Source organism: Pseudokineococcus basanitobsidens, from assembly GCF_037482545.1.
Taxonomy (GTDB): Bacteria; Actinomycetota; Actinomycetes; order Actinomycetales; family Quadrisphaeraceae; genus Pseudokineococcus; species Pseudokineococcus basanitobsidens.
Genome location: NZ_JBBIAA010000001.1, coordinates 347629 through 405299, shown reverse-complemented (window position 1 = coordinate 405299; position 57671 = coordinate 347629). Strand labels below are relative to the sequence as shown.

General features: G+C 77.3%; 51 protein-coding genes (2 of these 51 only partly in view). 17 read left to right on the top strand and 34 right to left on the bottom strand.

Annotated elements, in window-relative coordinates:
- Positions 1-9 carry the beginning of a CPBP family intramembrane glutamic endopeptidase gene (locus WDZ17_RS01795; RefSeq protein ID WP_339573420.1) on the bottom strand. It extends 1059 nt beyond the left edge of the window, so 9 of the gene's 1068 nt are visible here — the first part of the coding sequence; its start codon is at positions 7-9; its stop codon lies off the left edge, out of view.
- A 141-nt stretch (positions 10-150) separates the two neighbouring features.
- Between WDZ17_RS01795 and WDZ17_RS01790 the strand changes: the two genes are divergently transcribed.
- Entirely contained in the window at positions 151-1458 is a 1308-nt protein-coding gene (locus WDZ17_RS01790) for a sensor histidine kinase (RefSeq protein ID WP_339573419.1), read from the top strand.
- Positions 1446-2144 (top strand): response regulator, encoded by a 699-nt coding sequence (locus tag WDZ17_RS01785; RefSeq protein WP_339573418.1) that lies wholly within the window; start codon positions 1446-1448, stop codon positions 2142-2144. The genes WDZ17_RS01790 and WDZ17_RS01785 overlap by 13 nt, the downstream gene beginning before the upstream one ends.
- A 39-nt stretch (positions 2145-2183) precedes the next feature.
- Here the strand turns inward: WDZ17_RS01785 and WDZ17_RS01780 are convergent, their stop codons facing one another.
- Positions 2184-2867: an endonuclease gene (locus WDZ17_RS01780; protein ID WP_339573417.1), complete on the bottom strand. Its 684-nt coding sequence runs from the start codon at positions 2865-2867 to the stop codon at positions 2184-2186.
- Positions 2868-2990: 123 nt separating this feature from the next.
- Positions 2991-4049, bottom strand: a complete 1059-nt coding sequence (locus WDZ17_RS01775; protein WP_339573416.1) for a sugar-binding transcriptional regulator — start codon at positions 4047-4049, stop codon at positions 2991-2993.
- Positions 4050-4302: 253 nt separating this feature from the next.
- Here WDZ17_RS01775 and WDZ17_RS01770 point away from each other — a divergent pair, with 253 nt between their 5' ends.
- A complete protein-coding gene (locus WDZ17_RS01770) occupies positions 4303-5337 on the top strand; it encodes a zinc-dependent alcohol dehydrogenase family protein (RefSeq protein WP_339573415.1) in 1035 nt (344 codons plus the stop codon).
- Between the two features lie 12 nt (positions 5338-5349).
- On the opposite strand, the gene WDZ17_RS01765 is transcribed toward WDZ17_RS01770, so the two are convergent.
- From WDZ17_RS01765 to WDZ17_RS01720, 10 genes are all read right to left on the bottom strand, one after another.
- Positions 5350-5916: a chemotaxis protein CheX gene (locus WDZ17_RS01765; protein WP_339573414.1), complete on the bottom strand. Its 567-nt coding sequence runs from the start codon at positions 5914-5916 to the stop codon at positions 5350-5352.
- Positions 5913-6329: a response regulator gene (locus WDZ17_RS01760; RefSeq protein WP_339573413.1), complete on the bottom strand. Its 417-nt coding sequence runs from the start codon at positions 6327-6329 to the stop codon at positions 5913-5915. Before WDZ17_RS01760 ends, WDZ17_RS01765 begins: the two co-directional genes overlap by 4 nt.
- Entirely contained in the window at positions 6326-7267 is a 942-nt protein-coding gene (locus WDZ17_RS01755) for a CheR family methyltransferase (RefSeq protein WP_339573412.1), read from the bottom strand. The genes WDZ17_RS01760 and WDZ17_RS01755 overlap by 4 nt, the downstream gene beginning before the upstream one ends.
- Positions 7264-8586, bottom strand: a complete 1323-nt coding sequence (gene cheB / locus WDZ17_RS01750) for a chemotaxis-specific protein-glutamate methyltransferase CheB (RefSeq protein WP_339573411.1) — start codon at positions 8584-8586, stop codon at positions 7264-7266. The genes WDZ17_RS01755 and cheB overlap by 4 nt, the downstream gene beginning before the upstream one ends.
- Before the next feature lie 145 nt (positions 8587-8731).
- Positions 8732-10366 (bottom strand): methyl-accepting chemotaxis protein, encoded by a 1635-nt coding sequence (locus tag WDZ17_RS01745; protein ID WP_339573410.1) that lies wholly within the window; start codon positions 10364-10366, stop codon positions 8732-8734.
- On the bottom strand, positions 10363-10839 hold the full coding sequence (locus tag WDZ17_RS01740) for a chemotaxis protein CheW (protein ID WP_339573409.1): 477 nt from the start codon (positions 10837-10839) through the stop codon (positions 10363-10365). Before WDZ17_RS01740 ends, WDZ17_RS01745 begins: the two co-directional genes overlap by 4 nt.
- An 80-nt stretch (positions 10840-10919) precedes the next feature.
- Positions 10920-13313 (bottom strand): chemotaxis protein CheW, encoded by a 2394-nt coding sequence (locus tag WDZ17_RS01735; RefSeq protein WP_339573408.1) that lies wholly within the window; start codon positions 13311-13313, stop codon positions 10920-10922.
- Positions 13314-13438: 125 nt separating this feature from the next.
- Complete coding sequence (locus tag WDZ17_RS01730; protein ID WP_339573407.1) at positions 13439-13945, bottom strand: hypothetical protein; 507 nt, start codon at positions 13943-13945, stop codon at positions 13439-13441.
- Positions 13942-14298: a response regulator gene (locus tag WDZ17_RS01725; protein WP_339573406.1), complete on the bottom strand. Its 357-nt coding sequence runs from the start codon at positions 14296-14298 to the stop codon at positions 13942-13944. The genes WDZ17_RS01730 and WDZ17_RS01725 overlap by 4 nt, the downstream gene beginning before the upstream one ends.
- 118 nt (positions 14299-14416) lie before the next feature.
- Positions 14417-15661 (bottom strand): EAL and HDOD domain-containing protein, encoded by a 1245-nt coding sequence (locus WDZ17_RS01720; protein WP_339573405.1) that lies wholly within the window; start codon positions 15659-15661, stop codon positions 14417-14419.
- A gap of 284 nt (positions 15662-15945) precedes the next feature.
- On the opposite strand from WDZ17_RS01720, the gene WDZ17_RS01715 reads away from it, so the two are divergent.
- Complete coding sequence (locus WDZ17_RS01715; protein ID WP_339573404.1) at positions 15946-16806, top strand: Fpg/Nei family DNA glycosylase; 861 nt, start codon at positions 15946-15948, stop codon at positions 16804-16806.
- A gap of 47 nt (positions 16807-16853) precedes the next feature.
- On the opposite strand, the gene WDZ17_RS01710 is transcribed toward WDZ17_RS01715, so the two are convergent.
- Positions 16854-17816, bottom strand: coding sequence for an SDR family NAD(P)-dependent oxidoreductase (locus WDZ17_RS01710; RefSeq protein ID WP_339573403.1), 963 nt, complete (start codon positions 17814-17816; stop codon positions 16854-16856).
- A gap of 52 nt (positions 17817-17868) precedes the next feature.
- Positions 17869-18441 (bottom strand): SSI family serine proteinase inhibitor, encoded by a 573-nt coding sequence (locus WDZ17_RS01705; protein WP_339573402.1) that lies wholly within the window; start codon positions 18439-18441, stop codon positions 17869-17871.
- 177 nt (positions 18442-18618) lie between these two features.
- On the opposite strand from WDZ17_RS01705, the gene WDZ17_RS01700 reads away from it, so the two are divergent.
- The 3 genes from WDZ17_RS01700 to WDZ17_RS01690 all read left to right on the top strand — a co-directional run bounded on the left by WDZ17_RS01700 (position 18619) and on the right by WDZ17_RS01690 (position 21607).
- Positions 18619-18945 (top strand): rhodanese-like domain-containing protein, encoded by a 327-nt coding sequence (locus WDZ17_RS01700; protein WP_339573401.1) that lies wholly within the window; start codon positions 18619-18621, stop codon positions 18943-18945.
- Positions 18946-19051: 106 nt separating this feature from the next.
- A complete protein-coding gene (locus WDZ17_RS01695; RefSeq protein ID WP_339573400.1) occupies positions 19052-20329 on the top strand; it encodes a phosphatidylserine decarboxylase family protein in 1278 nt (425 codons plus the stop codon).
- Positions 20330-20380: 51 nt separating this feature from the next.
- Positions 20381-21607: a DUF8462 domain-containing protein gene (locus tag WDZ17_RS01690; RefSeq protein WP_339573399.1), complete on the top strand. Its 1227-nt coding sequence runs from the start codon at positions 20381-20383 to the stop codon at positions 21605-21607.
- A 9-nt stretch (positions 21608-21616) separates the two neighbouring features.
- On the opposite strand, the gene WDZ17_RS01685 is transcribed toward WDZ17_RS01690, so the two are convergent.
- The 11 genes from WDZ17_RS01685 to WDZ17_RS01635 all read right to left on the bottom strand — a co-directional run bounded on the left by WDZ17_RS01685 (position 21617) and on the right by WDZ17_RS01635 (position 36586).
- Positions 21617-21910 carry a hypothetical protein gene (locus WDZ17_RS01685; RefSeq protein WP_339573398.1) on the bottom strand — a complete coding sequence of 98 codons (294 nt, stop codon included), beginning with the start codon at positions 21908-21910 and terminating at the stop codon, positions 21617-21619.
- Positions 21911-22029: 119 nt separating this feature from the next.
- Positions 22030-25584 (bottom strand): GH36-type glycosyl hydrolase domain-containing protein, encoded by a 3555-nt coding sequence (locus WDZ17_RS01680; RefSeq protein ID WP_339573397.1) that lies wholly within the window; start codon positions 25582-25584, stop codon positions 22030-22032.
- A 49-nt stretch (positions 25585-25633) separates the two neighbouring features.
- Positions 25634-26800, bottom strand: coding sequence for a glycoside hydrolase family 1 protein (locus WDZ17_RS01675; protein ID WP_339573396.1), 1167 nt, complete (start codon positions 26798-26800; stop codon positions 25634-25636).
- Positions 26801-26865: 65 nt separating this feature from the next.
- A complete protein-coding gene (locus WDZ17_RS01670; protein ID WP_339573395.1) occupies positions 26866-27816 on the bottom strand; it encodes an alpha/beta fold hydrolase in 951 nt (316 codons plus the stop codon).
- Positions 27813-29501 (bottom strand): ABC transporter ATP-binding protein, encoded by a 1689-nt coding sequence (locus WDZ17_RS01665; protein ID WP_339573394.1) that lies wholly within the window; start codon positions 29499-29501, stop codon positions 27813-27815. Before WDZ17_RS01665 ends, WDZ17_RS01670 begins: the two co-directional genes overlap by 4 nt.
- A complete protein-coding gene (locus WDZ17_RS01660; RefSeq protein WP_339573393.1) occupies positions 29498-30463 on the bottom strand; it encodes an ABC transporter permease in 966 nt (321 codons plus the stop codon). Before WDZ17_RS01660 ends, WDZ17_RS01665 begins: the two co-directional genes overlap by 4 nt.
- Positions 30460-31440 (bottom strand): ABC transporter permease, encoded by a 981-nt coding sequence (locus WDZ17_RS01655; protein ID WP_422631783.1) that lies wholly within the window; start codon positions 31438-31440, stop codon positions 30460-30462. Before WDZ17_RS01655 ends, WDZ17_RS01660 begins: the two co-directional genes overlap by 4 nt.
- Positions 31441-31526: 86 nt before the next feature.
- Positions 31527-33194 (bottom strand): ABC transporter substrate-binding protein, encoded by a 1668-nt coding sequence (locus tag WDZ17_RS01650; protein ID WP_339573391.1) that lies wholly within the window; start codon positions 33192-33194, stop codon positions 31527-31529.
- A 151-nt stretch (positions 33195-33345) separates the two neighbouring features.
- Positions 33346-34449, bottom strand: a complete 1104-nt coding sequence (locus WDZ17_RS01645; RefSeq protein ID WP_339573390.1) for a LacI family DNA-binding transcriptional regulator — start codon at positions 34447-34449, stop codon at positions 33346-33348.
- A gap of 83 nt (positions 34450-34532) precedes the next feature.
- Positions 34533-35696: a Gfo/Idh/MocA family protein gene (locus tag WDZ17_RS01640; protein ID WP_339573389.1), complete on the bottom strand. Its 1164-nt coding sequence runs from the start codon at positions 35694-35696 to the stop codon at positions 34533-34535.
- An 86-nt stretch (positions 35697-35782) separates the two neighbouring features.
- Entirely contained in the window at positions 35783-36586 is an 804-nt protein-coding gene (locus tag WDZ17_RS01635) for a sugar phosphate isomerase/epimerase family protein (protein WP_339573388.1), read from the bottom strand.
- Positions 36587-36809: 223 nt separating this feature from the next.
- On the opposite strand from WDZ17_RS01635, the gene WDZ17_RS01630 reads away from it, so the two are divergent.
- Entirely contained in the window at positions 36810-38285 is a 1476-nt protein-coding gene (locus WDZ17_RS01630; protein ID WP_339573387.1) for a sulfatase family protein, read from the top strand.
- Between the two features lies 1 nt (position 38286).
- Positions 38287-39351 (top strand): glycoside hydrolase family 172 protein, encoded by a 1065-nt coding sequence (locus tag WDZ17_RS01625; RefSeq protein ID WP_339573386.1) that lies wholly within the window; start codon positions 38287-38289, stop codon positions 39349-39351.
- Between the two features lie 88 nt (positions 39352-39439).
- Here the strand turns inward: WDZ17_RS01625 and WDZ17_RS01620 are convergent, their stop codons facing one another.
- From WDZ17_RS01620 to WDZ17_RS01605, 4 genes are all read right to left on the bottom strand, one after another.
- Positions 39440-40507 (bottom strand): NADPH:quinone reductase, encoded by a 1068-nt coding sequence (locus tag WDZ17_RS01620; RefSeq protein ID WP_339573385.1) that lies wholly within the window; start codon positions 40505-40507, stop codon positions 39440-39442.
- A gap of 68 nt (positions 40508-40575) precedes the next feature.
- The gene (locus WDZ17_RS01615) at positions 40576-40866 is read right to left on the bottom strand and encodes a hypothetical protein (RefSeq protein WP_339573384.1); all 291 of its coding nucleotides are present in this window, start codon (positions 40864-40866) and stop codon (positions 40576-40578) included.
- 57 nt (positions 40867-40923) lie between these two features.
- Positions 40924-41634: a methylated-DNA--[protein]-cysteine S-methyltransferase gene (locus WDZ17_RS01610; protein ID WP_339573383.1), complete on the bottom strand. Its 711-nt coding sequence runs from the start codon at positions 41632-41634 to the stop codon at positions 40924-40926.
- Positions 41631-42158: an RNA polymerase sigma factor gene (locus WDZ17_RS01605; RefSeq protein ID WP_339573382.1), complete on the bottom strand. Its 528-nt coding sequence runs from the start codon at positions 42156-42158 to the stop codon at positions 41631-41633. The genes WDZ17_RS01610 and WDZ17_RS01605 overlap by 4 nt, the downstream gene beginning before the upstream one ends.
- 277 nt (positions 42159-42435) lie before the next feature.
- Between WDZ17_RS01605 and WDZ17_RS01600 the strand changes: the two genes are divergently transcribed.
- Positions 42436-42903 (top strand): ATP-binding protein, encoded by a 468-nt coding sequence (locus tag WDZ17_RS01600; RefSeq protein WP_339573381.1) that lies wholly within the window; start codon positions 42436-42438, stop codon positions 42901-42903.
- Between the two features lie 65 nt (positions 42904-42968).
- Complete coding sequence (locus WDZ17_RS01595; RefSeq protein ID WP_339573380.1) at positions 42969-43973, top strand: DUF5926 family protein; 1005 nt, start codon at positions 42969-42971, stop codon at positions 43971-43973.
- A 260-nt stretch (positions 43974-44233) separates the two neighbouring features.
- On the opposite strand, the gene WDZ17_RS01590 is transcribed toward WDZ17_RS01595, so the two are convergent.
- On the bottom strand, positions 44234-45502 hold the full coding sequence (locus WDZ17_RS01590; RefSeq protein ID WP_339573379.1) for an arginine deiminase: 1269 nt from the start codon (positions 45500-45502) through the stop codon (positions 44234-44236).
- 83 nt (positions 45503-45585) lie between these two features.
- Between WDZ17_RS01590 and WDZ17_RS01585 the strand changes: the two genes are divergently transcribed.
- Positions 45586-46344 carry a glycosyltransferase gene (locus WDZ17_RS01585; protein ID WP_339573378.1) on the top strand — a complete coding sequence of 253 codons (759 nt, stop codon included), beginning with the start codon at positions 45586-45588 and terminating at the stop codon, positions 46342-46344.
- A 43-nt stretch (positions 46345-46387) separates the two neighbouring features.
- Here WDZ17_RS01585 and WDZ17_RS01580 read toward each other — a convergent pair whose 3' ends face one another.
- On the bottom strand, positions 46388-48763 hold the full coding sequence (locus tag WDZ17_RS01580; RefSeq protein ID WP_339573377.1) for a hypothetical protein: 2376 nt from the start codon (positions 48761-48763) through the stop codon (positions 46388-46390).
- A 286-nt stretch (positions 48764-49049) separates the two neighbouring features.
- Here WDZ17_RS01580 and WDZ17_RS01575 point away from each other — a divergent pair, with 286 nt between their 5' ends.
- Entirely contained in the window at positions 49050-49643 is a 594-nt protein-coding gene (locus WDZ17_RS01575; RefSeq protein WP_339573376.1) for a TMEM165/GDT1 family protein, read from the top strand.
- Positions 49644-49661: 18 nt separating this feature from the next.
- On the opposite strand, the gene WDZ17_RS01570 is transcribed toward WDZ17_RS01575, so the two are convergent.
- Positions 49662-50525 carry a TspO-related membrane protein gene (locus WDZ17_RS01570; RefSeq protein ID WP_339573375.1) on the bottom strand — a complete coding sequence of 288 codons (864 nt, stop codon included), beginning with the start codon at positions 50523-50525 and terminating at the stop codon, positions 49662-49664.
- 61 nt (positions 50526-50586) lie between these two features.
- Here WDZ17_RS01570 and WDZ17_RS01565 point away from each other — a divergent pair, with 61 nt between their 5' ends.
- The 4 genes from WDZ17_RS01565 (at position 50587) to WDZ17_RS01550 (ending at position 56081) form a co-directional block, all read left to right on the top strand.
- Positions 50587-51084, top strand: coding sequence for a MarR family winged helix-turn-helix transcriptional regulator (locus WDZ17_RS01565; RefSeq protein WP_339573374.1), 498 nt, complete (start codon positions 50587-50589; stop codon positions 51082-51084).
- Between the two features lie 153 nt (positions 51085-51237).
- Complete coding sequence (locus WDZ17_RS01560) at positions 51238-52911, top strand: flotillin family protein (RefSeq protein ID WP_339573373.1); 1674 nt, start codon at positions 51238-51240, stop codon at positions 52909-52911.
- On the top strand, positions 52908-53888 hold the full coding sequence (gene pheA / locus WDZ17_RS01555; protein WP_339573372.1) for a prephenate dehydratase: 981 nt from the start codon (positions 52908-52910) through the stop codon (positions 53886-53888). The genes WDZ17_RS01560 and pheA overlap by 4 nt, the downstream gene beginning before the upstream one ends.
- A 75-nt stretch (positions 53889-53963) precedes the next feature.
- On the top strand, positions 53964-56081 hold the full coding sequence (locus tag WDZ17_RS01550) for a SpoIIE family protein phosphatase (protein ID WP_339573371.1): 2118 nt from the start codon (positions 53964-53966) through the stop codon (positions 56079-56081).
- A gap of 54 nt (positions 56082-56135) precedes the next feature.
- Here WDZ17_RS01550 and WDZ17_RS01545 read toward each other — a convergent pair whose 3' ends face one another.
- Positions 56136-57671, bottom strand: partial view of a putative bifunctional diguanylate cyclase/phosphodiesterase gene (locus WDZ17_RS01545; RefSeq protein WP_339573370.1) — the 3' portion only. The gene runs 228 nt beyond the window's last position; the window shows 1536 of its 1764 coding nt (coding positions 229-1764); the start codon falls outside the window, past its right edge; its stop codon occupies positions 56136-56138.

The window sequence follows — 57671 nt, the reverse complement described above, 5'->3', positions numbered from 1 at the left end:
GGTGGTCATGGCGTCACCCTCCCCACGGGCGGCCGGCGACGGATCCGCCGTCCGGTCCGCTCCCGTGAGCGCCGCCCGACCGGTCGGAGGACGTCAGGGTCCTCCCGGAGGAGGACCCGCGCGGGGCTGCGTCTTCCTACGCTGACGCAGGTGACCTCCACGGCGGCCCCTGCGGCGGGCGCGTCCCCGGCGGGCGCGGCCCCGCCGCCTGCCGGGGCACCGCGCCCGCCGGCGCCCGGGCCGCGGTACCCGCGGCTGCGGTCGGCCGCCGTCTCCCTCGTCTGCTCGCTCCTCGGCCCCCTCGTGTTCCTCGTCGTGCTCGGCTCGTCGCTCGAGCAGGGCGGGGCGCCGCAGCGTCTCCCGCTGTGGGCCCTGCTGCTCGTGGTCGACGTCGCGGTCGGCGTCGCGGCGGGCGTCCTCGCCGGCCTCCTCCCGCGCTCCCGGACCCTCCCGCTGGTGCTCGTCGTGGCAGGCGTCGTCAGCACCTGGGCGGCCCCGGCGGGCGTCGTGGGCGTCGTCCGGGCGGGAGCACGCCGCTCGCCCGCGCTCGACGGGCTCGTGCTGGCCGTCGTCGTCGGCGGCGGGGTCGGCTACGAGCGCCTGCTCGGGCTCGCCGGTCCGCCGACCCAGGACCGCCTCCCCCTGTGGGTCGAGGTGGTCGCCTTCACCGCGCTCGCCGCCCTGCTGCTGCTCTGGGGGCGGGCGCGGGGGACGCGCGCCGCCCTGGTCGCCTCGCTCCACGCGCAGGCCGGCGCCGCCGAGCGCGAGCGGGCGGCCCTGGCGCGCAGCCGGGCGGCGGACGTCGCCCGCACCCGGGCGGAGGAGCGCAGCGCCATCGCCCGCGACATGCACGACACGCTCTCCCACCAGCTCTCGCTCATCGCGGTGCACGCCGGCGCCCTCGCCGCCCGGGACGACCTCCCGCCCGAGCGGGCGCGGGAGGCCGCGAGGACGGTGCGGGACGCAGCCGCCGACGCGAACGCCGTCCTGCGCGAGGTGCTCACGGCCCTGCGGAGCACCGACCCGGCGCAGCGGCTCGGGCACCACGGCGGTGCGCTCCCGCTGCCGACGGCCGCGTCGCTCGACGCGCTGGTGGAGCGCGCCCGGGCCCAGGGCCAGCCGGTCGACCTCGTACGGGTGGGCGCCTCCGCCCGCGACCTCGACGAGCGGTCGCCGACGACGGCGGCCTCGGTGGTGCAGATCACCACCGAGCTGCTCGTCAACGCGGGCAAGCACGCGCCGGGCGCCCCCGTCGAGGTGCGGCTCGCCCACGAAGGCGACGAGCTGCTCCTGCGCGCGTCCAACCCGCTGGCCGCCGGCGCGCCCCCGGCCCTGGGGACCGGGCTCGGCCTCGTCGGCGTCGCGGAGCGCGCACGCCTGCTCGGCGGCGGGATGCGCCACGCGACCACGCCGGACGGACGCTTCGTCGTGGAGGTGACGGTGCCGTGGCAGGTGTGACCCCCGCCGTGCGGGTGCTCGTCGTCGACGACGAGCGGCTCATGCGCGCCGGGCTGCGCCTGCTCGTGGACGGCACCGCCGGCATCCGCGTCGTCGGCGAGGCGGCCGACGGCGCCGAGGCCGTCGCGGCGGTCGCGGCCCTGGACCCCGACGTCGTCCTCATGGACGTGCGGATGCCGGGCACGAGCGGGGTGGAGGCCACCCGACGGCTGACGGAGACCGGGGCCCGAGCCCGCGTCGTCGTGCTCTCCGCCTTCGACACCGACGACCACCTCCTCGACGCGTTGCGGGCCGGGGCGGTGTCCTTCCTGCTCAAGGACGCCGCCCCCGAGGCCGTCCTGCAGGCGGTGCACGACGCGGCGCAGGGGCGGAGCAGCTTCTCCCCCGGCGTCCTCTCGCGCCTCGTGGCGCTGGCGGCGCAGGGCGAGCGGCCGGCCGCGACCGCCGGCCGCGACCGGTCCGGTCCGCCGCCGGGGCCTGCAGGCCCACCCGTCGGCGTCACGCCGCGGGAGTGGGAGGTGGGGCTGCTCGTGGCGCAGGGCAGCACGAACGACGAGATCGCCGCCGCCCTCTTCCTCGGGACGACGACGGTCAAGACGCACGTGACGCACCTGTTCGAGAAGCTGCACGTGACCAACCGCGTGCAGCTGGCCGTCCGCGTCCTGGAGCTCGACGCCGCGGGATGACCGCCGGTCCGTCCTCCACCGGTGCTCGTCCACCGGGGCTCATCCCGCGGCGGCGCGCACCTCGTCGGCGTCGTCGGCGAGGCCGCACCGCACGAGCGCGGCGCCGACGCGGGACAGGTCGTCGCTGCCCGCCAGCTCGGCCAGCCCCGCGGCGTCGTGCGGCAGCCCCAGGGCCCTCGCCGGGTCGGTCGCGCGCTCGTCGGCGAAGGGGCGCAGCTGCGACCACACCGCCTGGACCTCGCGGCAGAAGATGTCGACGCCGAGCGGACCGATGCCGGTGAAGCCCCGGACCGCCTCGCGGAGGGCCTCGAGCCCGCCTCCCCCGCCGCCGAAGGCGGCCTCCCGCATGCGGCGCAGGTCCCCGGAGAACTCCTCCTGCGCCCGCTCCGCCAGCTGCCCGAGCTGGCGCGCCGTCTGCTCCTTGCGCAGGTACCGGGCGTCCGCGAGCACCTGCCACCGCTGCTCGTCGCTCGCCCCGGCGAGCTTGTCCGCCGTCGTCAGGCCCGCCTCGCGCAGCGCCCGCGCCGTCCGTACGCCGAGGTCGGCCTGCAGGTTCGCCGACAGCAGCGACGACAGGACGAGCAGCTCGAACAGCGGTGCGGGGGTGTCCTTCAGACGGATCCCCGACTCGTCGGCGTACGTCTGCCCGTGCCGGTCGAGCAGCGCGTCGAGCACCGCCCGCCGCGAGCCGCCGGACCGGTCGTCGCCGCTGCTCCTCGTCACCGCGCCGTCGTACCAGCGGCGAGGGCCCGCGGCACCTCGGCCGCCCGCGGACGGACGGTCCCGGGACGGGACGGGACGGGCCCGGCCGGGACGGGCCCGGCGGACCGGCCGGCCCGACCGCGGTCACTCGTCGGCGAGGACGGCGGCCGCGAGGGCGGAGTGGGTCACGAGCCCGGCGAGCAGGCCGCTGCGCAGGACGGCGCGCAGGGCGGTGGCGCGCTGGGTCCCGGCCGCCAGGGCCACGACGTGGTCGGTGCGACGCAGCTGCTGCGCCGTGACGGAGAGCGTCCGGTCGGCGAGGTCCCCGACGACGTCCCCGCCCTCGTCGAGGAGCAGGCCCGTCACCTCGGCGCGGACCCCGCGACGGCGCAGGTCGTTGCGCTGCTGGAGGTCGAGGGCGTCGAAGACGGTGGAGCCGCCGGCGTGCCAGGCGCCCACGGACACGACCGCCTTCGTCAGGCGGTCCATGTCGCGCACGGCGGCCGCGACGGCGTCGTCATGGCGCAGGACCTCGGCCGTGGCGGCGTCGGCGACGACCAGGGGGGCGTAGAAGACGGTGGCGCGCCCCCCGGTGCGGCGGGCGAAGCCGGAGACGAGCTCGGGGCCGTTCTGGGCGACGTCGGGGCGGACGAGGGAGCCGGCGACCTGGACGAAGGTGGCGGGCACGCGCCGGCGCCAGTGCTCGTACATCACCGACATCGCCCGTCCCCACGCCAGCCCGACGACGTCGTCCTCGGCCACCAGGTGCTCGAACCACTCCGCGGCCAGGCGCCCGACCGCGACCCGCTGCAGCACGGCGTCGTCGCCGGTGTCGGCCGCGACGAGCGCGTGGCGCAGCCCGTACCGCCGGCGCAGCTCGTCCTCGAGGGTCTGGTCGGTCTCCGCCGGCGCGGAGACGACGGTGCGCACGAGCCCCGCCTCCCGTGCGGCGTCGAGCAGACGGGCGACCTTGAACCTCGTGATGCCCATCTCCTGGGCGATCTCCACCTTCGAGGCCCCCTCGAGGTGGAAGCGGCGCGCCACCGCCACGGCCAGCGCCAGCCCGCCCGTCGACAGCGTGGCCGCCTCGTGCGCCGCGTCCGGCCCCGTCCGCAAGGTGCTCCCCGGAGAGGTGTCCCCCGGAGAAGCGCCCCCGTCCCCCGAAGAAGCGTCCCCCGGGCCCGGTTCCTGCGGTCCCGCCATGACGTCTCCTCCGATCGGTGGGCCCGCAGCTGCGTGCCGGGGCCTGCGGACCGGCGGCGGGTGTCGACGACAGGGAGGATGACCGCGACACGCCGGATGAGCAAGACCGCTCAGGTGAGCGGGGAGGTGTTGACCCCCTGGCGGCGCCCCCGGATGCTCGGTGACGCACCACCGCTGGGCGGTGGTGCGGGGCGGACCGTGACGGTCCGCCCGCACCGCGCGCCCCGAGGGGCGCCGACCCGAGAGGAGCGCCGTGCGCGCTGCGTACCTGCCCGGTGGGAGCGTCGTCGACCTGGAGGAGGCCGCGGACCCGCAGCCGGGCCACGGCCAGGTCGTGGTGGGGATGCGGGCCTCGACGATCTGCGGCAGCGACCTGCGCGCGATCTACCGCGAGCACCTCGGCGAGGGGCCCGAGGCCTACCAGGGCGTCGCCGGCGGGCACGAGCCCGCCGGCCGGGTGCTCGCGGTCGGCGAGGGCGTCGATCGGATCGCCGTCGGCGACCGCGTCGTCGTCTACCACATCAGCGGCTGCGGGCAGTGCGACGAGTGCCGCCGCGGCTACCAGATCTCCTGCACCTCCTCCCGGCGCGCGGCGTACGGCTGGCAGCGCGACGGCGGCCACGCGGACCTGCTGCTGGCCGAGGAGCGCGACCTGCTCGTGCTGCCCGACGAGCTCACCTTCCTCGACGGCGCCGTCGTCGCCTGCGGCTTCGGCACGGCCTACGAGGCGGTCCGTCGCGCCGACGTCTGCGGCGCCGACCGCGTCCTGGTCACCGGGCTCGGGCCCGTCGGGCTCGCCGTCGGGATGCTCGCCAAGGCCCTGGGTTCGCCCCTCGTCGTCGGCACCGACCCCAGCCCCGATCGCCGCGCACTCGCCCTACGGCTCGGCGCGGTCGACGCCGCCGTCGCCGGCTCCGACACCGAGCTCTCCGACCTGCTGGACGACGGCGCCGAGGTCGCCGTCGACTGCTCCGGCAACGGCCGCGGCCAGCTCACCGCGCTGCGGCACACCCGCCGCTGGGGACGGGCGGCCCTGGTCGGCGAGGGCGGGCAGCTCACCGTCGACGTCAGCGAGGTCCTCATCCACCGCCAGCTCACCGTGCACGGCTCCTGGGTCACCTCGACCGTGCGGATGACCGAGCTCCTGACCAACCTCGTCCGCTGGGGCCTGCACCCCCAGGACCTCGTCACCGACACCTTCCCGCTCGAGCAGGCCGCGCAGGCCTACCGGACCGCCGACGCCGGCGCCGGCGGCAAGGTCGGCATCACCTGGCCCGACGAGGGCTGAGCACCGGCCTCGTCAGCGACCGACGAGGGCGACGACCGTGACGTCGGCGTCCTCGTCGGCCCGGCGGTCCGCACGGGACCACCGCAGCGCGGTCGCGACGACGCCGGCTCCCCGCGGGCCGAGCGGGCTCGGCCGGTCGACGACGCGGGGCAGGCCCATCAGGCCGCCGGGGGCGCAGCGGGCCTTGACGGCACCGGCGACCACGTTGGCCACCTCGCCGAGGACGTCGCGCACGTCGTCGTCGTCGAGGGGGTCGTCGGCGCCCAGCGCGAGCAGGTGCCGGGCCCAGCGCCGGGCGGCGCCGGCGGTGCACGCCACGAGCACGTCGCCGGACCAGTCCGCCGCGCGGGTACGCCCGACGGCGACCCCCTCGACGGCGACCAGGGCTCGCACGACGGGGGTCCGCACCCGGGGCCACGGCCCCGGGACCGGGGGCGCGGGCGCGCCGCCGACCGGCGCCGCCGACGTCCACAGCTCGACGACGACGTCGACCAGCTCGTCGCCCCCCGGCCCCGGGCCGACGACGCCGGCCGTCACCACACCCGCGTCCTGCGGGACGGCGACGGGCGCACCCCTCATCCCCACGCCGGGCTCCTGACCGTCGCGGGAGGGGCGAGGACCCCGAGCAGCCGGAGCCGCTCGAGGAGCTCCTCCTCGGTGGAGGGCTTGCGGACGTAGTCGTGCGCCCCCGCCGCGAGGGCGCGCACCACCTGCCGCTGCTCCGTCTCGCTCGTCACCATGACGAGCGCCGTCGCGCGCATCTCGCGGCGGCGACGCAGGGCGCCGACGAGCCCGAGACCGTCCATCACGGGCATGTTCCAGTCGATGCACGCGAGCGTCGGGACCTCGCCGCCCGCGGCGACGTGCGCGTCGAGCACCGCGAGGGCCTCACGGCCGTCGCCGGCCTCGAGCACGTCCATGCCGGCGCGCCGCAGCACGCGCCCGACGACGCGCCGCGCCGTCCTCGAGTCGTCCACGACGAGCGCGATCACGAGACCCCTCCTCCGCGGGCGGCGCGCGCCGGGCCGCCCGTCGTCGGCCCGCCGGCACGGCCCGTGCGCCCGCGCGGCGCCGGCACGGCGGCACCCGGGTCCCGGGCACCGGCTCCCGGCAGCGGCCGGAAGAGCGCGGCGCGACCTCCCTCGACCCGGGCCCAGCTCCCCGAGACGCCGAGCGTCGTCTCGGCCGCGCCGAGGACGAGCAGCCCGTCCGGCGCCAGCAGGTCGTGGACCCCGGCCAGCACCCGGCGCCGGGTCGCCGCGTCGAGGTAGATGAGGACGTTGCGGCACAGGACGACGTCGAAGGTGCCGAGGGCCGGCAGCGGGCGGGCCAGGTTCACCTCGGCGCAGCGCACGAGCGAGCGCACCCGCTCCCGGACCCGCCACCGGTCCCCGCAGCGCTCGAGGTGCCGGTCGCGCAGCGCGGGCGGCAGGCCGCGGGCGACCTCCAGCGCGGAGTAGCTGCCGTCGCGGGTCCGGCCGAGCGCCGTGCGGTCGACGTCGCTGGCGAGGACCTCGACGCGGCGGCCGGCGAGCGCGGGGGCGTCCACGAGGAGCATGGCGACGCTGTACGGCTCCTGGCCGGTCGAGCACGCCGCGGACCAGACCCGCAGCGCCGCACCGGGAGGGCGGGCCGCCGCGAGCGCAGGCAGCGTCACCCGCTCGAGGTGGGTGAAGGGGTCGACGTCGCGGAACCACGACGTCTCGTTCGTCGTCATGGCCTCGACGAGGTCCCAGCGCCCCTGCGCAGGGCCCGCCCGCACGGCGGCGACGTAGGCCGCGACGTCGGGCAGCCCGCGGCGCCGGGCGAGCGGGGCCAGCCGCGACAGGACGAGGTACTCCTTCGAGGCGTCGAGCACCACGGCCGTCTCGGCGTGCACGAGGCCCCGCACCCAGGCCAGGTCCGCGGGCGGGAGGCCGGCGGGGCTCACCGGGCACCCCGCCCGGCGAGGAGGACGGGCCGCCGGCAGGCGGCCGCGACCGCGGGGGCGATGTCCGCGAGCGGCAGCACGGCGTCGGCGAGGCCCGCCGACGCCACGGCCCCGGGCATCCCCCAGACGACGGAGGTCGCCCGGTCCTGGACGAGCACCCGGCCGCCGGCCCGGCGGACGTCGGCGCAGCCGTCGCGCCCGTCGCTGCCCATGCCGGTGAGCACGACGGCGAGCACGCCCGACCCGACGGCGGACGCCGCGGAGCGCAGCATCACGTCGACGGCCGGCCGGCAGTGGTGCACCGGCGGGGCGCCCGTGAGGGTCGCGACGAGGCCGGCGCCGTCCCGGCGGACCTCCAGGTGCCGGTCGCCGGGGGCGACGAGCAGCCGTCCGGGCACGAGGGGGTCGCCGTCCTCGGCCTCGCGGACCTCGAGGGCGGCGAGCCGGTCGAGGCGTGCGGCGAGCTGCCGGGTGAAGACCGGCGGCATGTGCTGGGTGACGACGACGGGCACGGGCAGCCCGGCGGGCAGCGCGGCGACGAGCGCCGCCAGCGCCTCGGGCCCGCCGGTCGAGCTGCCGAGGGCCACGAGCGCGGGGGCGACGCCCGGCCCTCGACCCGGCAGCGCGGCGGGAGACGGGCGTGCCGCCGACGGCGCGGCGCCGGGGGGCGGACCGAGGACGGGGCCGGGAGCGGCGGACCGCGACGGGACGGACCGCGGGACGGGGACCGGCGGGACCGGGCTGCGGTGCGCGCCCCCGTGACCGGTCGCGCGCCCCCGGGCCACCCCCTCGTCGCCGGCCGGGCCGGGCTCGGGGGCGCCGGCACCCCCGCCGGACGCAGCGTCCGGTCCGGTCCGGTCGGGCGACGACGACGGCGCAGGCGCACCGGCGGCGGGCGCGCGCGGCAGGGACCTCGGCACGAGGGCGCGCACGACGGGGAGGAGGTCGGCGCGCAGCATGCCGAGCGCCTCGGCCGCCGAGGTGGCACGCACCGGCTTGGGCACGAAGTCCGCCGCCCCCGCGGCGAGCGCCGCCATGGTGGCCTGCGCGCCGTCGTCCGTCGGCGTGCTCACCATGACGACCGGGACGTTGCAGCCGCGCCGGCGCAGGACCCGCACGGCGCCGATGCCGTCGAGCTCCGGCATCTCCAGGTCCATGACGACGAGGTCCGGGGCGAGGCGGAGGACCTCGTGCACCGCCTCCACCCCGTCCGCCGCCGTCCCGACGACCTCGACGCCGTCCGCGGAGGTCAGCGCCATGACGACGAGCCGCCGCAGCACGGCGGAGTCGTCCACGACGAGGACGCGGATGGGCTGCACGGCCTCTCATCGGCGCCCTGCCCCCGGGGCCTGAGGAGTGGCGCCGACGACCGCCCGGACGCCCGGGAGGGTGAGGCCGGGACGAGCAGGCGGGACGAGCAGGCGGGACGAGCAGGCGGGGCGGGCGAGCCGCCCCCGGGGCGGCTCAGACCCCGAAGCGGCTGACGGAGGTCTGGAGCCGGGCGGCGAGGGCGGCGAGGTCGCGGGCGGTGGCGCGCGCGTCCTCGGCGCCGCTCGTCGCGCCGGAGGCGGCGGCCGCGACCCCGGTGATGCCGGCGGCGATCTCGCCGACGCCCGTGGCGGCCTCGGTGACGCCGCGGCCCATCTCCGCCGTGGTGGCGGTCTGCTCCTCGACGGCCGAGGCGATGGTGCCCTGGTAGCCGTTGACCTGGTCGACCACCTCGCCGATCTCCGCGATCGCGGCGACGGCCGCCTCCGTGTCGCCCTGGATGGCGGCCACGCGGGCGGTGATGTCGCCGGTCGCGCGCGCCGTCTCCTGCGCGAGCTCCTTGACCTCGCCGGCGACGACGGCGAAGCCCCGGCCGGCCTCCCCGGCCCGGGCGGCCTCGATGGTGGCGTTGAGGGCCAGCAGGTTCGTCTGCTCGGCGATGCCCGTGATGACGCGGACGACCTTGCCGATCTCGTGGGAGGACTCCCCGAGCCGCCGGACCAGGTCGGAGGTCCGGTGCGCGACGTCGACGGCCCGCCCGGTGAGCTCGGCCGCCCCGAGGGCGTTGGCGGCGATCTCGCTGATCGAGGCGCCCATCTGCTCGGCGCCGGTCGCGACCCCGCTGACGTTGCCCGACACCTGCTCCGCCGCGGCGGCGACGACGCCGGACTCGACGGCGGTCCGCTCCGCCGACACCGCGATGCCCGCCGCGGCGGCCTGCATCCGCCCGGCCGCCGCCCCCAGCTGCGCCGCGCCCTCGCCGACCTCGCGCACGACGTCGGCCACCCCCTGCTGGGCCACGACGAGCCCGGAGGCCACGAGGGCGACCTCGTCGCCGCCGGGCACGACCGGCCGCTGCGTGAGGTCGCCGCGGCCCATGGCGGCGAGGACGCGGAGCACCTCGTCGGTGCCGCGGCGCAGGCGGCGCACGAGCCGCAGCGCGAGGACCAGCCCGAGGGCCAGGCCCACCGCCCCGGTCGCGAGGACCGCGACGAGGGTGCGGAGCACGGCCCGGTGGGCGTCCTCGCGCAGGGCCTGGGCGCCGGCGCGCTCCGACTGGCCGGCCACGAGCAGCGCCTCGTCGACCGGTGCGCCGAGCTCGGCCGCCACGCCGACGTCCGTCGGCGTCGTCCCGAGGCCCGCGACGAGGGCGTCGACCGAGCCCCCCACGCGCGCCGCCGCGTCCGGCTCGGCCGCCGCCCCGGCGTAGTCCTGCGCCGCGGCGGACAGCGCGGCGAGCGCGCTCGAGGCCTCGTCCGGCCGGCTGCGGCGGACGGCGTCCCGCACGTCGTCCAGCGCGTCCTCGGCGGCGTCGAGCGCCGTCGCGGCGTCGGTGGTCCGCGCGGACAGCACCGTGACGCTGCGGTCGGCCGCCAGGAGACCGCTGGTCGCGAGGGCCCCGGCGACGACGACGGCGACGGCGGGGACGGCGACCGCGAGCAGGACCCGCGCGCCCAGGCCCCGCCGGGGGGTCGCCGCGCCCCCCTCCGCGGCGGACGCTCCCCGGTCGGGGCCGACCTCCTGCGGCCGTCGGGGCGCCGGGACGCCCTCGGCCGCGTCGGCACGGCGGCCCAGGGGTGCGGACGGCCGGAGGGGGGCGGGTGCGGTCACGGTCGGGTCCTCCGGGGTGGGTCGGTGCGCGACGGCCCCGCGGGCCTGGACGGCGCCGTCCCCGCCGGGGCGACGAGCGCGTCGACGTCGAGCGGGAGCAGCAGCCGGTCGGGGAGCGGGCAGGCCCCCGTGACGAGGTCGGCCAGGGGGCCGGTGAGGGTGTCCGGGGGCGGCTGCACGTCGTCGTCCGCCACCTCGACGACGTCCCCGAGGGCGTCCACGACCAGCGCGACCACGTCCTCCCCGTCCCGGACGACGACGTGCGGCGCGACGGCACCCGACGTCCTCGGACGGGCGGGCAGCCCGAGGCGGCGCCGCAGCTCCAGGGCCGTGACGACCTGGCCGCGGAGGTTGACGAGGCCGGCGACCTCCGGCGGCGCGAGCGGGACCGGCGTGACCGCCTGGTCCGCCAGCACCTCCTGCACCCGCCGGACGTCCAGCCCGTAGAGGTCCCCCGCCAGCTCGAAGGTCACCCAGGTCCTCGACCGCGGGGCGCTGCCGCCCCGCCCCTCGGGCCCCGGGCGGACCGGCGCGCCGGTCCGTTCTGCGCCGGTCATCGCCGGACCCCCCGGACGGCGGGGCGCGCGGCCTCGGCCGACGTGCGGGGGCGCGGCGGCAGGAGGGCGCCGGCGCGGGCGCGCTCCTCGACGTCGTCGTAGAAGGTCGAGTCCGCCGCCAGCACGGCCTGGCGCACGTCCAGCAGCTCGACGATGCGGCCGGCCACGACGGCGGACCCGGAGAGCCCGGGCGCCCCGAGGTGGCTCGTGCGGGCGGAGGCGGCGGGGGCCACGTCGAGCACCTCGTCGACGGCGAGGGCCACCGACCGGTCGCCGAGCGCGTGGACGACGAGGGAGAGCGAGCCCTCCTCCACCCGGTGGTCGCCGACGTGCTCGCCGAGGTGCTCGGCGAGGTCGAGCACGGGCAGGACCTCCCCGCGGTGCTGCACGGCCCAGCGGTGGCCCACGCGCTCCAGGTGCGCGCGGGGCACGTCCTCCAGCCGGGTGACGACCTCCAGCGGCAGGGCCAGGCGCCGCGGCCCCACGCGGACGAGGAGCAGCTGCGTGCCGTCGTCCGCGGCCTCCGGCGCGCCGGCCGCGTCGGCCGGCCGCTCGACCTCGCGGGCCGAGCGGGCGAGCGCGCGGACGTCGAGGATGAGGGCGAGCCCGCCGTCGCCGAGGACGGTCGCGCCCGCGTAGGCGGGCAGGTCCGCGAGCAGCGCCCCGAGCGGCTTGACGACGATCTCCTGGGTCGCGAGGACGCCGTCGACGACGAGCCCGAAGGTCCGGCCGGCCGCCTCCAGGACCGCGACGACACCCGCGCCGCCCGCCGGCGCCTCCCCCTCGTCGGGGCCCCGGTCGTCGAGCCCCAGGAGGGTGCGCAGCCGGACGAGCGGGAGCAGCCTCCCGCGCAGCCGGAGCACCTCGGCACCGCCGACCCGCTCGGCGCCCCCGCGGGGACGCTCCGCGTCGAGGGCGACGAGCTCGCGGAGCCCGTTCTGCGGCACGGCGAAGCGCTGGCCCGCCGCGGTGACGAGGAGCGCGGGCAGGATCGCCAGCGTCAGCGGCACGCGCAGCCGCGTGGTGCTGCCCCGACCGGGCGTCGTCTCCAGCTCCACGGACCCGCCGATCCGCTCCAGGTTGGTGCGCACGACGTCCATGCCGACGCCGCGGCCGGAGGTGCTCGTCACCACGTCCGCCGTCGAGAAGCCCGGCGCGAACACGAGGTCGAGGACCTCCTCGGCGGTCATCGCCCGCAGGGACGGCGCGTCGACGAGCCCGCGCTCCAGGGCCCGGGCGCCGATCCGCGCGACGTCCATGCCCCGGCCGTCGTCGGCGACCTCGACGAGGACCTGCCCGCCCTCGTGCCGGGCCCGCAGCGCGACGACGCCCACCGGGTCCTTGCCGGCCGCGACGCGCTCCTCCGGCGGCTCGAGCCCGTGGTCCACGGCGTTGCGGACGAGGTGCGTCAGCGGGTCGCGGACCGCCTCGAGGAGCGTGCGGTCGAGCTCGGTGTCCGCGCCGTCGACGACGAGCCGGGCGCGGCGGCCGAGCTGCGTGCCGAGGTCGCGCACGACGCGCGGCAGCTTGGACCACACGTGGTCGATGGGCTGCATCCGCGCGCGCACGACGCCGCGCTGCAGCTCGCCCGCGACGACGTCCAGCCGGTGGGCGGCGCGCACGACCTCCGCGTCGCCGGACGCGGCCGCACGCTCGAGCACCTGGTTGCGGGTGAGGACCAGCTCCCCGACGAGCGTCATGAGCTCCTCGAGCAGGTCGACGTCCACGCGCACCGACGCCTCGGGGCCGCGGCGGCGCCCGGGCGCCCCGTCGTCGTGGTCGGCGTCGGGCGCCCCCGCACGCCCGTCCGGGTGCACGCCCCCGGGACCGGCGCCGTCCGGCACGAGCCCGAGGGCCGGGCCCGCGACGTCGTCCGGGTCCGCGACGTGGTCCGGGGCGGCGTGGTCCTGGGCGGCGTCCTCCGGGTCGGCGACGGCGGCCTCGGCGTCCGCGTCCGGGCCGGCGAGGCCCGCCGGAGCCGGTGGCGCCGCGCCGCCGTCCACCTCGGCGGCGATCTCCGCGAGGACGCCCTCGAGGTCGGCGCCCGCGTCGCTGCCGGTCTCCCCCACGCGTGCGAGCAGGTCGCGCAGCGCGTCGACGAGGTGCAGCAGGACGGTGACGGTGGTCGGGGTCGCCTCGGCACGCCCGTCCCGCAGGCGCGCGAGCAACGTCTCCCCGGCGTGGGCGAGCCGCTCCAGGTCGGGGAAGGCGAGGAAGCCGCTGGTGCCCTTGATGGTGTGGACGGTCCGGAAGACGGCGGCGAGCAGCGGGCGGTCGCCCGGGTCCGCCTCCAGCCCGACGAGCTGGGCGTCGAGGTCGTCCAGGTTCTCCGCCGACTCCACGAGGAACTCGGCGACGATCTCCGCCATCCCCTCGAGGTCGTCCCCCATCGCGTCCCTCCTCCCCTCACCGGCGCCCGGGGGGTCCCCCGGGCGGCTGACGCCGTGTCCTCCCGCATCGGCGCGCACGCCGCCCACCTGGAGCGCGGCGGCGCAGGCCGGGCGGGGCGCAGGGCTCAGACCAGCAGCACCGACATCCCGCCGCGGCCGTAGCCGGCGACGTCGAGCACGAGGTCGAGGCGGCCGGTCGGTCGGCGAAGGGCGTCGGCGACGTCGTCCGGGCACGCGAGCCCGCTGCCGTGCACCTCGACCAGGCGTCCGTGCCCCCCACCGGGCGCGGGCAGCAGCGGGGCCATGACGTTGCAGAGCTCGGCGACGTTCTCCGCCAGCGCGGGCCCGAGGAGGCCGTCCTCCACGCAGGCCTCCGCGCCGCCGCGGGGGACGAGGCCCAGGGCGGCGCCGAGCAGCGCGGACGCGCGCAGGTCGAGGGCGAGCACGCCGACGGGCACCGCGCCGCGGGCGTAGACCGCGACCGTGCCCGCCGCGTCGTCCCCCGTGACCGCCGGGCCGGGGCCGGGGACGACGTCGCGGCCCAGCAGGCCCTCGAGGACCGTGCGCACCGCGGCGGGCGTGGGGAGCGCGAGCACGTCCGCCGCCGGTCCGCGCTCGGCCGTCGCGGTCACGAGCGGGCCGCCAGGGCACCGGTGACGGCGTCGTGCAGGACCTCGGGCGTGAACGGCTTGGTGACCACGAAGGTCGCGCCGGCCGCCGTCGCCCGACGGTGGACGTCCTCGGCCGCCTCGGAGGTGATGAAGCCGAAGGCCGTCGCGTCACCGCCCGCCCGCAGCCGCTCGAGCATCTCCAGGCCGGACGTGCCCGGCATGTTCCAGTCGCAGAGCACGAGGTCGGGCGCGTGCTCGGCGACGGCGGCGAGACCGGCGCCGCCGTCCGCGGCCTCGACGACCTGCAGGTCCCCGAGACCGGCCTGGCGCAGGCCGCGCGCGACGATCTGCCGCATCACCCTGCTGTCGTCCACCACGAGCACCCGCACCGCCGACCTCCAGCCTCGGCGCCGCACGGCGCCCCCGCTGCCTCATCGGCAGCCGGCGCCGGTTCCTTCACCCCGGTCCGGTGGTCGCCCCGGGCCGTCGGGGTCAGCCCGCGGCGCCGACGAGGGCGCGGGCCGAGCGGCTCGCCGAGCTGAGCGCCTGCACGTGCGCGGCGGCCACGAGCGCCGGGTCCGGGACCAGCGGGCCCTCCGGCCAGGCCGCCGCGCCCTCGAGCGCGCGCACGCACGTCAGCGCGGCGCCGACGGCGCCGGCGCCGGTGAGCAGGGCCTCGGCCGCGACGGGGCCGAGCCCGGTGTCCCGCACCAGCTGGCCGACGTCCGCGCCCGTCACCTCGGCCACCGCGGAGAGCAGCCCGACCGTGTAGAGCTCGCTCTCCAGGCCGGGCTCGGGCGCCAGCAGCTCGCAGGCGCGCGCCCGGGTGAGCACGCGCACGACGTCCTCGACCTGCCCGTCGGCGCGGTCGCCCAGCATCGCGAGGACGACCCAGGAGGTGAGCGTCCGAGGCCCGAGCAGGACGAGCGCCTGGCTCATCGAGCGGACGGACCCCCGGGTGCCGCTGGCCGCGGACCCCACCCAGCGCAGCACCCGCAGGCCCAGCGCGGGGTCCTCCCGGACGACGCGCTCGACCTGCGCCGGCGAGGTGTCCGGGTCGGGGAGCAGCGCGAGGAGCCGGGCGCAGACCACCTGGGACGGCGAGAGCGAGGAGCCGTTGACCACGCGGGGCCGGTCGAACCAGAAGCCCTGGAACCAGGTGAAGCCGGCGAGAGCGCACTCGGCGAGGTCGGCGGCGTCCTCGACCCGTTCCGCGAGCAGCCGCACGCCCGGGGCGACGGCGCGGCACGAGGCCGCCACGGCCGCCGGCGAGGTGCCGGCGGCGCGCGCGGCCTGGAGGTCGACCTTGACGACGTCGACGAGCGGGACGAGGACGAGTCGCTCCTCGTCGCCGTCGTAGTCGTCGAGCGCGAGGAGGTAGCCCTCCGCGCGCAGCCGGTGCAGGCCCGCGACGAGCACGTCGTCGACCGGGACGTCCTCGAGCACCTCCAGCACCACGCCGTCCGGGTGGACGGGCAGGGGGACCTCGCCGACGAGGAAGCTCCGGGTGAGGTTGATGAACAGCAGCCCGCCGTCCGCGAGCGAGCCGGGCGCGACGTCGCCGAAGGCGGCCGAGATGACGCTCGACGTGGCGCGGTCCTGCGCCGCCGTGTCCCAGCCCTCGCCGCCCGGGAGCGCGCCCCCGGCACCGCGGAACAGCAGCTCGTAGCCGACCCGGTGGCCGCTCGCGTCGACCACCGACTGCCGCGCCAGCGGCAGCCGCGTGCGCACGCCCACGTCCGCTCCTCTCCTCGCGCCGGTCGGCGCCACGTCCGGGCATCGGCAGACGGGCCGTGCGTCCGCAGGTCGTCGCCCCCGCCGTCGCCCGTTCGCCCGTCGCCCGCGTGCCCGTCCGCCCGCCGCCCGTCCGCCCGTGCCCGGCCGTCCACGCCGCACCGGCTGCGCGACGAGGACCTCGGCCGTGCCGGTGGACCGCAGTGTGGCGGAACGGCCGCGGTGCGGACAGCCGGCACCGGGTCCGACGGACGTGCGGGTCGGGCGGGGCGTGCCACAGTGGACGGGTGCCCGAGCTGCCGGAGGTCGAGGCCCTCGCGGAGTTCCTCCGGGGGCGCGCGGTCGGCCGGGTCGTCGCGGCGCTCGAGGTCGCGTCCATCACCGTGCTGAAGACCTTCGACCCCCCGCCGACGGCGCTGGCCGGGCTGGAGGTCACCTCCGTCGACCGCCACGGGAAGTGGCTGGACCTCGGGGCCGACGGCCTCCACCTGGTGTGGCACCTGTCCCGCGGCGGCTGGGTCCGCTGGTACGAGTCCGTCCCCGAGCGCACGGCCCGGCCCGGCAAGGGGCCGATCGCGCTGCGGGTGCGCCTGGACGACGGCAGCGGCTTCGACCTCACCGAGGCCGGCACCCGCAAGCGTCTCGCCGTCCACGTCGTCCGCGCCCCCGCAGAGATCCCGCAGGTGGCCTCGCTCGGACCGGACCCGCTGGACCCGTCCTTCGACCGGGACGCCCTCGTCGGGCTGCTCGCCGGCTCCCGGCAGCAGGTCAAGGGCCTGCTGCGCGACCAGCACGTCCTCTCCGGGGTGGGCAACGCCTACAGCGACGAGGTGCTGCACGCCGCCCGGCTGTCCCCCTTCGCCGTCGCGGGACGGCTCGACGAGGAGCAGGTCGACCGGCTGCACGTCGCGCTGCACGCCGTCCTGGAGGCCGCCGTCGCCGCCGCGCGCGGCCGCCCGGCCGCCGAGCTCAAGGACGCCAAGCGGCAGGGGATGCGCGTGCACGGCCGCACCGGCGAGGCCTGCCCGGTGTGCGGGGACGTCGTGCGCGAGGTGTCCTTCGCCGACCGCTCGCTGCAGTACTGCGCCACCTGCCAGACGGGCGGCAAGGAGCTCGCCGACCGCCGGATGTCGCGCCTGCTGCGGTGAGGTGCCGCCCGGGTCGCCCCCGGCGGTCGCCCCCGGCGGTCGCCCCGTCAGCGCGCCGCCCGCGTGCGGCGACGGGCCGGCTCCTGCCGACCGTCCGGGTCGGTCCGCTCCGAGGGCGCCATGACGTTCCCCTCGGTGTCCTGCACCGGGCGGCGGTCCAGCCCCAGCAGCCGGAGCAGGGGTCCGACGAGCGCGTCGTAGACGCCGGGCAGGAGGGTGAAGCCGGCGACCATGAGGGGGTTGGCCCACCCGGCGCGCGTGTCACGCTGCGCCGCAGCCGGTCGCGCGAGCACGCGGAGGACGCGGTCGGCCACGGTCCCGGGCCGGTACACCGGCAGCGGCGGCTTGCCGTGCCGGCCGAGGTAGGTGGCGGCGCGGCGGTAGACGGGGGTCTCGACGCCCCCGGGGGAGACCACGCGCACGTGCACGTCGCGCCAGGGCCGGTTCTCGACGACGAGCGTGCGGGCGAGGCCGCGGACGGCCCACTTGCTCGTGCCGTAGGCCGACATCCAGGGCGCGGTGATCTGCCCCAGCACGGACCCCAGGAGCACCAGCGTGCCGGCGTCCTGGGCGCGGAAGCGGCGCAGCGCGTGCCGGGCCACGTTCGCCGTGCCGAGGACGTCGGTCCGCACGACGCGGTCGAAGACCTCGGCCGGCACCTCGGTGAGGTCGCCGTAGGCGACGACGGCGGCGCAGTGCACCACGGCGTCCAGCCGGCCCTCCCGGCGCGCGACCTCCGCCACCGCCGCCTCGACCGCGGCGTCCTCGCCGACGTCGAGCGCGTGGGTGCTCACCCGGGCGCCGCGGGCCCGGCAGTCGGCCGCCACGGCGTCCAGGCCCTGCTGCCCCCGGGCCGCGAGCGCGAGCGCCGCCCCGGGCCGGGCCAGGGCGAGCGCCGTCGCGCGCCCGATGCCGCTCGAGGCGCCCGTGACGAGGACCACCTCCGGCAGCCCCTCCGGCCCTCCCGTCCCTGCCGCCCGTCGGCGGGTCCTGCTCGTGCTCCTGCTCACCCGGCCACTGTGGCCGTCGTCCGCGGACCCTGCCCGGCGGCCGGGGGCGCGGTCAGCTGTCGGCGGCCGGGACGAGCGGGACGAGCGCGTCCCAGCGGTCGATCTCGCACCCGTCGGCGCGGGCGAGGTCCGCCGAGACGGGCTCGCCGTCGACCGTCCCGGAGACCGTGGCCGTCTGCGAGCCGCCGAAGACCTGCGTGCACCGCACGTCCCCCGGCAGCGGCTGCAGGGCGTCCTCGCCGGCCGTCGCCAGGGCCTCGCACGCCCCGGCGGGGTCGGGTGCCGTGCCGCTCGCCTGCGGGCCGTCGCACGTGAGGTCGTAGGTCTGCGCCGTCCCCGTCCCGTCGTCGTAGGCGACCGACAGCTCGGCGGAGAAGTCCGCCGGGACCGAGCCGGCCGTCGACGTCGACGTGGGCTGGGCGGGCTCCTGGGTGGCCGCGGTCGGCGAGGGCGCCTCCGTCGGCCCGGTGGGACCCGTCGTCGGGCCGACCGTGGTGGGGCTCGCCCCGGGGTCGTCCTCCTGCCCGCAGGCGCCCAGGACGGCGACGAGCGCCAGCGACGGCAGCAGCACGGCGACGCGCGACCTGCGGCCGGGGCGGGCGGTGGACCGGTGCTCGGGCTGCATGGCGTCTCCTCGTCGGGACCTGGTGCGCGGCGGTCTGCCGCGCCCATGATCACCTGGGACGGTCCCGGGCGCCCACCTGGTTCCCGGGCTGGGCGTCCGCGCCGTCGGGGACCATGCTCGAGGCGTCCCCCCTCCCGACCCGCCCGCCAGACCCGCGACCTACCCGAGGAGCCGACCGTGCCCGACGATCTCCCCAGCGTCCCCGCCGCCCAGGTGCCCGACGACGCCGTGCTCGTGGACGTCCGCGAGGACGACGAGTGGGCGGCCGGCCACGCGCCCGGCGCCGTCCACATCCCGCTGGGCGACCTGCCCGCGCGCGTCGGCGAGCTGCCCGAGGGCGACGTCCACGTCGTCTGCCGCTCCGGCGGCCGGTCCGCCCGAGCCACCGCGTGGCTGCAGCAGAACGGCGTGGACGCGGTCGACGTGGCCGGAGGCATGGGCGCCTGGTACGAGGCGGGCCGACCCATGACGAGCGAGCAGGGCCAGGAGCCCCGCGTCCTCTGACGCCCCGCGGCGGTCGCGGTCACGGCTCCCCCGCCTCGACCCCACCGACTCGGCCGGCCGTCCCGCCGTCCCGCCGTCACCCCCCACGCTCCCGAGAGGACCTGCCATGTCCCACGACGTACGTCATCGCGCCGGCTGGTTGCCCGCCGACCAGTCCCGTCTCGAGGAGTGGCTCGAGGGCCACGTCCGCCGGGTCGACGCGGCCGGCGAGAAGCCGCTGCGGCCGTCCGTCGCCGCTCTGGCGGACCTGGTCCGCTCCGAGCCGGTCGTCGGGATGCTCGTCCACCGGATGCTCGAGCAGCGCCCGGAGACCCGCGAGTACCACAGCCGGCACATCCGGGACGTCGACCACCTCCTGGCGCTCATGAACGGCGTCCTCGAGCTCGCCCCGGAGTACGGCGAGGAGAACGTCACCCTGCCCATGGGCGCGCTGCTCGACTGGGCGATGGGGACGCCGGCCGGTTTCGCCGCCTTCCGGGACCCGCGGGTCAACGCGGCGCTCAAGGGCGTCCTGCGGGAGTGGTGCGAGTTCCTCGACAGCCCGGGCTCCCTCTACGTGCTGAACGACGGGCCGGCCGGCTGGAAGGGCGAGAAGGCGGTCGCCGACGTCGGGATGGACCAGTTCCAGCACGACCCCGACGACGAGCACTGGGGCTTCTCCTCGTGGAACGACTTCTTCGTCCGGCGCTTCCGGGAGGGCGAGCGGCCCGTCGCGGCCCCGGAGGACGACGCCGTGGTCGTCTCCGCCTGCGAGTCGACGCCCTTCGCGCTGCGCACCGACGTGCAGCGGCGGGAGCCCTTCTGGCTGAAGGGCCAGCCGTACTCCCTGCACGAGATGCTGGACGGGGACGACCTCGTCGACCGCTTCGTGGGCGGCACGGTCTACCAGGCCTTCCTGTCCGCGACCGACTACCACCGCTGGCACGCCCCGGTCGCGGGCACGGTCGTCAGCGCCCGGGTCGTCGACGGGACGTACTACTCCGAGGCCTCCTCGGTCGGCTCGGACGCCGCCGACGAGTCGCCGAGCTCGCAGGGCTACCTCGCGCACGTCGCGACCCGGGCGATCGTCACCCTCCGCGCCGACAACCCGGCGCTCGGGCACGTGGCCTTCGTCGCCGTCGGGATGAGCGACGTCTCCTCGTGCGTGACGGTCGTCGAGCCGGGGCAGCACGTCGCGAAGGGCGAGGAGATCGGCTACTTCCAGTTCGGCGGCAGCACCCACTGCCTCGTCTTCGAGCCCGGCGCCCTGTCCTCGTCGCCCTCCAGGCCGTCCCGCAGCCGGCCGAGGCTGGCGCCGGGACCGTGCACGTCCTCTCGCACCTGGCGACGGCCCGGGCCTGACCCGGCCGTCCCGCACTCTGCGGCCGTCTGGCGACACGCCTAGACGGCGCCAGACGTCCGCGCCCGGGCGCCGGCGCGCACCTACGGTCGCGGCGTGGACCCCGTGCGCAACCCCTACGCCCCCGGCGCCGGGCAGCGCCCGCCCGAGCTCGCGGGCCGCGACCGGGAGACCGAGGCCTTCGACGTCATCCTCGAGCGGCTCGCGCGCGGGCGCCCCGAGCGGTCCGTCGTCCTCACCGGGCTGCGCGGGGTCGGCAAGACGGTGCTGCTCGGCGCGCTGCGCTCGGCGGCCGTCCGGCGCGGCTGGGGCACCGGCAAGCTCGAGGCCCGCCCGGACCAGCCGCTGCGCCGCCCCCTGGCCGCCGCGCTGCACCAGGCGGTGCGCGAGCTGTCCGGCCGCCACCCCGACGAGGCGGCCGAGGTCCTCGGCGTCGTCAAGGCCTTCGCGCTGCGCGCGGCCGAGCCGCAGCCGGTGGGCGCGGGCGCGCGCGGGCGGTCGGCGCCGAGGCTGCGCGACCGCTGGCAGCCCGGCATCGACGTCCCCGCCGCCGTCGGCCGCGCGGACTCCGGCGACGTCGAGATCGACCTCGTCGAGCTCCTCACCGACGTCGCCGGGCTCGCCCAGAGCGCCGGCCGCGGCATCGCGGTCTGCATCGACGAGATGCAGGACCTGATGCCCGAGGACGTCTCCGCGCTGTGCGCCGCCTGCCACGAGCTGAGCCAGCAGGGCCTCCCGCTGCTCGTCGTCGGCGCGGGCCTGCCGCACCTGCCGGCCGTGCTGTCCGCGTCGAAGTCCTACAGCGAGAGGCTCTTCCGGTACGTCAGCATCGGCGCCCTCGACCGCGACCAGGCCGACCGCGCCCTGCGGGCGCCGGCGCAGGAGGAGGACGCCGACTTCGCCCCCGAGGCCCTGGAGGCCCTGCACGTGGCCACCGACGGGTACCCGTACTTCGTCCAGGCCTACGGCAAGGCGGTCTGGGACGTCGCGACGGCCTCGCCCATCACGGCCGAGGACGTCGCCGTGGCGGCGCCGCAGGCGGAGGCCGAGCTCGCCGTCGGCTTCTTCGGCTCGCGCTACGAGCGGGCGACCCCCGCCGAGCGCGAGTACATGCGCGCCATGGCCGACCTCGGCGCGGAGAACGGCGACGGCGCCGTCGCGACGTCGGACGTCGCGAGCCGGCTGGGCCGCAAGCCGCAGTCCCTCTCCCCCGCCCGTGACGCGCTGCTCAAGAAGGGGCTCGTCTGGAGCGCCGAGCGCGGCCGGATCGCCTTCACCGTCCCCCACTTCGGCCGGTACCTCCGGCAGCACGCGCCGGACTGAGCGAGGCGGTCAGCGCGGCCGGCGACGGCCGAGCCGGGTCCCGAGGGCGACGCCGGCGACGACCAGGCCCAGGACCACGAGGACCGCGCCCACCAGCTGCTGCCCCCCGAGGACGAGCGGCAGGGCCGGGGAGAGGGCCCCGTCGTCGAGCGAGGGCGGGACGTACCTGTCGCCGGAGAACGGGGCGTACGCGAACCAGCCGAAGGACGTCGGTGGCGCGGTGGCCGTCACGACGGCACCCGCCACGACGAGCAGCGCTGCTGCCACGACCAGGAGCCCCGTCCTCCGCACGAGGAGCAGCATGGTGCCGACGGCACGGGCGGGCGCCCGGACGGAGCGCGCGGACCGGCGGACCACCCACCTGGCCGCCACGGGCGCCGTCGTGGGCGCCGTCGTGGGCGCCGTCGTGGGCGCCCGGCCGGTCAGCGGCGCGCCGCCACCGCAGTGTCGGGCATCCCCCCGCGCCCGGCCGGCACGGTGATCTCGAGGACACGGGTACCCGCGAGGTCGACGGCGTCGACGAGCAGACCGCCTCTGCGGTAGGGGTTCTCCAGCTCGACGCCGCCGACCTCCCGCCCGTCGGCGAGCACCCGCAACGGCCCCTCCGGCGCGTCCGCCGGGTCCACGACGCGGTAGCGCAGCTCCCGGGGCTCGCCGAGGACGTCGAGGTCGACGACGAGGCCGTCGTCCTCGCGCGCCAGCACGGGATCGAGGACGAGCGCCCCCTCCCGCTCGACCACCCCGAGGACCTTCTGGACGAGCTGGCGCAGGTAGATGCCCGGGCCGCTGGAGTAGACGCGCCACCCGCCGCGCACGGGCACCGCGCCGGTCCGCAGCTCGTCGAAGCGCTCGGCCGCCTCGTACCGGTCGTCGAAGGCGGCGTCGGAGGAGGAGGAGTAGCAGTTGCGCTGCCGCGGCTCGGCCGCCGGCAGCCGCCGGCGCTGCTCGACGGGGCTGACCCGCAGCAGCTCCGCGGCCGTGCGCTCGCGGCCGAGGACGGCGAGCGCCTCGACGTAGCGCAGGTGCGCGTGCGTGTACATGAGCCCGACCTCGCGGCCGAAGAACGCCGACTGCTCCGCCCGGCGGAAGACGTGCGTCACGCCGTCGTCGTAGGGCGCCGGGGCGTCCATGAGCCGCACGCCGTCCGGGAAGTGCAGGTGCCGCTCCACGAGCTCCTCGTGCGTCGCCGCCTGCTCCGGCGTCAGCAGGTGCGCGAGCACGGCCTGCGTCATCGGGATGAGCCGGTGGTGCCCCGGGGAGACGTCGTCCCGCGGGTGCAGGACCGGCCGCGCCGGCTCGCGCCCGGCGGCGTCCTCCGGCGGGACGACGAGGTAGCCGGCCAGCTCGCCGTCGAGCAGCAGGTGCTCGGCGAGCTCGACCGCGACGACGTCGGCCTCCCGGCCGAGGTCGGCCCCGAGGTCCGCGTGGGCCGTGCCGGCGAGGAGCCGGGAGGCCTGACGCGCGGCCTGGTGCCACAGCGCGACCGTCCACGACGACGTCATCCGCTCCCGCATCGAGGCCTGAGCGGGCTGGAGTGTGTCGTCCCAGTCCCCGTGGCCGTAGGCCAGCAGCTGCGTGCCGGGCGCCCGGTGGGTGCGGGCGTGCTCGAGCGTCGCCCGCACGTGGTCGGCCACGGTGGCGGGCGCGGTGCCGGCGCGGCGGGCCTGCCCGTCCCAGAAGGGGACGACCTCGTCGAGGACGCCCGCGTCGCCGGACGCCTCGAGGTACTCCGCGAGGGCCACGAGGGGCCAGACCGGGACGTCGCCGTGGGCGTCGTCGGCGTAGCGCTCGGCGTAGGCGTCGGGCATGAACCACTGCGGCAGCTCGCCGCGGGCGTCCTGGTGGGCGAGGACGGTCAGCACGAGCCGGCGGGCGACGTCGAGGCGACCGACGGCGAGCATGAGCTCGAGGGGTCCCTGGCAGACGTCGCGCGTCCCCCACGCCGCCCCCGTGTACTGCTCCAGCCCGTGCGGGACGAGCAGGTGCACCATCGCGTTCTGCGCGTACCAGGGCACGAGGAGGTCGAGCTCGGCGAGCCGCCCGTCGCCCCGCACGCGCAGGTGCTTCGTCAGCGACGCGAGGTGCTCGCGGTGGCGCCCGAGGTGGTCGGCGACGTCGAGGCCACCGAGCCCCTCGCGGGCGAGGGCGAGGGCGGCGCCGCGGTCGGCGAGGTCGGCCGTGACGAGCAGCCGCCCGCTCGTGCCGGCGCCCTCCCCCGCGCCGGCGGCGAGCGCCGCGGTGAGCACCCCGGTGCCGCGGGCGGTGGCGTCGGCGAGCAGCGGTGCGTCGTCGCCGAGGGCGCCCGTCGTCGCGAGGACGTACGTCAGCCCCGGGTAGTGGTCGGCGACGTCCGAGCCCGCGGACGGCGTGAGCGCGACGGCCCGCACGACCGGCGCCCCCTCGTCGACCCGCGCCTCCGCGTCGGTCAGCACCTCCTCGTCGACGGGCCGGCAGTCCCAGGCCCCGTCGAGGTCCACGGTGACGAGGACCTCGAGCGGCCGCTCGGTCGCGACGTGGACCTCGAGGCCCGGCGCGTCGGAGCGGACCGTCGTCCGGACGTCGACGCGGCCGAGGTCGGACGCGTAGACCCACCGCGTGCCCCCGAGGTCGAGGGCGAGCGCCGAGGGCACGCCGAGCAGGTGCCAGGTGCCGCCCGGATCCCGGACGAGCGCCCGCACGCCGGCGGAGCGCAGCAGGCCCAGCGACGAGCGGTGCACCGAGACGAGCGTGTTGGCGGCCGTGCTGCCCATCGCGACGTGGGAGGCGAGGACGCCGGCGGCCCAGGTCGTCGTGGACAGGACGGCGTCGGTGGGCGCGACGTCGTCGCCGGCGCGCAGCACCGTGCCGTGCGAGCGCTCGGCCTCCAGCTCGGCGGCCCGGGAGACGACGTGCGTGGCCCCGTCGGTGAAGTACGAGCGCAGCGCGCCGTCGGCGCCGCGCTCGGGCGAGCGGGCGGACGCCAGGTCCACGCCGCCGACGGCGAGCAGCTCGGCCTCGTCGAGGTCCCGCGCCGCCAGCAGGGGCGCCGTGGCGAGCAGGGAGCGCACGGGCTGCTCGGCCGTCGCCGCGGCGGCCGCCTCGTGGGTGCGCGCGGCGAGCGCCACGGCGTCGTCGAGGAGGCCGGGGACGACCGCCGGCGCGTCCCGCAGGTCTCCGCGGTGGTCGGCGACGACCGCCGTCACGGCGTGCACCGTGCGCGGCGAGGCGAGGTCGAGCAGGGGGCCGAGCAGGGTCGGCATCGCCATCTCGTACTGCCGGGCGCCGCTCGACCACGCCGGCGCCTCCAGCGCCGCCGACCGCCCGACCCGGGCGGCCGTGCCGTGGACCGCGAAGCCGTCGACGTGGTGCCCCCGCGCCCCCTCGACGAGGGCCGTCAGCGCCAGCGGCAGCACCGGCGCGCACGCCATGGTCTGCCGGCTCGCGACGACGACGCCGGCGCGCGGGTGCGGCACGACGCGGTGGGCGAGGTAGTGCGAGGTGTAGGCCTCGTTCGCGCGCACGGCGGCCTCCGGCGCGAGCGCCAGGTCCTGCGCGACGACGACGTCGTACCGGTCCTGCGGGTCCCACCCCGGCCCGGCCGCCAGGTCGGTGCGCCACACCCAGGAGCCGCCGTCGTCCGCGAGCGACAGCGTCACCGCGCAGCGGGCACCCAGGGCCTCGCCGGACCAGCGCACCCACGTGGGACCCACGGACACGGCCGCCGCCGAGGCCGACCCGGTGACGGGCGTCCACGTGACGTCGTGGCCGTGGTGACGGCGCAGGAGCACCCCGCTGACGCCGGCGTCGTGCCGCGAGGGCAGGTAGGCGCCCACGAGCAGCCCGTCGGCGGTGCGCACGGCCCGGACGTCCCCGGCACCGGTGAGCTCGACGCTCGTGCCGCCGGCCCGGAGCACGTGGCCGGCGTCGGGGAGCGACCGGGGACGGCCGTCGGCGTGCGGGCTCCCGGCGGCGCCGGGCGCGGGGGCGGTCGTGGTCACGTCAGCTCCTCCGTGGCAGGGATGCCGGTCGGTGCGGCGGCGGGCGCGGTCAGCCGGGCAGGGCGTTGGCGCGGGCCACCTCGCCCAGCCAGCGCAGGCTCGGCCTCGGCGTGCGCGCGAAGGTCGTCCGGTCGACGGCCACGAGCCCGAACGTCGGTGCGTAGGAACCCCACTCGTAGTTGTCGAGCAGGCTCCAGGCCAGGTAGCCCTGGACGCCCACGCCCTCGGCCATGACCTCGTGGAGCCCCCGCAGCGCGTCGCGCAGGTAGTCGACGCGACGGCCGTCGTCGGCCGTCGCGATGCCGTTCTCCGTGACGAGCACCGGGACCCCGGGCGCCCACCGGGCGGCCAGCCGGACCCCGTCGGCGAGGGCGGGCGGGTAGTACTCCCAGCCCGTCAGGGTCGTCTCGACGTCGTCGGGGACGGGGAGCGGGCCGTCGGGCCCGACCTTCGTGCGCGTGTAGGCCTGCACGCCGACCCAGTCGTCGTCGGCGGCCGCCTCGAGGAAGAGGGCGTCGCGCGGGTAGCCGTACTCGTGCGCCACCTGCTCGCAGCCGGGCTCGGGCTGGTGGTCCTGCGTGGCGACGGTCCAGCCCGAGCGCACGAGCGGGGCGGCGGAGAGGACCTCGCGGCTGCGCCGGTGGGCCGCGACGAGCGCCTGCGTGACCACGGGGTCCGGCGCCGGCAGGCCCGCGGCCACGAGGCTCTCCCCGCCGTCGGCCCCCGCCATCACCGCGACCATGTTGGGCTCGTTGATCGTGCAGACGCGGTCGACGTCCTCGACGACGGGCAGGACCGTCTCGGTGTACCGCGCGAAGGCGTCGACGGCCTCGGGCGCCCGCCACCCGCCGCGGTCGGCGAGCCACCGCGGCAGCGTGAAGTGGTGCAGCGTCACCATCGGCGTGACGCCGAGCGACCGGGCCGTCTCCACCATGCGCCGGTAGTGGTCCAGCGCCGCGCGGGAGACGAGACCCGGCTCGGGCTCGACGCGGGCCCACTCCACCGAGAAGCGGTAGGTGTCGAGGCCCGCCTCCGCGAGCAGCCGCATGTCCTCGGGGTAGCGGTGGTAGCTGTCGCAGGCGTCGCCGCTCGGCTCGGGGACGGTCGTGCCGGGCGCGTGCTCGCGGGCCCACCAGTCGCTGGCGACGTTGCCGCCCTCGACCTGGTGGGCGGCGGTGGCCGCGCCCCAGCGGAAGCCCTCGGGGAACTGCAGCATGCGTGGCGCTCCTGTGTCGGTGCGGGGTCGGCGCGGGGGTCGGTGCGGGCGGGCCGGGGCGTCGCCTAGGCGAGCGCCGACCAGAAGTCGTCGAGGAGGGCGGCGGTGGCGGCCGGGTTCTCCGCGGCGGGCAGGTGGCCCGCGCCGGGGACGACGGCGTGCCGGGCCCCCAGCCGCTCGGCCATGGCCCGCTGCCACGGCTGCGGCCAGGCGTCGTCGTCCTCGCCGTGGGCGACCAGCACCGGCAGGCCGGTCGCGGCGAGCACGTCCGTCGTGTCCTGCGTGCTCGCGAGCACCTGCACGGCCCCGAGCAGCGCCGCCGTGGACGTGCGCTCCGAGCGCAGGCGCAGGAAGGCGTCGAGCGGCTCGAGGTCCTCGGGCGGGCGCCCGGCGAGCTCGGTCTCCTCCAGCGCCCAGAGGCTGCGGCCCCCGGCCGCGGCCAGGCGCGGCGGGAGGTCCGCCTTGCGCCCGAGCCAGCCGTGCGGCCCGGAGCAGAGCATCGTCAGGCTGGCGAGCGTCTCGGGTGCCGTCACCGCGGCCGCCCGGGCGACGACACCGCCGAAGCTGTGGCCGAGCAGGTGCACGCGCTGCCCTCTCCCGCCCCGCGGGCCGGCTCCGGCCCCGACGAGACGGCACACCTCGACGGCGTCGCCGGCGAGGTCCGGTAGCAGGTAGCCGGTGCCGCGCCCGCCGCCGGCGTCGTCGGGCGACCACGTCGAGTCGGCCTGCCCGCGTTGGGAGTACGCCCACGCGTCCCACCCGGCGGCGGCGAGCCGCGGGAGCAGGTCGAAGAAGTCCTCCTTGGAGCCCGTGAAGCCGGGCACGAGCACCGCGGCGCCACGCGGCTCGACGAGGGCTCCGTCGGCGCCGCGCGGACGGGCCCGCGCCGCCGTCAACGGACCGACGGCGGCGTCGAGCACGAGCACCTCGACGCCGTCCGGCACGGGCAGCGCCCCCAGCGGCCGGCCGCGGCGGACGCCCGGCGGCAGGCCCTCGGGGTCGCCGGCGGAGCTCACGCCGCCCCCTCCGCCCGGCCCGGCTGCGGCACGGCGTCGAGCAGCTCGACGGTGTACGGGTCCTGCGGGAAGCGCAGGACCTGCGAGGTCTCGCCGCGCTCGACGACCCGGCCGTCGTGCAGCACGACGATCTCGTCGGTGACGACCCGCGCCGAGAGCAGGTCGTGCGTGATGTACAGCATCGAGACGCCGTGCTGCACCCTCAGGTCCTCCAGCAGAGCGAGCACGCCGGCGCGCAGCGAGACGTCGAGCATCGAGACCGGCTCGTCCGCGACGATGACCTGCGGGTCGCTCGCGAGCGCCCGGGCGATGACGACGCGCTGGCGCTGGCCGCCCGAGAGCTGGTGCGGCAGCTTGGCGGCGAACTGCTCGACGGGCGTGAGCCCCACCGTCTCCAGCAGCTCGAGGACCCGGGTGCGGGCCTCGCGCCGGTCCCGGCCCGTGTAGTTCATCACCGGGCGGGTGAGCGAGTACTCCACGGTGTGCAGCGGGTTGAGCGCCGCGTACGGGTCCTGGAAGACCATCTGGACGTCGCGCCGCAGCTCGCGCAGGCCGCGCCGCCGCAGCCGGTCCACCCGCACGTCCCCGAAGGAGATCGTGCCGGAGGTCGGGCGCGTGACCCCGGTGATGAGCTGGGCGAGCGTCGACTTGCCGGACCCGCTGGCCCCCACGAGCGCCATCGAGCGCCCCGGCTCCAGCCGGACCGACACGTCGTCGAGGGCAACCACCTCGGCGGCCCCGCGCCGCGGCGGGGGGTAGATCTTGCTGACTCCGTCGACGACGACGGGCTCGTGCGCGGTGCGCCCGGCGCGCGCGACGCCGCCTCCGCGCTCCGCCGCGGAGCCCGACGACGTCACGAGCTCCCCGCCGCGGGCGGACAGGCCCGGCAGCTCGACGACCTCGGCCCGGGGGTCGGCGTAGTGGCTGAGCAGCATCCGCGTGTAGTCGTCCTGGGGGTCCCGCAGCACCGCACGGCTCGGGGCGTCCTCGACCATCTCCCCCTCGTGCATGACCATGACGCGCGAGGTCGACTCCAGCACGACCCCGAGGTCGTGGCTGATGAGCAGGGCGGTGAAGCCCTCCTCGGCCTGGAGGTCGCGGATGGTGCCCATGACGGCGTGCTGGACGAGGACGTCGAGCGCCGTCGTCGGCTCGTCGAAGACCATGAGCTGCGGCTCGAGCGCCAGCGCCAGCGCGATCGACACGCGCTGGCGCATGCCGCCGGACAGCTCTCCGGGGTAGCGGGTCAGCACCGAGGGCGACAGCTCGACCTTCTCGACCAGCTCTTGCGCCCGGGCGTCGCGGCGCTCGCGCGGCACGTGGCCGTGGGCGGCGAAGACGTCGCGGAAGTGGTTCGCCACGGTCCGCACCGGGTTGAGGGCGTTCATGCCGGACTGCAGCACCATGGCGAAGCCGCCCCGGCGCTGGGCGCGCAGCGCCTCGTCCTCGAGGGCGGCGACGTCCTCGCCGCCGAAGAGGATGCGCCCGCCGGAGATCCGGGCCGGCGGCTTGGCGAGGCGGGTGAGCGCGAAGCCGAGCGTCGACTTGCCGGAGCCGGACTCGCCGACGAGGCCGACGAACTCGCCCTTCTCGAGGGAGAAGGAGACGTCGCGGACGGCGTGCGTGGCCGGCGCGTCGGACGGCTCGTAGACGACGGACAGGTCCTGGACCTCGAGCAGGCTCATCGTCCGCTCCCCTCCCGCAGGCGGGGGTTGGACAGGCCGTCCACCCCGAAGTTGACGAGGGACAGCGAGGTCGCCAGCAGGGCGATGCACAGGCCCGGCGCGAGCAGCAGCACCCACTGGCCGGTGAGCAGCGCGTTGGAGTTCTGCGCCCAGAACAGCATCGTCCCCCAGCTCACCTGGGTGGTGTCCCCGAGGCCGAGGAAGGACAGGCCGGACTCGGCGAGGATCGCCGCCGTCGCGGCGCCGAAGAAGCTGCTCGCGATGATGGACGTCATGTTCGGCAAGATCTCCCGGAAGACCACCCGGGCCGAGCTCTCGCCGGAGAACTGGGCGGCCGTCACGAAGTCCCGCCCGCGCAGGGACTGGGTCTGCGACCGCAGCACCCGGGCCCCGAACGCCCAGCCGGTGAGGACGACGACGAAGATGATCATGCCGAGCCCGCTGTTCTGCAGGTAGGCCGCGATGACGATCATCAGCGGCAGCCCGGGGATGACGAGGAACAGGTTGACGACGAAGTTGACGACGTCGGCGGCCCAGCCCCGCACGTAGCCCCAGGACAGGCCGACGACGACGGCGACGACCGTGGACAGCGCGCCGGCGACGAAGCCGACGAGCAGCGAGATCCGGGCGCCGTAGATCACCTGCGACAGCACGTCCTCGCCGGCCGCCGTCGTCCCGAACCAGTGGGCGCCGCTCGGCCCCGCGCTGCGCTCGAAGTCGTTGACGGTCGGCCCGTAGGGCGCCAGCACCGGCGCCAGGACGGCGACGAGCAGGAAGAAGGCGAGGACGACCAGGCCGAGCCGCGCCTTCCGGTTGACCCAGATCGTGGCGCCGGCGCGGGTGACGACCTTCCACCGGGGCGGCGCGCCGGTCGGCAGGTCCGGCGGCGCCGAGTCGGGAGCCCCTGCGGGGCGCTCGCTCTCGGCACCGCCGGGGTCGGGGAGCGTCGTGGGCGTGGTCATCGGCGAGTCCTCGGGTCGAGGATCCCGTAGAGCGTGTCGACGACGACGTTCGCGACGAGGACGCTCAACGTGATCATCAGGAACAGGGCCTGCATGAGCGGGTAGTCCTGGTTGGTCACCGCGTTGTAGAGCAGGTACCCGACGCCGGGGTAGGCGAAGACCTGCTCCACGAGCAGCGACCCGCCGACCACCCCGCCGAGCGCGAGGCCGAAGCCGGTGAGGTTCGGGAGGATGGCGTTGCGGGCGGCGTAGCGCAGCGCCACGGTCCGCGACCGCAGCCCGTTCGCCTCGGCGAAGGTGACGTAGTCGTCCCCGAGCGTGCCGATCATCGCGTTGCGCATGCCGAGGATCCACCCGCCGAGCGAGGTGATGAGGATCGTCAGCGCCGGCAGCGCCGCGTGCGCGACGGCGTCGGAGAGGAAGGGCGCGTTGAGCCCCGGCGTCGTGTACGGGCTGTAGGCGCCCGACGTCGGGAACAGGCCGAGCGTGTAGCCGAGGAGGAACAGGAGCAGCAGCGCCGTCCAGAAGTACGGGAAGGCGGCGAGGAAGCTCCCCGTCAGCGTCGGCAGCGCGTCCAGCCGGGTCCCGCGCCGCCACGCCGCGAGGACGCCGACGAGGGTGCCCAGGACGAAGGCGGCGATCGTGACGAGCCCGACGAGCACGAGCGTGAAGGGCAGCGCGCCGGCGACGAGCGAGGACACCGTCTGCGGGAAGAAGGTGTAGGAGACGCCGAAGTCGAGCGTCACGACGTTGCCGAGGTAGTCCCAGTACTGCGCGAGCGTGCTCCCGGTGGGGACGCCGAGCTGGGACTCGATCGCGGCGCGGGTCGCGGCGTCGACGGGCCCGTTCTGGGCCAGCCGGGCGATGGCGGCGTCGGCCGGGGAGCCCGGCATCAGCCGGGGCAGGAGGAAGTTCAGCGTGATCGCGGCCCACGCGGTGAGCGCGAACAGGCCGAGCCGGCGCGCGAAGTAGCGCACGGGGACCACCACCTCTCGTGAGGGCGAGGGAGGGGCCGCGTGGCCGGCCGCGGGGGACGGCCGGCCGCGCGGGGACGGGGGCGGGATCAGCTCCCGGCGCGCTCGAGGTTCGTGTCGATGAGCAGCACGTTGGAGTCGTACGTGATGGGCGTCGCGTACGGGTCCTCGTCCGAGGGCCACCCGGTGAACTTCTCGTCGCTGAACAGGCCCCACAGCCCGCCGTAGAACATGGCGATCACGGGGACCTGGTCGTACATGACCTCCTGCAGCTGCCCGGCCAGCTCCGCCTGCTCGGCCGGGTCGGTCGCCGCCTGGTACTGCGCGAGGATCTCGTCCACCTGCGGGTCCGAGAAGCGCTGGAAGTTCGAGGACGCGGCCGTGCCGACGGGCTGGAGGAACTCGCTGCTCAGCAGCTGGTTCATGTCGCGGTAGTACGAGCCGGTCCCGCCGAAGCCGCCCATGGCGAGCTGGAAGTCGCCGTTGTTGATCGCCTGCTGGTAGGCGGCGGCCTGCGGCTGCTCGATCGTCACGGCGATGCCGATCGCCTGCAGCTGCCGCTGCACCTCCTGGACGCCGCGCAGCCAGTCCGTGTAGCCGTTCGCCGTCGTGATGGACAGCGTCACGGGCTGCCCGTCCGGCCCGACGAGCGTGCCGCCCTGCTGGGTGTAGCCGGCGGCGGCGAAGGCCTCCAGCGCCGCGTCCGTGTCCTGCGCGACCTCCCCGCCGTTCGGGATGTCGCCGTCGGTCAGGTCCTCCTGGCCCGGCAGGAGAAGGCCCGTCTGCGGTGCGGCGTCGACGTAGCCCTCCTCGGCGGTCTCGGCGATGGACTCGCGGTCCAGCGCCAGGGACAGCCCTCGCCGGAAGTCCACGTCGTCGAAGGGCGCCTGCGTGAGGTTCGGGTACAGCGAGATGGTCCCGCCCGGCGGGAACCAGTACGTGTTGCCCTCGTTCGCGGCCACCCAGGTGTTCTCGACGTCGGAGATGAAGGCGTAGGCCCAGTCGTACCCCTTGTTGACGAGGTCCAGCTGCTCGTTGGAGGCGGGGATGACGAGCTCGTCCGCCGCCACCTGGTCGGCCTGCCAGTAGTCCGGGTTCTTCTCGAGCGTGTACTGCGTGTCCGAGTAGCTGCCGAGCGTGAAGGGCCCCGTGCCCACCGGGTCCTCGTCCGCGTAGGAGACCGGGTCCTCGACGTCGGCCCACAGGTGCTGCGGGACGATCACGGTGCCGCCGACGATGTCCGTGGCCGGGACGTCCGGCTCGGAGAAGTGCATGGTGACGTCCATGCCGTCCGCCTCGACGGAGTCGAGCCGCTGCCACACGCCGTCGAGGTCGAGCGCCGGGAAGTCCTTGAGCATCTGGAACGTGAAGGTGACGTCGTCGGCCGTGAACGGCTCGCCGTCGGACCACGTGACGCCCTCGCGCAGCGTGAACACGGCCGTCTGCGGGTCCACCTGCTCGACGGACTCGGCGAGGAAGGGCGTCGACTCGCCGTCGATCGTGTTGAGCACCGTCAGGGGCTCGTAGATGTGGAACGCGCCCTTGCGCCCCGTCGGGTTGAACGGGTTGAAGTTCCGCGTGAAGTTGGGCGAGCCGTTGTCGCCGGCGAAGAGCATCGTCCCCGCGGCGTCCGCCCCGCCGGAGCCCTGCGGCCCCTGCGCGCCGGTGCAGCCGCTCACGACGAGCGCCGCGGCGAGCGCGACGCCCGTCGCCGCCGTGAGGCGTCGCGGGCGGGTGGTCGTCCTCGTGGACCTCATGGGCACGTCTCCTCCGTGTCGTCGTCGTCACGCGAGCGGGGGCGCCGTCGTCGGCGCCCGCCGTGTCGTGCCGTGAATGTATGCGCATACATCCACCGGGGCAAGGGGCGGGCGACAGCCCCCCGGGCGGGTGCCCGCAGATGTGGACGACTCAGGCGCGCAGGCAGCCGCAGCTCTCGCGCAGGAGCACCTGGACGGGCAGCACCCTGTCCTCGAGCGGCGCCGCGGGGTCGGCCAGCCGGCGCAGGAGGACGTCGACGGCGACGCGCCCGAGCTCCGCCATGGGCTGGTGCACCGTCGTCAAGCGCGGTCGCGAGCGGCCCGCGGCGTCGATGCCGTCGAAACCGGTGACGACGACGTCCCCGGGGACGCGGACGCCGGCACGCTGCAGCACGTCGACGACGCCCAGTGCCGTCTGGTCGTTGGAGCAGACGAGGGCCTCCGGCACCCGCCCCGCGTCGACGAGCCCTCGCGCGAGGGCACGGCCGCGCTCCTCGGTGAAGTCCCCCCGCAGCAGCGGCGCCGCGGGCACGGGCAGGCCCCGGGAGGCGAGGGCCTCGCCGAACCCGGCGAAGCGCTCGAGGTCGTCCGGGACGTCCGCGACACCGCCCACGAAGGCGACGTCGCGCAGCCCGTGGTGGTCGAGCAGGTGCTCGACGAGCGCTCGCATGCCGGGGCCGTTGGCCGTCCGCACGTGGTCGAGGGGGTCCTCCCCCCGGGGGCTCGCGACGACGACGACGGGCGTGCTGCGGGCGACGCGGACGAGAACCTCGGGGGGCGTCGTCCCCGCCAGGACGACCAGCCCGTCGACGCGGCCGGCCAGGTCCTCCAGGGCGGCGTCGCGACGCTCCCCGCGCGCGACCGCGACCGTGGCGAACAGGCCGTGCCGCCACGCCTCGAGCTCGACACCCCGCGTCACCTCGCCCATGTAGAGGTTGGTGACGGGCTCGGCCGCCTCCGCCGGGTCCAGGCGCATGGTGGCGGGGACGTCGGACAGTGGCACCGGGTCGATCTCCGCGACGTCGTCGAAGGCGGGGAAGGCGACGCCGATGGCGCCGGACCGCCGGGCGGCGAGGCCGCGGGCGCTCCCGCTGGGGACGTAGCCGAGGTCGCGGACCGCGTCCAGCACGCGTCGCGTCGCCCCCGGCGAGACCGTCTCCGGGCGGCGGAGGACGCGCGAGACCGTGGCGATGGAGACGCCGGCCCGGTCGGCGACGTCGTAGACGGTGGGGCGGGACGAGCGCGTCGTCGCCACCGCCAGCCCCTTCCGCTCGTCCCGGGTGTCCGGCGGGGAGTGTGCACCCCCGGGGGGCCGGCGGAGGGCACCGGCCCCGTCGCTCAGCCCGGGCGCGCCCCCTCCTCCTCCCCCGTGCCCGCGCCCGCCGGGCGGTCGGCTCCGAGCGGGCCGTCGGTGCCGAGCGGGTCGTCGCGACGCGCGGGCGGGTCGAGGGCCGGCAGCTCGAAGGACGACGTGACCTCCACCGCCGCCCCCGTCGCCGCGGAGCGGCCCACCGCCTCGAGCACGTCGACGACGTGCCCGGCGTGCTCGACGGACAGCCGGTGGGGACGCCCCCGCCGGCGGGCGCGCGCCAGGTCGAGGACCCCCAGGGCCCAGTCCAGCTCGAGCGCGTCGCCCGGGGCCTCGGCGACGAACGGCTCGCCCGCGACCGCCCGCTCGACGGCGGCGTCCGGCGCGAAGAGGTCGAGGAGGCGCAGGCTGCCGCGGTCGCCGTGGAAGGCGACCCCCCGCGGCACCGTCTCGGCGTCGACGTAGAAGTCGCAGGTCAGCCGGAGCAGCGCGCCGCTCCCCAGCACGGCCGACACCAGCCACGCGTCGTCGGTGGCCGTCTCGACGGCCTCCCCCGCCGAGGACGTGCGCTCGGGCAGCAGCCTGGCGGACGTCGCCTGCACGCGGCGGACCGGCCCGAGCGTCGCGGTGACGTACGCGAGCGCGTACACGCCCGTGTCGACGACGGGCCCGACGCGGAAGAAGGCGGCGGGCGACGGGTGCCAGGTCTCGATGCGTCCCTGGTGCACCTCCGCGGTGACGAGCCGGACCGCCCCCAGCTCGCCCTCGCGCAGGCGGGCCCCGACCTCCTGGTAGGAGCGCCCCAGCCACAGGGAGGGCGCGCAGGCGACCCGGACCGACGTCGCCCGCGCGAGGGCGACCAGCTCGCGCGCCTCCTCCGCGTTCAGCGCGAGCGGCTTCTCGCTGAACACGTCGAGCCCGAGCCGGACCAGCTCGCGCGTGGTCGCGAAGTGGTGCGGGGCGCTGGTGAGGTTGACCGCGACGTCGACCCCGTCGTCGGCCAGCTCGGCCGGCGACGCGTAGGCCCGGCAGCCGGTCGCGGCGGCGAGGTCGCGGGCCCGGCCCCCGTCGACGTCGTGCACGCCGACGAGGCGGAGCTCGGGGTGGCGGGCGAGGCTCTGCGCGTACGGGCCGGCGATGTTGCCGGCGCCGACGAGCGCCACGCGGGTGGGGGCGTCACCGGGGTCGTCCACGGGTCCTCCTGTGTCGTCGGGTGCGGTCGAGCACCGCGCGGGCGCTCCTCACCGGGACGCGTCCGCGGCCCGGTGGGCGGACGGGGTCAGCGCGCCGGCGGCACCCGTGCGGCGAGCCAGGTGATGCTGTCCCGGACGAGGTCGAGGGCGGTGCGGCCCGGCGGCGGCGTCGTCGCCTCGACGAGGAGGGCCTCGACCCCCGGCGCACGCGCGAGCGCGGCCGCCAGCGGGACGTCGCCCTGCCCCGACGGCAGCTGGTGCTCCGGGTTGCCGGCGGGCGAGGCGTCCCCCGCGTGCAGGAGGCGCACGCGGTCCCCCAGCCGCGCGACGACCTCGACGACGTCCTGGCCGGCCGCGGCCGCCCACAGCAGGTCCACCTCGGCGACGACGAGCGGGGAGAGCTCTCGCCAGAGGCGGTCGTAGGCCGGCTCCCCGTCCTCCGTCCGGGCCCACTCCCACGCGTGGTTGTGGTAGCCGACCCGGAGCCCCTGGCCGGAGCAGGCCTCCGCCAGGGCGTCGAGGGCCTGCGCGTAGCGGACCACGGACGTGGTGGTCGTCAGGGCCTCGCGCGAGAAGCCGGCGAGGCTGTCGGGGGTGGCGGCCACCGCGGTCCCCGCGCCCAGGGCCCCCATCTCGTCGACGAGCTCGGAGGCCCGGTCCGCCGGGGGCAGGAAGGCGTGCGCGGAGACGACGGCGAGCCCCGCGGCGGCCGCGCTGCGCGCCAGCCGCCCGGCCTGCTCCACCCGCGTCCCCGGCGCGACGTCCGGGTCGCCCAGCCCGAAGGGCTCCACCACCTCGGCGCCCGCGGACGCGAGGTCCGCGAAGAGCTCGTCCACGTCGGCGTCGAGGCGGTCCCGCACCGTCCAGAGCTGCACCCCGATGGCGACCACGGCCCACCCGGCTCCCTCGCGCGTCGACGTCCCCGCCGCACGGCTCGCGGCAGGCCGCAGGTGACCACCACGGCGGACGCGGTGTCAATCCCCTCCCGGACCTCGCCCGCCCTGGCCGTGGACACCGATGTATGCGCGTACATTTCCGGCCGGGGACGTCGTCCCCACCCACCGACCCGACCGTCACGACCGGCGGCCGGACCCTCGAGGACGAGGAGGCACCGTGCCCCAGGACCAGGCGCCCAACCGCCGCCCGAACGTCGTCGTGGTGCTCACCGACGACCACGCCGCGCACGCCGTCGGCGCGTACGGCTCGGTCGTCAACGAGACCCCGCGCATCGACGAGATCGCCCGCGCGGGTGCGCTCCTGGAGAGCTGCTTCTGCACCAACTCGATCTGCACCCCGAGCCGCGCCTCGATCCTCACGGGCACCTACAGCCACGTGAACGGCGTGACGACGCTGTCGACGCCGATCGACGCGAGCCAGCCCACCTTCGTGTCGCTGCTCAAGGAGGCCGGCTACCGCACGGCGGTCTTCGGCAAGTGGCACCTCGGCCACGGGGAGGGCCACGACCCGCAGTCGTTCGACCGGTGGGAGGTGCTGCTCGACCAGGGTCGGTACGTCGACCCCGAGTTCCGCACCCCCGAGGGCATGGTCACGCGGCCCGGCTACGCCACCGACGTCATCACCGACCTCGCGCTCGAGTGGCTGGACGGCCTCGGCGGCGACGCGCCGTGGTGCGTCCTCGTCCACCACAAGGCGCCGCACCGCTCCTGGTTCCCCGACGCGAAGCACGCGGACATGTACACCGACCCGATCCCGGTGCCGGCGACCTTCCACGACGGGGACACGGGCTGGGAGACGAGGTCGCTCGCCGCCCGGCACCAGGCGATGACGATCGCCGACCACCTCTACCCCGTCGACCTCAAGCAAGACCCGCCGGAAGGCTTGTCCGGCGAGGAGCTGACGCTCTGGAAGTACCAGCGCTACATGGAGGACTACCTGCGCTGCGTCGCCTCGGTCGACGACAACGTCGGGCGAATCACCGACCGGCTGCGCGAACGGGGGCTCTTCGACGACACGCTGCTGGTGTACACCTCCGACCAGGGCTTCTTCCTCGGCGACCACGGCTGGTACGACAAGCGGTTCATGTACGAGGAGTCGCTGCGGATGCCCTTCGTGCTCTCCTACCCGCGGGCGGTCCCCCCGGGCACCGTCCACGCGGGCACGGTGACGAACGTGGACATCGCCCAGACGGTCCTCGAGGCCGTCGGCGTCGCGCCGCACCCGCGGATGCACGGGCGCAGCTTCTGGGCCGACCTCACCGGCGGGGACCCGGAGCCGGAGGTCGACGGCATGTACTACCGCTACTACGAGAACGACGACCCGATCCACCACGCCCTGGCGCACTACGGGTTCCGCACCGAGCGGTACAAGCTCATCTACTTCTACAACGACGGCATGGGGCTCCCGGGCACCGGACCGGGGACCTTCCCGCCGGAGTGGGAGCTCTACGACCTCGCCGAGGACCCGGACGAGGTGCGCAACGTCGCCGACGACCCGGCCTACGCCGACGTGCGGCGCGATCTCGAGGCGCGGATGTGGCGCCGGCAGCACGAGCTCGGCGACGTGCCGCACCCCAGCCAGCCGGTCCCGGCCGGCATCACCGAGGCCCCCACCGAGAGCAGGAGCAGCTGACATGACGGGATACGGCACCTTCGGCAGCAGCCTGCGGGACCTGCCGCGGCTGCGGACCTCGCGCCGTCGCCGCGCGTCCAGCTGGGACCGCACGGGCGGCAACGACGACCGGGTGACGGTGCGCCCCGGCGAGACGGTCGTGCTCGCCGACATCGCGGGCGCGGGCTCGGTGAACCACGTCTGGATGACGGTCGCCCCCGCCGGGTTCGACGCCGGCACGGACGCCGACTACCTGCGGCGTCTCGTGCTGCGGGTCACGTGGGACGGCGCCGAGCACCCGAGCGTCCTCGTGCCGCTCGGGGACTTCTTCGGCGTCGGCCACGCCCGGACGACGAACTTCGTCTCGGCGCCGCTGCAGATGAGCCCGCAGGACGGCAAGGGCTTCAACTCCTGGTTCCACATGCCGTTCTCCGACGGCGCGCGCTTCGAGCTGGTGAGCGAGTGCGAGCAGCAGGACATGTGGGTCTACTACTACGTCGACTACGACGAGCTGGACGAGCTCGAGGAGGGACTCGGCCGCTTCCACGCGCAGTGGCGCCGGGTCAACCCGACGCCGGGGATCTCCGAGCAGGGGCTGACCAACGACGAGGTGCAGTTCGGCGGCACCAACCTGTCCGGGGCGGAGAACTACACCATCCTCGAGGCGCGCGGCCGGGGGCACTACGTCGGCTGCGTGCTCAACGTCGTCAACCTCCGCGAGACCGACGAGGGCAACTGGTACGGCGAGGGCGACGACATGATCTTCGTCGACGACGAGCCCTTCCCGCCGTCCCTGCACGGGACCGGCACGGAGGACTACGTGAACACCGCGTGGTGCCCCTCGGAGCCCTACAGCGCGCCGTACCACGGCATCACGCTGCCGGGCGGGCCGAACTGGTCGGGGCAGATCTCGGTGTACCGGTTCCACGTCGAGGACCCCGTGCCCTTCACCCGCTCGATCCGGGTGAGCATCGAGCACGGGCACGCCAACCGGCGCAGCGACGACCTCTCCTCGGTCGCCTACTGGTACCAGGAGCTGCCGCACGTGCCCTTCGGCCTCGCGCCCGTGGAGCAGCGGCTGCCCTGACCGAGGGCGGAGGACCGAGGGCGCAGGGCGGGGTGGCCGCAGGTCGTCGTGGCCCTCCGGCCACCCCGCTCGTCGGTGCGTGCCCGGGCTACTCGACGACGTCGACGAGCACCTTGCCGACCGCCGAGCCCTCGACGGCGGCGTGCGCCTCCGCCGTGCTCGCCAGCGGGTGGTGGTGCAGCGGGAGCCCGGCGACGGCGCCGACCCGGACGGCTCCGGCGGCGACGGCGGCCGCCAGGTCGTCGACGGCGCGCAGCTTCGCCTCGCGGGGCTCGGTGTAGACGAGTACGAACTGCCAGCGGGCGTTGACGGGCATCATCCCGAGGACGGGGAACGTGACCTCGTCGCCGCCGTCGTTCGCGTAGACCGCGACCGAGCCACCGGGAGCCAGCACGGCCGCGTCGAGCGCGGCGTTCGCCGACGGGTTGACCTCCACCACCGTGTGCACGCCGTCCGGCGCGATGCCGCGCACGACGGCGGCGACGTCCTGCGTCGTGTAGTCGACGACGTGGTCGGCCCCGGCGGCCGCGGCGTGCTGGGCCTTCTCGGCGCTGCTGACGGTCGTGATGACGGTCGCGTCGGACCACCGCGCGAGCTGGATCGCCGCGTTGCCGACGGCCCCCGCTCCCCCGGCGACGAGGACGACCCGGTCGCGCAGGGTCCCGGGGCCGAGCCGCTGGGGCCCGTCCTCGGTCACGGTGAGGCAGCGGTGCGCCGTGAGGAACGGGATGCCGAGGCTGGCCCCGAGGTCGAACGAGGCCTCGTCGGGCAGGGGGACCGCCTGCACCGCCGGGACGCTGGCGTACTCCTGTGCGGTGCCCCCCGGACGGCCGTAGGCGGCCTCCCAGACCCAGACCCGCTCGCCGACCCGGCTCGCGGGAACGCCCTCGCCCACGGCGTCGACGACGCCGGCGCCGTCCTGGCCGGGCACCTGCGGCGGGTCGACCGGCCCCGGCCCGCGCCCACGGCGGGACTTCCAGTCGGTCGGGTTGACCCCCGAGCGGTGGACCCGCACGCGCACCTCGCCCGGGCCGGGCGCGTCGACGGGCCGGGCGAGGAGGGTCAGGACGTCGGGGTCGCCGTGCTCGGTGTAGACGACCGCGCGGGCGGTCTCGGCGGGGCTGGTCGCGGTGGTCTGGTCGGTCGCTGCGGACATGGCCCGAGGCTCCCCGCCGACGCGCGCCCCCGCACCTCAGCCCGCGACGGGTCGGCGGCCCGGCGCGCTCACGGCCGGGTCGGCGGGGCGACGCCCGTGGCGCCCGTGGCACCGGCGCGCCCCTCGGCCCGCTCGTAGGCGTCCTCGTCGCCGACCCGCTCGACGGACTCGTCGCGCCCGACGTGCTGGGTGACGTCGGGGGCGTCCTCGTCCACCGGCCGGGCGCCCGGGTCGTCGGCCCGGTCGTCGGCCCGGTCGTCGGCCCGGTCGTCGGCCCGGTCGTCGTCGCCCGCACCGGGCGTCACCGCCGCGGACGGCTCCGCGTCGGGGTCGGGGGTTACGTCGGGCTGCTCGCTCACGGTCGTCCTCTCGCCGGGCCACGTGCGGCGTCGGGACACCGCACCTCGCCCGGCACGCTAGGCAGGCGACGCCGGCGCCGCCTCCGGGCCCCGCTCGAGACCGAGCAGGCGCCGCTTCGCCTCGAGCCCGCCGGCGTACCCGGTGAGGGCACCGCTGCCCGCGACGACGCGGTGGCACGGCACGACGACGCAGACGGGGTTGGCGCCGAGCGCGGCGCCCACGGCACGGGAGGCGCTCGGACGTCCCAGGTCGCGGGCGATCGCGCCGTACGTCGTCCGCTGCCCGTAGCCGACCCCGCGGAGGCGCTCGAGGACCCCGCGCTGGAAGGGGGTCGCGAGCGCGAGGTCGACGACGACGTCGAAGCCGCGCCGCTCGCCCGCGAGGTACTCGGCCAGCTGGTCGGCGACCGCGGACGTCCGCCCCGGCGCCTCGACGACGCGGGGCGAGACGGCGTCCGCGAGACGCCGCAGCACCCGCTCGAGCGCGACGTCGTCCGCGACGAAGGTGGAGGCCACGAGCGCCCCCGCCGGTCCTACCGCCAGGAGCACGCGCCCGATCTCGGTCTCCCGCACCGCGAACGCGACGTCCGCCCCGTCCTCGGCGGTCACCGGGACCCGTGGACGCCGCAGCGGCGCACCACGGTCGGCCCGCAGGCGCGCCTCGACGTCCGCGGTCCGCGGGAGCGGGCCCTGCCCCCGCGTCGGCCCCTCCGTCGGCCCCTCGGTCGGCCCCTCGGTCGGCCCGCCCGTCGTCTCGTGGGTCGTCACCGGCTCCTCCTGCTCGTCGTCCGTCCGTCCACGTCCTGCTCCTCCGCCAGCGCCCGGCGCAGCGCACCGAGCGCGTCGCTGACCAGGCGCCGTGTCGCGCCCGGCGTCGTCCCGAGGGCGACGGCGACGCCCGCGTGGTCCAGGTCCGCCACGTACCGCAGCACCAGCGCCGTCCGCTGCCGCCCGGGGAGCGCGCGGACGGCGTCCCACAGGACCGGGTCGGCCTCCGCGAGCTCCCCGAGCGCGGGGTCCGCCCCGCCGGCGGGCACGTCGGGGACCTCCTCCACGGGCGTCGGCCGCCGCGCCCGGGCGCGGTGGACGTCGGTCGCGCAGCGGCTCGTGATGACGAGCAACCAGGCGCGGGGGTCGCGCAACGGGCCCGCCGGCGGGTAGGCCGCCAGCGCCTGCGCCCACGCCTGCTGGGCGACGTCGTCGCCGTCGACCGGGCCGGCGAGCGCCCGGGCGAGCCGGGCGACGTCGCGCCAGTGCTCCTCGACGAGGAGGGCGAAGGGGGGTGCGCTCACGGGAGGAGGACGCGCGGCGCCCGCGCCGTGTGAGGGGGTGGTGGGACGGCGGCGCCCGCCGTCCGGGGCTGCGGCGTCCCGGCGCCCGTCCGTGCCCGCGCCCGTGTCCCCGTCCTCGCACGCGCCCGCGCCCGCGCCCGCGCCCGCCTCTCCCCTGGGCTCCGGGGGGCTGGACCGGTCGGCGCCACGGGGTCCAGTCTGTCCCGCGGAGGACGGCGACCGAGGTCGGCAGGTCCTCGGCAGGGACCCTCCCTGCGCGCGATCCCTGGAGGCACCCATGTCCGTGGCCACGCCGACGACCGCACCGGCGGTCCTCGACTCGCGGCAGCGGGGCGACGCCCGCGCCGTCGCCGTCGCCCACCGCCCGGGCGCCGTGCCCGTCGCCCGGCGCACCGTCACCGCCGACGTGGCCGGCCGGGTAGACGACGACCTGGCGCACGAGGTGAGCGTCGTCGTCAGCGAGCTGCTCGGCAACGCGCTGCGCCACGCGCGGCCGGACGAGGACGGCCGCGTGCTCGTGCGCTGGCAGGTCCGCGGCGACGTCGTCGACGTCGAGGTCACCGACGGCGGGTCACCCCAGGAGGTCCGCCCCCAGCGCCCCTCCCCGCTCGCGACGTCCGGGCGCGGCCTGCGGATCGTGCGCTCCCTCGCCCACGAGTGGGGGGTCGTCGAGGACGACGAGGGGCGCCGCACCGTCTGGGCCGCCCTCGGCGGACCGACCCGCCGGCGACGCCCCGTCCTCTAAGGCCGGTCCTCCGAGGCCTGTCCGGGAGGTCGGGCGCGTCGCGCGGGCTGCGTAGGGTCGCGCCCATGGCGAAGAGGTCCCCCGCACGACGCCCGACCGGCCCGACCGCGGTGCAGGACGTGCCCGTCGTCGGCCCCCGCGAGCCCTGCCCGTGCGGGTCGGGCAAGCGCTACAAGCTGTGCCACGGGCGCGCCGCCCGCGCCGCGGCGACGGAGATCGTCCGCCGGCCGTTCGAGGGCCTGCCCGGCGAGGCCGACTGGGTCTGCCTGCGCGAGGTGGTCCCGGCCGCGACGGCGTCGCTGCACGTGCCCGCTGAGAACCTGCCCGCCGAGAAGCTGGCCGACGGGCACCCGGCCGACGGGCACGGGGGCGCCGACGTCACGCTCGCGACGATCCTGCCGCTGGCCTGGCCGGGTCTGCACCGGGCCGACGGCGAGCGGATGCTGGGCCTGCAGTCGCCGGGCTCCAGCGGCGACCCGAGCCGCGACCTCGCCGCCGCGCTCCTCGCCGTCCTCGACCTGGGGCCGGGCGAGGAGCTCGCGCAGCGGCCCGACGTCACGCCGGCGACCCCGCGGCTGCAGGACCTCCTCGACCTCTCGCGGCCGCTGGACGTCCGCGTGCACGAGGGCTTCGGCTTCTGGCTGCCCGAGGGCGCCGAGCCCGAGGGGGTCGTCGGCGAGTCCATGGCCCGGGCCGACGCCGCCGTCGTGCCCACGGAGCGGCTGTCCACCGTCGAGGGCGCCTACTGGTGCCGGATCGGCGAGCGCACCCACCTGCGCTGGGCGATGACCGAGGACGAGGAACCCCTGCTCGACGCCCTCGCCCGGCTGCACGCCGCGGGCCGCGACGGCCTCGGCGAGGGCACGCGGTACGTCGGTGCCTTCCGCTCCCACGGCCTCGTCGTCCCCGTGTGGGACCTGGCGCACGGCGCGGTCGCCGACGACGTCGAGGAGCCGGCCGCCGCGCTGCGGGACGCCCTCGACGAGGCGCTGGCCGTCACCGACCCGCTCACCCTGGACGAGCGCCGCGCCCGCGCGGGCGTCGTCTCCCGGCAGGTCACCCTGCGCTGACGGGGCGACCGCCCCACCCGCACTTCGACGACTTCTCGCGCACAACAGACCGCCCCACCCGCACTTCGACGACTTCTCGCGCACAACAGACCGCCCCACCCGCACTTCGACGACTTCTCGCGCTGAGCGGACCGCCCCACCCACACTTCGACGACTTCTCGCGCACAACAGACCGCCCCACCCGCACTTCGGCGACTTCTCGCGCACAACGGACCGCCGCGTCCACACCTCGGCGACGTCCCGGCGCCGTCCGGCTCGGGTCAGGTCCTCGGCAGCGGGTCTCGCACGACCGGGCAGCTCATGCACCGGGGGCCGCCGCGGCCGGACCCGAGCTCGGAGCCGCGGATGGGCAGGACCTCGACGCCGTGCGCCGCGAGCCGCGCGTTGGTGCGGGTGTTGCGCTCGTAGGCCACGACGACGCCCGGCGCCAGCGCCAGGGTGTTGTTGCCGTCGTCCCACTGCTCGCGCTCGGCGGTCACCTCGTCGAGGCCCGTGTCGACGACGCGCAGCTCGTCGATGCCCATGGCCTGCGCGGCGGCGGCGAGGAAGGGCCGCGCGGCGCCGACGTGCACCCCCGCCCCGGGGTCGTGCTCGTCGACGGGCGTCAGCGCGTAGGCCTCGAGGGAGTGCGCGATCGAGGGGTACATCACGACCTGGTCGACGTCGACCATCGTGCAGACCGTGTCCAGGTGCATGGTCGCGCGCTCCTGGGCGACGGGGACCGCGAGGACGCACCGCGCCGCCCCGCTGCGGAACGCCCGCTCCGCCAGGCGCTCCACGCCCGCGGGCGTCGTCCGCTCCCCCGTGCCGACCGCGAGGACGCCGTCGGCGAGCACCATGACGTCGCCGCCCTCGACGTGCTCGAGCCCGGGCTCGTAGAGCAGCTCGGTCCCGGCGAAGCGCGGGTGGTGGGCGTAGACGACGCGCGTCAGCGACGTCTCGCGGTGCCGGGCCGGCATCGCCAGCGACGAGACGACGACGGAGCCGCCGACCCACGCCGAGGAGTCACGCGTGAAGAGCAGGTTCGGCAGCGGCTCGACGACGAAGTCCCCCGCGGCGCGCAGCGCGGCCACGAGACCGGGCTCGCGCTCGGGGCGGGCGACGTCGAGCTCGTCGAGGCGCAGTCCGGCGACGAGGGCGTCGGCGAGGTCCGCCGGCGCCAACGAGTGCAGGTGCGCGCCCACGCGTCCCCCCAGGGAACGCCCGAGCGACGGGTCGGCCAGCACCGCAGCGACCGACTCCTCCCGGGCGGCGGGGACCTCGAGCGCCTCGGCGATGAGGTCCGTGAGGTAGAGGACGTCGACGCCGCGCCCGCGCAGGACCTCGGCGAAGGCGTCGTGCTCCTCCTGCGCCCGTGCCACCCACGGGATCGCGTCGAAGAGCAGGCGGTCGTTGTTCCGCGGCGTCAGCCGGGCCAGCTCGGGGCCGGGCCGGTGCAGCACGACCGTCCGCAGCGCGCCCACCTCGCTGCCGACGCCGCGCGAGGCCGCTGCGTGGTCGGGGGCCGAGGAGGACGACGGGTCCGGCATGGCGCGGAGGCTAGCCGTGGGCCCGGCCGCCGGGGCCGGACCACCGACGGCGGCGGCCTCGCCGTGCCGGATAGCGTGCCCGCGTGCGCCTCGCCGTCGTGGTCCCCGCCAAGGACGAGGAGGAGCGGATCGCCGCGACCGTCCGGGCCGCCCGCTCGATCGATGGCGTCGACGTCGTCGTCGTCGTGGACGACGGGAGCACCGACCGCACCGCGGTCACCGCCCGCGCCGCCGGCGCCCGCGTCGTCCGCCACCCCCGCAACCGGGGCAAGGCCGCCGCGCTGGAGAGCGGCGGCGCCCTCGTGCGCGACCTCGAGCGCCCGCCGGCCGGCGTCGTCCACGACACCGCCGGCCGCGCGCTGGCCACGGGCACCCCCCGGGCCCTGCTGCTCGTGGACGCCGACCTCGGCGAGACCGCCTCCGCCACCGCCGCGCTCGCCGCACCGGTGCGGGCCGGGACGGCCGACGCCAGCATCGCCGTGCTCCCCCGCCAGTCCGCGCCGGGCGGGGGCCGCGGGCTCGTGGTCGGCCTCGCCCGCCGCGGGATCCTCGCGGCGACGGGCTGGACGCCGACGCAGCCGCTCTCGGGCATGCGGTGCCTCACGCGCGACGCGTTCGAGAGCGCCCGCCCGCTCGCCCCCGGCTGGGGCGTGGAGACGGCGATGACGGTCGACCTCCTGCGCGCCGGCCAGCGGGTCGTGGAGGTGCCGTGCGCGCTGCAGCACCGGGTCTCGGGCCGGGGGTGGCGCGCGCAGGCGCACCGCGCGGCGCAGTACCGCGACGTCGTCCGCGCCCTGGCCGCGCGCGGGCAGCTGCGGGCCCTCCTGCCCGACCGCGGCTGACGGACGACGGCCTCGTGGCGGCCCGGCGGGCACGCGGCCCGGGTCAGGCGCGCAGGCGCTCGACCGGTGCCGTCGCGGGCGCGCCGGCCTCGTCGTCCTCGAGCGCCCGGGCCCCGGCGGCGGTGAGCAGCGGGACCATCAGCGTCGCGGCGACGGCCGGGATCGACGTCCCCGAGTCGTTGACGGCGAAGCCGATGAGCACGAGCACCAGCCAGGCCGCGAAGCCCGCCCGCAGCGCCGGGGTGCGGTCGAAGGCCCGGCGCAGCGCGGGCGGCCCGGACGCCCCCGGCCGCAGCAGCACCAGCGCGACGAAGAGGGCCGCGACCGGCACGAGCAGGCCCTGGGGGTTGCCCGTCAGCACCGACAGGTTGGCGGCGAGCTTGCGGCCCACGACGTCCAGCGCCCCGCCGTCGAGCACGGTCTCGACGAAGCGGCCCAGGTGGGTGCGGTCCGCCGGCGGGCGCGCGTAGTCGAGGACGGCCAGCAGCGACATCACGACGAGGGTGCCCCCGCCGATGAGCAGGACGCGCCGCCAGGTGATGCGCACGCCGGCGACGAGCAGGGCCAGGACGGCGAAGGCCGGGACGATCGCGGGCGGGCCGCCGAAGTCGCTCCCGAGGCCCGGGGTCCCGTCGAGCACCGCCGCCGCGGCGCCGAGGAGCGCGACGACGGCGACGGCCCACCGGGCGCGGCCGCTGCGCAGCAGCCGGTCGGCGAGCGCCGTCGCGAGCAGCAGGCAGCCGGTCGCGAAGAGCGCGAACGGCGGGTTGCCCAGCCCGTAGAAGCGGCCCGCCACGATCGGGTTCGGGCCCATGAGGCTGGAGAGCTGGAGGGTCGAGCCGGTCACGACGTCGACGGCGAGGACGAGCGCCGTCGTGCCCGCCACCACCCCGAGCGGACCGAGCACCCCGCGCCGCCACGGCCCCAGCAGGGCGAGCGCGGCCACGACGGCGGTCCACGCGGCGACGGCGAGGACGAGGACGAGCGCGGAGGCGTCGCTCCGCCACCACGGCAGCAGGCCGGCGAGGAAGGTCGCGACGGGCACGGACGCCGACACGACGGAGACCCGCCGCAGCCACGCCAGGACCCGGCGGCGCCCGTACGGCCCGCCCCAGCGGCGACGCAGGGCCAGCACGCCGGCGCCGTACAGCAGCAGCTGCGAGCCGTAGAGCACGTAGAAGAACGGCCCGACCACCGGTCGGACCTCGAGGGCGGCGCGCGAGAGGTCGAGCACCACGGCGCGGCGCTCCTCGGCGTCCAGCCCGGCGTCCACGGGCAGCACCGGCGCCCCGACCAGCCCGCCCGGCCCCTCGACCCCGAGCGCGTCGAGGAGCGTGGGCGCCAGGTCCGTCGTCTGCAGGAGCCCGTCCTGGCGGGTCGACAGCGAGCCGACGAGCGTGCCGCCGTAGGCGTCCGCGACACCGCCCGCCGCCGGCCCCACGGCGGCGAAGGCGCCGAGGTGGGCCGTCGCCGTCGCGTCCGCGGTGCTCGCGACGAGGACGGTCGCGTCGTCGGGGACGGCGGCCAGGACGGCGCCGACCCGGGCGTCCAGGGCCTCGACCGTGGCGGCGGCCGCCTCCTCGGGCACCACGCCGCCGCCGTCGTCGTCCGGGCGGGCGTCCGCCAGCAGGCTGCCGGCGTCGACGACGACGAGCCCGGCGCCGTCGGTCAGGAGCCCCTCGACGGCGGCGCCGAGGTCGTCGGCGCCCTGCGGGCGGTCCACGTGCGGGCCGGCCAGCGACCCGTCCGACCTCGCGAGCGCCACGGCGGCGCCCGGCCCGACCGACGCCGCGGCGACGCCGGCGTCCTCGAGGGCGTCGCCGAGCAGCCCGAGCCGGGCGTCGTAGTCCTGCTCGGCGACGGCGGCCTCGTAGACGGGCCAGCGCCCCACCACGCCGTCCCGGGGCTCGGCCAGGGCCGTGCAGCGGGTGAGGACCTCCTGGGGGTCCGGCTCGGTGGCCGCCCCGTCGGCGGCGGCCACCTCCATGCCCGGGCGCGGGTCGAGGGCCCGCGAGCCCGACGAGAGCGCCAGCCAGCCGTCGGCGGGGCACGCGCTCGAGGTGACGCCGCGGACCGCCACGTCGCCGACGCCGGCGTCACGCAGGAGCGCGCCGAGCACGGGCGTCGACGCCGCACGCTGCGGCACGCCGGAGGGGCCCTCGCCCTCCTGGACCTCCTGCGCCAGCGGCTGCCCGTCCGCGTCGACCGGCGTCACGTCCGCCCACCGGAGCCCGGGGACACCGACGAGGACGACCGGCCCGGGGACGCCGCGCGCGTCCCCCGTCGCGCGCGCCTGCGCCGGGCCCTCACCCACCACCGGTCCCACCACCGGGCCTGCTACCGGGCCTACTACCGGGCCCACCACCGGTCCCACGAGGCCCGCGAGCAGGAGGGCGACGAGCACGAGGACCGACGGCACACGGCGAGGGTAGGTGGCGGACCCGGTCGGGCCCGTGCGGCGGCGGACGGCACCGAGGGCGGGCGGACGGCTGCGGTAGCCTCGACGCGTTCACGAAGGGGAGTAGCCCCCAACCGCGGCGTCGACACACTGGCCGCCCCCGCCCCGGCGGAGGCACCCGGTGCCGCGGACCCGGACCGCCCAGCGGGCCCGGGTGGGCGAGACCTTCGGCCAGCGCCCACCTGCGCGCGCGGCCGGAGGCGTCCCCGCGCAGCCGGTCGGGCGCGCTCGTCACCCCCGAGGACCCGTGACCCCCTTCGTCATCGCGACCGCCGTCGGCTTCGGCGTCATCTTCGTCGCCGAGCTGGGCGACAAGTCCCAGCTCATGGCGCTCACCTTCGCCACGCGGTACCGCCCGTGGCCGATCGTCGTGGCGATCACGGCCTCGACCGCGCTGGTCCACCTCGCGTCGGTGGTGCTCGGCGCCGCGGTCGGCGCCGCCCTGCCGACGACGGCGATCGCCGTGGTGGCGGGGCTGGCCTTCGTCGGCTTCGGCCTGTGGACCTTCCGCGGGGACAGCCTCGACGAGGACGAGGAGAGCCGCGCCGACCGGCCCGGCCGCTCCGTCTTCGTCACCGTGGCCGTCGCCTTCCTCCTCGCCGAGCTCGGTGACAAGACGATGCTCGCGACGATCACGCTGTCCGCCCGTGACGAGGGCGTCGCCGAGATCGCCGGCACCTGGCTGGGGTCGACGCTGGGCATGGTCGCCGCCGACGCCCTCGCCATCGTCCTCGGGTACCACCTGGGGCGCCGGCTGCCCGAGCGCGCCGTCAGGATCGGCGCGGGCGTCCTCTTCCTGCTCATCGGCGCCTGGCTGCTGGTCGACGCCCTCGTCCTGTAGTCCGGGGGACGCCGGACGTCAGGAGACGCGCGCGGGACGGCGGGCGGTCGTCGTCCGCGCGCGTCGGGCCCGCGCGGCCACGCCCGCCACCACGACGGCGACGGACAGCACCGCGGCCACGACGGCGACGGACAGCACCGCGGCCACGACGGCGACCACCGCCGAGGAGTCCGGCCCGGAGGAGCGCCCGACCGCGACCCACGCCAGCCCCCACCCGAGCGACAGGGCGGGCGCGAGGCGCCCGGTGCCCCGGCAGACGCCGACCCCGATCGCCGCCGCGACGACGAGCACGACGACCGCCCAGGTGGCCTCGCCGAGCCCGAGGCCGCCGACGCCCGCCTGCGCGAGCCACGCGGAGACGTTCGCCACCGTCGCGACGAGGACCCAGCCGAGGTACAGCCCGGTGACGCCGTCGACCAGCAGCGCCTCCGGCCACCCACGGGGCTCCGTGCGCTGCAGCCGCGCGAGGGCGACGCCGAGGACGGCGGCGAGCGCGGCGATGACGACGACGGACACGCCCACGGAGCCGGCCTGGACGACGGTGATCCAGGCGGCGTTGAGCAGGAGGGACGCGACGAGCCACCAGCCCGCCGCGCGCTGCCGGGCGTCGTCGGGCCTGGCCGCGACGAGCTGCCAGACCGCGTACGCCACGAGCCCGGCGTAGATCACCCCCCAGATCGAGAAGGCCGGCCCGGCGGGGGCCACGAGCGTGGCCGTCGCCGACAGGGCCCCGCCCGCCGCCTCGTCGACCGGCGTGCCGCCGAAGGCCCCCGAGCCGACCGTCGACACGACGACCGCGACGACGGCCGCGCCGAGCACCACCCACCGCCGGGTCCGGTCCCCCCGCGACGGTGACCTGCTTCCACTGCTGAGCTTCTCCATGGTGGAGACACTACGGTGGTCCCGGAGCCGTCGCACCCGGCGGCGGGAGAGAGGAGCGGCCGTGCCCGTCGACACGTCCGGCACCGAGGACGGCGCGCCCGCTGCCCTGCGGGTGCTCCACGCGCTGCGTCGCGTGACGACGGAGACCGACCGCTACGTGCAGCGGGTGGGGTCGGCCCACGGCAGCGGGCCGACGGACCTGGCGGCGGTGGCCGCTCTCCTGGAGGCCGCCGAGCGCAGTCAGGAGCACAGCCCCGGCAGCCTCGCCCGCGACCTCGGGCTGAGCTCGCCCGCCACGTCCGCCATGCTCGACCGCCTGGAGCGCGCCGGGCACGTACGACGGGTGCGCAGCGCGACCGACCGCCGCCGGGTCGTCGTCGAGGCGACGGGTTCGGCGCAGGACCTGGGCCGGGCGGTCTTCGGCCCGATGGCCGTGGAGCTCGCGTCCGTCCTGGCCGGCTACACGCCCGCCGAGCTGTCGCTCCTGGAGCGCTTCCTGGACGAGGCCGCCGCCGCGGTCGCCCGGCGACCGGACGGCCCGCACGGCGCTCCCGGCTGACTCGTCCGGGGGGACGCGCCGCCCGGCCGGGTGCGCCGTCCACAGCCCGCCCCACGCCGGGCGCCGCTGCGCCACACTGTCGCCCGCGCCGGGGACGGCGCACGGCCGGCCGCCGGGGCCGGCCCGACGACGCACGAGGAGCGCCGCAGACCCATGGAACTCGCGATCGGAACGCTCGTCACCCTCGTGGTCGTCGCGGTGGTGGTCGTCGTCCTCCTCGTGGTGGCCATCTCGGCGGTGCGCCGCTACAAGATCGCCAACCCGTCCGAGGCCCTCGTCGTCGTGGGCCGCAAGGGCGGCAAGCCCGTGCTCAACCCGGAGACCGGGGAGTCCTCGATGGACCTCTCCGGCCAGCGGGTCGTCATGGGCGGCGGTGTCTTCGTCAAGCCCTTCGTCGAGCAGGCCTACGCGCTCTCGCTCGCCTCGCGCTCCATCCGCGTGCAGATCCGCGGCGCCGTCTCCCAGCAGGGCATCCGGCTCAACCTCGACGCCGTCGCGATCGTCAAGGTCGGCGGCACGGAGAACAACGTGCGCGCCGCGGCCCAGCGGTTCCTGCACCAGCAGGACGAGATCGAGTCCTTCACCCAGGAGGTCCTCGCCGGCTCGCTGCGCTCGATCGTCGGCACGCTGACGGTGGACGAGATCATCCGCGACCGCGCGGCCTTCGCCCGCCAGGTCGCCGACGAGTCGGTGTCCTCGCTCAACAACCAGGGCCTCGTCCTCGACACCTTCCAGATCCAGGACGTCTCCGACGACAGCAACTACCTGCGCGACCTCGGCCGGCCCGAGGCCGCCGCCGCGGCGCGCACCGCCGCCATCGCCGAGGCCGACGCCCAGCGCGAGTCGTCCCAGCGGGAGGCGCAGGCGCAGCAGCTCGTCGCCGAGGCCGAGCGCGACCTCGCCCTGCGGCAGGCGACGTTCCGCGCGGACACCGACAAGGCCCAGGCGGAGGCGGAGGCCGCCGGCTCCCTCGCGAAGGCGGCGCAGGACCAGGAGGTCCTCACCTCCCAGGAGCGGGTCGCCCAGCGCCGGGCCGCCCTGACCGAGACCCAGCTGGACACCGACGTCCGCAAGCCCGCCGACGCCGCGCGCTACAAGACGGAGCAGGAGGCGCAGGCGCGCCGCAGCGCCGTCCAGTACGAGGCCGAGGGCCGCGCGAGCTCCTCCGTGCAGGACGCGAAGGCCGCCGCCGAGCGGACCCGCCTGTCGGCCGACGCCGACGCCCAGCGCCTGCGCATCAGCGCCGAGGCCGAGGCCCGCTCGGTGCGGCTCGCGGCCGAGGCCGAGCTGGCGCGGCGCACCGCCCAGGCCGACGCCGCACGCCTCGAGGGCGAGGCCGAGGCCGCGGCGACCGAGGCCCGCGGGCGCGCGGAGGCCGCGAACATCGCGGCCCGCGGCCGCGCCGAGGCGGAGGCCCGCCGTCAGTCCGCCGAGGCCTTCGCGCACTACGGCGAGGCCGCCCGGCTGCAGATGGTCGTCGAGGTCCTGCCCGCCATGGCCGAGGCGCTCGCCCGGCCGCTGGGCTCCATCGACGACCTCACCGTCATCTCCAACGACGGCGCCGGCGCGCTCTCGCGGTCGGTCGCCGGCAACCTCCACGAGACGCTCGAGACGGTGCGCCGCACGACGGGCGTCGACCTCCTGTCGCTGATCGGCGGCGGGAGCACGGACGGACGGGGCACGGGCGGACGGGACACCGACGGACGGGGCGAGCGCCCCGCGCGCACCCCGGTGGCGCCCGCCCCCGCGAGCAGCGCCGCCCCGGGCGGCTTCGGCACCGGGGACGAGGGCGCGACGAGCGGCGAGCGCGGCGGCGCGGACGGGTGAGCCCCGGGACGGACGCGCCGGCCCGCCCCCGCCGCTACGGCTACCTCGGGCCCGAGGGGACCTTCACCGACGCCGCGCTGGGCGACGTCCTCGTCCGGCGCGGCGAGGACGACGCGGAGCGTGTCCCCGCGGCCAGCGTGGACGCCGCTCTCGCCGCGGTGCGCGCGGGCGACCTCGACGCCGCGATGGTGCCGATGGAGAACTCCGTGGAGGGCGGCGTCGCCGCGACCCTGGACGGGCTGGCGGGCGGCGACCCGCTCGTCGTCGTGGCCGAGGCGCTGGTGCCCGTCACGTTCGTCCTGGGCGCCCGCCCGGGCACGCGGCTCGAGGACGTCGCCGTCGTCAGCACCCACACGCACGCGCACGCCCAGTGCCGCGGCTGGCTCGCCGAGCACCTCCCCCGCGCCCAGTACGTGCCGAGCTCCTCCACCGCCGCGGCGGCGGCCGGCCTTGCCCCGGGAGCGGCCGCCACCGGCTACGACGCCGCCCTGTGCGCCGGCGTGGCCGCCGAGCGCTACGGGCTCGAGGTGCTCGCGCGCGACGTCGGCGACACCGCCGGCGCCGTCACCCGCTTCGTCCTCGTGGGCCGGCCGACGGCTCCCCCGCCGCCGACGGGCGCCGACCGCACGACCGTCATCGCCTTCCAGCCGCAGGACCACCCCGGCATGCTGCTGGAGCTGCTCGAGCAGTTCGCCTCCCGCGGGGTGAACCTCACCCGGATCGAGTCCCGCCCGACCGGGGACGCCCTCGGCCGCTACTGCTTCGCCATCGACGCCGAGGGGCACGTGCAGGACGCGCGGGTCGCCGAGGCGCTGCTGGGCCTGCACCGCTTCTGCGCGCAGGTCCGCTTCCTGGGCTCCTACCCGCGCGCGGACGGTCGCCCGGTCACCGTGCGGCCGGGGACGGACGAGGCCGCCTTCGGCGACGCCCGCGCCTGGCTCGACGCGGTGCGGGAGGGGCGACGACCGCCCGCGTGACGCCCGGCGCCCGCCGTCGCCGGGGCGGTCGTCACGGCCGTCCCGGGCCCCGGGCCCCCTCGTAGGATCGCGGCCGTGACCGACACCACCGGACTGGAGGCCGTGCAGCCCCTCGCGGGGGCGGCGCTGCCCCCGGTGGTCCGGGACACCCCCGCCGCGGTGCTCCTCGTCGACCTCGACCGCGGCGAGGTCGTCTACGCCAACGCCCTGGCCCAGCAGCTGTCCCCGGGCACCCGCCTGCCGGCGGGCATCGCGCGGTGGTCGCGCGAGGCCGGGCTGCACGACGGGAGCGGCGAGGACATGGAGGACGGGCCGGCGCCGCTGCGCCGGGTCGCCGCCGGCGAGCCGGTGGCGGGCGAGGCCGTCTCGGCCGCCCGCGGGTCCGACGCCACCACCGCCCGGGAGCAGATGTGGGTCGTCGGCATCCCGCTCACCGACGCGCCCCCGCCGCTCGCCTCGCAGGCGCTCGTCGTGATGCTGCCGCTGCGCGAGCACGCCGCCGTCGCGCGGCTCCAGGAGTCCGGCGACCTGCGGCACCGGGCCGTCATCGCGAGCGACCTGTCCTTCAGCATCAGCGACCCCCACGCCCCGGACAACCCGCTCGTCTGGGTCAACCCCGCGTTCGAGCGCACCACGGGCTACTCCTCCGCCGACGTCACCGGCTCCAACTGCCGGTTCCTCCAGGGCCCGGGCACCGACCGGGACGCCGTCGCCCGCATCGCCCGGGCGCTCGCCGAGGACGAGCCGGTCACCGAGGTGCTGCTGAACTTCCGCAAGGACGGCACGGCCTTCTGGAACGAGGTGGTCATCAGCCCGGTGTTCGACGCGGACGGGCGCCTGACCCACCACGTGGGGGTGCAGTCCGACGTCACCGCCAGGGTGGAGGCGGCGGCGGAGCGCGACCGGGCGCTCGAGGAGGCCCGACGCGCGAACGCCCGGCTCGAGGCGCTGGCGCGGGTGAGCACCGCCCTGGCCAGCCGGCTGGACAGCGACGGCGCGCTCGCCGTCCTGCCCGGCCTGGTGGTGCCCGACCTGGCCAGGTGGGCCTTCGCCCTGGTCGCCGACGAGCCGGGGCGGGCGTCCCGCCTCCACGTCGCGCACGCCGACGAGGCGCTCGCGGCCAGCGCGCAGGCCCTGGCGCGGGAGCCGGGGCACGGGCTGGCACAGCTGCCCGTCCTGTCGGACCTGCTCACCGGTGCGGTGACGACGCCGACGAGCCTGCACGTGGACACGGAGCAGGCCGCCGGCCGGCTCGGCGACGCCGCGGCCGCGCAGGCGCTGCGCGCGATGGGCGCCGGGCGCACGGTCCTGGTCCCGCTGCGCGCCCGTGGCCGCACCACCGCCGTCCTCGGGCTCGTCCTCGGCGACGCGCCGCCCCCGAGCAGCACGGACCTCGCCACGATGGCGGACGTCGGGCTGCGTGCGGGCCTCGCCGTCGACAACGCGCGGCTGTACGAGCGGGAGCACGCGGCGGCCCTCACCCTGCAGCGCGACCTGCTCCCCGACCTCCCCGAGGTCGAGGACTTCGACCTCGCGGCCACCTACCTGCCCGCGGCCGTCGGCGCCGAGGTCGGCGGCGACTGGTTCGACGTCCTGGACCTGCCCGACGGCGGGCTCGGCGTCGCCATCGGCGACGTCATGGGGCACGACCTCCGGGCGGCCGCCGCGATGGGCCAGCTGCGCTCGGTCCTGCGCTCCTACGCCTGGGGCGGGGACGAGCCCGGGGCCGTGCTCCGCCGGCTGGACCTGCTCGTGCGCGGCCTCGGGATGGCCGGGCTGGCCACCTGCGTCTACGCCCGCGTCGTCTGCGCCGAGACGGGTGACGGCTGCGCCGTGACCTACGCGAAGGCCGGTCACCCGCCGCCGATGCTCCGCACGCCCGAGGGCGTCGTCCACCGCCTCGACCAGGCGCTCACCACCCCCATCGGCGTCGCCGGGCCGCGGACGGTGGTCGACCAGGCCGAGGTCGACATGCCGCGCGGCGCCTCCTTGGTGCTGTTCACCGACGGGCTGCTGGAGCGGCGGGACCGCCCCCTGCGGCAGGGGCTCGACGAGCTGGAGCAGCTGCTCGCCGGCTGCCCCGACGACCACGACGCCGCCTCGCTGCGCGACCTGGTGGTGGAGCACTTCGCCGACGGCGGCTCGGACCTCGACGACGACACGTGCGTGCTCGTCGTCCGCCGGCGTCCGTAGCCGCCCGTCACCCCCGGACGACGCCCCGGGAGCCGCCGGGGCCGAGCGCCGTCCTCAGGCGGGGACGCGGACGCGGCGGGCGAGGTCGACCTCGTCCAGCGGGACCGGTCGCTGCAGGTGGTAGCCCTGCGCGGTGTCGCACCCCGCGTCCCGCAGGGCGGCGACCTGGTGGGCGTGCTCGACGCCCTCGGCGGTGACCGCCAGGTCCAGGGCCCGCGCCATGGCCAGGACCGCGTCCACGACCGGCGTGCAGCCCTGCCCCGGGACGACCCGGTCCACGAAGGACTTGTCGAGCTTGAGCACGTCGACGGGCAGCTGGTCCAGCCGCGAGAGCGTCGACCAGCCCGTGCCGAAGTCGTCGACCGCCACCCGGACGCCGGCCGTCCGCAGCTCGCGCAGGGACCGCGTCATGGTCGGGACGTCGGCGAAGGCCGTCTCGGTGACCTCGAGCACGAGGTCGGCGGCCGGGAGGCCGCTGTCGGCGAGCGCGCGCAGGACGCGCGCGGGGTAGGCCGGCTCGGCGAGCTCGGCGGCCGAGACGTTGACGGCCACGCCCGCCCGGGTACCCGTGCGCCGCTGCCAGGCGCGCACCTCGTGGCAGGCCGCGCGCAGCACCCGCGCGCCGAGGAGTTCGACGACGCCGGTCGCCTCCGCCAGGGGCAGGAAGGCGTCCGGCCCCAGGAGCCCGCGGCGCGGGTGCTGCCAGCGCACGAGCGCCTCGACGCCCGCGAGGTCGCCCGTCGCGAGGTCGACGACCGGTTGGTACCGGACGACGAGCTGGCCGTCGGTGATGGCGCGCAGCAGGTCCTCCGCCTCGGGCGTGTCCAGGCTCGCCGGGAGGAGCCCGCGGCGGCGGCGCTTGGCGTCGTAGAGGTCCGCGTCGGCACGCTGGCGCCACGTGGCCGCGGAGTCCGCGGGGTCGAGCACGGCGACGCCGAACGAGGCCCGCTGCCCCTGGGGCAGGTCCGCGACCGCGGCGGCCAGACGATGGCGGACGCGGCCCTCGGCGCCCTCGGCGACCCAGACGAACTCGTCGCCGCCGAGCCGGGCCAGCAGCCCCTCGCCGTCGAGCCCCGCCCGCAGGTGGCGCGCCACGGCGACGAGGCGCGCGTCCCCCGCCGCGTGGCCGTGGACGTCGTTGACCTCCTTGAAGCCGTCGAGGTCGAGCATCGCGAGCGCGACGTCGCCCGCGCGCCCGGCGGCGACGTCGGCGTCCAGGCGGCGCTCCAGGGCCCTCCGGTTGGGCAGCTGCGTGAGCTCGTCCACCTCGGCGCGGACCACGGAGCGGCTCACGACGGCGCCGATGAGCGAGGTCGCCCCCAGGGTCGCGAGCAGGAGGGCCGCCTCCGCCACGAGGGGCGGCCCCGGCCGCACGAGGAGGAGGGCCCCGACGACGGCGAGGACGGCGACCAGGTGGACGGTCGCGGCCAGGCGCCGCAGGAGGATCGCGCCGGGGAGCACGGCGAGGACGAACAGGCCCGTCGTCGCGACGAGGCGCGCCTCGTCCCCGGTGATGTCGAGGGCCAGGACGGCGAGGACGACCTCCGCGGCGACCACGGTCGCCCGCAGCGCCCGCCACCCCACGACCGA

What these genes read in the sequence shown, in the direction of transcription:
- WDZ17_RS01685 (WP_339573398.1), bottom strand. Translation starts at nt 21,910, where the DNA reads ATGCTGCTCCTCGTGCGGAGGACGGGGCTCCTGGTCGTGGCAGCAGCG.
- WDZ17_RS01600 (WP_339573381.1), top strand. Translation starts at nt 42,436, where the DNA reads ATGTCCGTGGCCACGCCGACGACCGCACCGGCGGTCCTCGACTCGCGG.
- WDZ17_RS01620 (WP_339573385.1), bottom strand. Translation starts at nt 40,507, where the DNA reads ATGTCCGCAGCGACCGACCAGACCACCGCGACCAGCCCCGCCGAGACC.
- WDZ17_RS01590 (WP_339573379.1), bottom strand. Translation starts at nt 45,502, where the DNA reads ATGCCGGACCCGTCGTCCTCCTCGGCCCCCGACCACGCAGCGGCCTCG.
- WDZ17_RS01705 (WP_339573402.1), bottom strand. Translation starts at nt 18,441, where the DNA reads ATGCAGCCCGAGCACCGGTCCACCGCCCGCCCCGGCCGCAGGTCGCGC.
- WDZ17_RS01695 (WP_339573400.1), top strand. Translation starts at nt 19,052, where the DNA reads ATGTCCCACGACGTACGTCATCGCGCCGGCTGGTTGCCCGCCGACCAG.
- WDZ17_RS01765 (WP_339573414.1), bottom strand. Translation starts at nt 5,916, where the DNA reads ATGAGGGGTGCGCCCGTCGCCGTCCCGCAGGACGCGGGTGTGGTGACG.
- WDZ17_RS01660 (WP_339573393.1), bottom strand. Translation starts at nt 30,463, where the DNA reads ATGACCACGCCCACGACGCTCCCCGACCCCGGCGGTGCCGAGAGCGAG.
- WDZ17_RS01775 (WP_339573416.1), bottom strand. Translation starts at nt 4,049, where the DNA reads ATGGCGGGACCGCAGGAACCGGGCCCGGGGGACGCTTCTTCGGGGGAC.
- WDZ17_RS01735 (WP_339573408.1), bottom strand. Translation starts at nt 13,313, where the DNA reads ATGGGGGACGACCTCGAGGGGATGGCGGAGATCGTCGCCGAGTTCCTC.
- WDZ17_RS01650 (WP_339573391.1), bottom strand. Translation starts at nt 33,194, where the DNA reads ATGAGGTCCACGAGGACGACCACCCGCCCGCGACGCCTCACGGCGGCG.
- WDZ17_RS01625 (WP_339573386.1), top strand. Translation starts at nt 38,287, where the DNA reads ATGACGGGATACGGCACCTTCGGCAGCAGCCTGCGGGACCTGCCGCGG.
- WDZ17_RS01675 (WP_339573396.1), bottom strand. Translation starts at nt 26,800, where the DNA reads ATGCTGCAGTTCCCCGAGGGCTTCCGCTGGGGCGCGGCCACCGCCGCC.
- WDZ17_RS01595 (WP_339573380.1), top strand. Translation starts at nt 42,969, where the DNA reads ATGGCGAAGAGGTCCCCCGCACGACGCCCGACCGGCCCGACCGCGGTG.
- WDZ17_RS01560 (WP_339573373.1), top strand. Translation starts at nt 51,238, where the DNA reads ATGGAACTCGCGATCGGAACGCTCGTCACCCTCGTGGTCGTCGCGGTG.
- WDZ17_RS01570 (WP_339573375.1), bottom strand. Translation starts at nt 50,525, where the DNA reads ATGGAGAAGCTCAGCAGTGGAAGCAGGTCACCGTCGCGGGGGGACCGG.
- WDZ17_RS01665 (WP_339573394.1), bottom strand. Translation starts at nt 29,501, where the DNA reads ATGAGCCTGCTCGAGGTCCAGGACCTGTCCGTCGTCTACGAGCCGTCC.